The sequence below is a fragment of the Mesorhizobium prunaredense genome, from assembly GCF_900156895.1.
Classification (GTDB): domain Bacteria; phylum Pseudomonadota; class Alphaproteobacteria; order Rhizobiales; family Rhizobiaceae; genus Mesorhizobium; species Mesorhizobium prunaredense.
On the sequence record NZ_FTPD01000056.1, the window covers coordinates 1 to 42735 of the forward strand.

At 63.7% G+C, this 42735-nt stretch carries 44 protein-coding genes; 21 read left to right on the plus strand and 23 right to left on the minus strand.

Annotation, left to right across the window (positions count from 1 at the left end; all coding sequences use genetic code 11):
- Positions 1 to 17: 17 nt before the first annotated feature.
- The 7 genes from gmk to fabD form a co-directional block, all read right to left on the minus strand.
- A complete protein-coding gene (gene gmk, locus BQ8794_RS27515) occupies positions 18 to 692 on the minus strand; it encodes a guanylate kinase (RefSeq protein ID WP_167378860.1) in 675 nt (224 codons plus the stop codon).
- A 5-nt stretch (positions 693 to 697) separates the two neighbouring features.
- Entirely contained in the window at positions 698 to 1588 is an 891-nt protein-coding gene (locus tag BQ8794_RS27520; protein ID WP_077381754.1) for a YicC/YloC family endoribonuclease, read from the minus strand.
- A 179-nt stretch (positions 1589 to 1767) separates the two neighbouring features.
- A complete protein-coding gene (gene mltG / locus BQ8794_RS27525; RefSeq protein ID WP_077381755.1) occupies positions 1768 to 3006 on the minus strand; it encodes an endolytic transglycosylase MltG in 1239 nt (412 codons plus the stop codon).
- Positions 3007 to 3108: 102 nt separating this feature from the next.
- Positions 3109 to 4371, minus strand: a complete 1263-nt coding sequence (gene fabF, locus BQ8794_RS27530; protein ID WP_077381756.1) for a beta-ketoacyl-ACP synthase II — start codon at positions 4369 to 4371, stop codon at positions 3109 to 3111.
- A gap of 34 nt (positions 4372 to 4405) precedes the next feature.
- Positions 4406 to 4642, minus strand: coding sequence for an acyl carrier protein (locus BQ8794_RS27535; RefSeq protein ID WP_006203723.1), 237 nt, complete (start codon positions 4640 to 4642; stop codon positions 4406 to 4408).
- 189 nt (positions 4643 to 4831) lie between these two features.
- Entirely contained in the window at positions 4832 to 5569 is a 738-nt protein-coding gene (fabG, locus tag BQ8794_RS27540; RefSeq protein ID WP_023800706.1) for a 3-oxoacyl-[acyl-carrier-protein] reductase, read from the minus strand.
- A 56-nt stretch (positions 5570 to 5625) separates the two neighbouring features.
- Positions 5626 to 6567 (minus strand): ACP S-malonyltransferase, encoded by a 942-nt coding sequence (gene fabD, locus BQ8794_RS27545; protein WP_077381757.1) that lies wholly within the window; start codon positions 6565 to 6567, stop codon positions 5626 to 5628.
- A gap of 267 nt (positions 6568 to 6834) precedes the next feature.
- On the opposite strand from fabD, the gene BQ8794_RS27550 reads away from it, so the two are divergent.
- The 16 genes from BQ8794_RS27550 to BQ8794_RS27625 all read left to right on the plus strand — a co-directional run bounded on the left by BQ8794_RS27550 (position 6835) and on the right by BQ8794_RS27625 (position 21639).
- Positions 6835 to 8760, plus strand: a complete 1926-nt coding sequence (locus tag BQ8794_RS27550) for an LTA synthase family protein (protein ID WP_077381758.1) — start codon at positions 6835 to 6837, stop codon at positions 8758 to 8760.
- Between the two features lie 275 nt (positions 8761 to 9035).
- Complete coding sequence (rpsF, locus tag BQ8794_RS27555; protein ID WP_077381759.1) at positions 9036 to 9527, plus strand: 30S ribosomal protein S6; 492 nt, start codon at positions 9036 to 9038, stop codon at positions 9525 to 9527.
- Positions 9527 to 9775, plus strand: a complete 249-nt coding sequence (gene rpsR / locus BQ8794_RS27560; RefSeq protein ID WP_006203718.1) for a 30S ribosomal protein S18 — start codon at positions 9527 to 9529, stop codon at positions 9773 to 9775. The genes rpsF and rpsR overlap by 1 nt, the downstream gene beginning before the upstream one ends.
- Positions 9776 to 10042: 267 nt before the next feature.
- On the plus strand, positions 10043 to 10627 hold the full coding sequence (gene rplI, locus BQ8794_RS27565; protein WP_027152677.1) for a 50S ribosomal protein L9: 585 nt from the start codon (positions 10043 to 10045) through the stop codon (positions 10625 to 10627).
- A gap of 242 nt (positions 10628 to 10869) precedes the next feature.
- Positions 10870 to 12159 (plus strand): cyclopropane fatty acid synthase, encoded by a 1290-nt coding sequence (locus BQ8794_RS27570; RefSeq protein WP_077381760.1) that lies wholly within the window; start codon positions 10870 to 10872, stop codon positions 12157 to 12159.
- A gap of 84 nt (positions 12160 to 12243) precedes the next feature.
- Positions 12244 to 12567: a YnfA family protein gene (locus tag BQ8794_RS27575; RefSeq protein ID WP_077381761.1), complete on the plus strand. Its 324-nt coding sequence runs from the start codon at positions 12244 to 12246 to the stop codon at positions 12565 to 12567.
- A 3-nt stretch (positions 12568 to 12570) separates the two neighbouring features.
- Positions 12571 to 13533 carry a small ribosomal subunit Rsm22 family protein gene (locus BQ8794_RS27580; protein ID WP_077381762.1) on the plus strand — a complete coding sequence of 321 codons (963 nt, stop codon included), beginning with the start codon at positions 12571 to 12573 and terminating at the stop codon, positions 13531 to 13533.
- 242 nt (positions 13534 to 13775) lie between these two features.
- The gene (locus BQ8794_RS27585; RefSeq protein ID WP_023800713.1) at positions 13776 to 15266 is read left to right on the plus strand and encodes a replicative DNA helicase; all 1491 of its coding nucleotides are present in this window, start codon (positions 13776 to 13778) and stop codon (positions 15264 to 15266) included.
- Positions 15267 to 15268: 2 nt separating this feature from the next.
- The gene (locus BQ8794_RS27590) at positions 15269 to 15781 is read left to right on the plus strand and encodes a hypothetical protein (RefSeq protein ID WP_077381763.1); all 513 of its coding nucleotides are present in this window, start codon (positions 15269 to 15271) and stop codon (positions 15779 to 15781) included.
- Positions 15782 to 15861: 80 nt separating this feature from the next.
- On the plus strand, positions 15862 to 17265 hold the full coding sequence (gene radA, locus BQ8794_RS27595) for a DNA repair protein RadA (RefSeq protein WP_077381764.1): 1404 nt from the start codon (positions 15862 to 15864) through the stop codon (positions 17263 to 17265).
- Between the two features lie 27 nt (positions 17266 to 17292).
- A complete protein-coding gene (locus BQ8794_RS27600) occupies positions 17293 to 17961 on the plus strand; it encodes a CvpA family protein (RefSeq protein ID WP_077381765.1) in 669 nt (222 codons plus the stop codon).
- A gap of 78 nt (positions 17962 to 18039) precedes the next feature.
- Positions 18040 to 19509 (plus strand): amidophosphoribosyltransferase, encoded by a 1470-nt coding sequence (purF, locus tag BQ8794_RS27605; protein ID WP_077381766.1) that lies wholly within the window; start codon positions 18040 to 18042, stop codon positions 19507 to 19509.
- Between the two features lie 28 nt (positions 19510 to 19537).
- Positions 19538 to 19831, plus strand: coding sequence for a hypothetical protein (locus tag BQ8794_RS27610; RefSeq protein ID WP_077381767.1), 294 nt, complete (start codon positions 19538 to 19540; stop codon positions 19829 to 19831).
- A complete protein-coding gene (locus BQ8794_RS27615) occupies positions 19828 to 20574 on the plus strand; it encodes an SDR family NAD(P)-dependent oxidoreductase (protein WP_077381768.1) in 747 nt (248 codons plus the stop codon). Before BQ8794_RS27610 ends, BQ8794_RS27615 begins: the two co-directional genes overlap by 4 nt.
- Before the next feature lie 97 nt (positions 20575 to 20671).
- Positions 20672 to 21301 carry a hypothetical protein gene (locus BQ8794_RS27620; RefSeq protein ID WP_077381769.1) on the plus strand — a complete coding sequence of 210 codons (630 nt, stop codon included), beginning with the start codon at positions 20672 to 20674 and terminating at the stop codon, positions 21299 to 21301.
- A 131-nt stretch (positions 21302 to 21432) separates the two neighbouring features.
- Positions 21433 to 21639: a hypothetical protein gene (locus BQ8794_RS27625; protein WP_077381770.1), complete on the plus strand. Its 207-nt coding sequence runs from the start codon at positions 21433 to 21435 to the stop codon at positions 21637 to 21639.
- Positions 21640 to 21654: 15 nt separating this feature from the next.
- Here the strand turns inward: BQ8794_RS27625 and BQ8794_RS27630 are convergent, their stop codons facing one another.
- Positions 21655 to 22161, minus strand: a complete 507-nt coding sequence (locus tag BQ8794_RS27630; protein WP_077381771.1) for an OsmC family protein — start codon at positions 22159 to 22161, stop codon at positions 21655 to 21657.
- A 131-nt stretch (positions 22162 to 22292) separates the two neighbouring features.
- The gene (locus tag BQ8794_RS27635) at positions 22293 to 23327 is read right to left on the minus strand and encodes a MerR family transcriptional regulator (RefSeq protein ID WP_077381772.1); all 1035 of its coding nucleotides are present in this window, start codon (positions 23325 to 23327) and stop codon (positions 22293 to 22295) included.
- 253 nt (positions 23328 to 23580) lie between these two features.
- Here BQ8794_RS27635 and BQ8794_RS27640 point away from each other — a divergent pair, with 253 nt between their 5' ends.
- Positions 23581 to 24456, plus strand: coding sequence for a DMT family transporter (locus tag BQ8794_RS27640; protein ID WP_167378861.1), 876 nt, complete (start codon positions 23581 to 23583; stop codon positions 24454 to 24456).
- A 173-nt stretch (positions 24457 to 24629) separates the two neighbouring features.
- On the opposite strand, the gene BQ8794_RS27645 is transcribed toward BQ8794_RS27640, so the two are convergent.
- Positions 24630 to 25487, minus strand: a complete 858-nt coding sequence (locus tag BQ8794_RS27645) for a LysR substrate-binding domain-containing protein (RefSeq protein ID WP_077381774.1) — start codon at positions 25485 to 25487, stop codon at positions 24630 to 24632.
- Between the two features lie 259 nt (positions 25488 to 25746).
- Between BQ8794_RS27645 and BQ8794_RS27650 the strand changes: the two genes are divergently transcribed.
- Positions 25747 to 27969, plus strand: a complete 2223-nt coding sequence (locus BQ8794_RS27650) for an AMP-binding protein (RefSeq protein WP_077381775.1) — start codon at positions 25747 to 25749, stop codon at positions 27967 to 27969.
- A 139-nt stretch (positions 27970 to 28108) separates the two neighbouring features.
- Here the strand turns inward: BQ8794_RS27650 and BQ8794_RS27655 are convergent, their stop codons facing one another.
- The 3 genes from BQ8794_RS27655 to BQ8794_RS27665 form a co-directional block, all read right to left on the minus strand.
- Positions 28109 to 28372 carry a hypothetical protein gene (locus BQ8794_RS27655; RefSeq protein WP_077381776.1) on the minus strand — a complete coding sequence of 88 codons (264 nt, stop codon included), beginning with the start codon at positions 28370 to 28372 and terminating at the stop codon, positions 28109 to 28111.
- A 258-nt stretch (positions 28373 to 28630) separates the two neighbouring features.
- Positions 28631 to 29446, minus strand: a complete 816-nt coding sequence (locus BQ8794_RS27660; protein WP_077381777.1) for a CDP-alcohol phosphatidyltransferase family protein — start codon at positions 29444 to 29446, stop codon at positions 28631 to 28633.
- 3 nt (positions 29447 to 29449) lie between these two features.
- Complete coding sequence (locus BQ8794_RS27665) at positions 29450 to 30148, minus strand: phosphatidylserine decarboxylase (protein ID WP_077381778.1); 699 nt, start codon at positions 30146 to 30148, stop codon at positions 29450 to 29452.
- 246 nt (positions 30149 to 30394) lie between these two features.
- Between BQ8794_RS27665 and BQ8794_RS27670 the strand changes: the two genes are divergently transcribed.
- Positions 30395 to 31267, plus strand: a complete 873-nt coding sequence (locus tag BQ8794_RS27670; protein WP_077381779.1) for an SMP-30/gluconolactonase/LRE family protein — start codon at positions 30395 to 30397, stop codon at positions 31265 to 31267.
- 3 nt (positions 31268 to 31270) lie between these two features.
- Here the strand turns inward: BQ8794_RS27670 and BQ8794_RS27675 are convergent, their stop codons facing one another.
- The 3 genes from BQ8794_RS27675 to BQ8794_RS27685 form a co-directional block, all read right to left on the minus strand.
- Positions 31271 to 33157 carry an ABCB family ABC transporter ATP-binding protein/permease gene (locus tag BQ8794_RS27675; protein WP_077381780.1) on the minus strand — a complete coding sequence of 629 codons (1887 nt, stop codon included), beginning with the start codon at positions 33155 to 33157 and terminating at the stop codon, positions 31271 to 31273.
- A 99-nt stretch (positions 33158 to 33256) separates the two neighbouring features.
- Positions 33257 to 33583, minus strand: a complete 327-nt coding sequence (locus BQ8794_RS27680; RefSeq protein WP_077381781.1) for an ArsR/SmtB family transcription factor — start codon at positions 33581 to 33583, stop codon at positions 33257 to 33259.
- 64 nt (positions 33584 to 33647) lie between these two features.
- A complete protein-coding gene (locus BQ8794_RS27685) occupies positions 33648 to 35060 on the minus strand; it encodes a LysM peptidoglycan-binding domain-containing protein (protein WP_077381782.1) in 1413 nt (470 codons plus the stop codon).
- Positions 35061 to 35205: 145 nt separating this feature from the next.
- Between BQ8794_RS27685 and BQ8794_RS27690 the strand changes: the two genes are divergently transcribed.
- Together BQ8794_RS27690 and BQ8794_RS27695 are read left to right on the plus strand one after the other, a co-directional pair.
- A complete protein-coding gene (locus tag BQ8794_RS27690) occupies positions 35206 to 35817 on the plus strand; it encodes an LOG family protein (protein ID WP_027152697.1) in 612 nt (203 codons plus the stop codon).
- 124 nt (positions 35818 to 35941) lie between these two features.
- The gene (locus tag BQ8794_RS27695; protein ID WP_077381783.1) at positions 35942 to 36943 is read left to right on the plus strand and encodes a transporter; all 1002 of its coding nucleotides are present in this window, start codon (positions 35942 to 35944) and stop codon (positions 36941 to 36943) included.
- A 9-nt stretch (positions 36944 to 36952) separates the two neighbouring features.
- On the opposite strand, the gene BQ8794_RS27700 is transcribed toward BQ8794_RS27695, so the two are convergent.
- From BQ8794_RS27700 to BQ8794_RS27730, 7 genes are all read right to left on the minus strand, one after another.
- Positions 36953 to 37639 carry a glutathione S-transferase family protein gene (locus BQ8794_RS27700; RefSeq protein WP_077381784.1) on the minus strand — a complete coding sequence of 229 codons (687 nt, stop codon included), beginning with the start codon at positions 37637 to 37639 and terminating at the stop codon, positions 36953 to 36955.
- 14 nt (positions 37640 to 37653) lie between these two features.
- Positions 37654 to 38574 carry an EamA family transporter RarD gene (gene rarD, locus BQ8794_RS27705; RefSeq protein ID WP_077381785.1) on the minus strand — a complete coding sequence of 307 codons (921 nt, stop codon included), beginning with the start codon at positions 38572 to 38574 and terminating at the stop codon, positions 37654 to 37656.
- 82 nt (positions 38575 to 38656) lie between these two features.
- Positions 38657 to 40273, minus strand: a complete 1617-nt coding sequence (gene cimA, locus BQ8794_RS27710) for a citramalate synthase (protein ID WP_077382224.1) — start codon at positions 40271 to 40273, stop codon at positions 38657 to 38659.
- Positions 40274 to 40275: 2 nt separating this feature from the next.
- Positions 40276 to 41232 (minus strand): prolyl aminopeptidase, encoded by a 957-nt coding sequence (pip, locus tag BQ8794_RS27715; protein WP_077381786.1) that lies wholly within the window; start codon positions 41230 to 41232, stop codon positions 40276 to 40278.
- Entirely contained in the window at positions 41229 to 41705 is a 477-nt protein-coding gene (locus BQ8794_RS27720) for a GFA family protein (protein WP_077382225.1), read from the minus strand. The genes pip and BQ8794_RS27720 overlap by 4 nt, the downstream gene beginning before the upstream one ends.
- On the minus strand, positions 41702 to 42193 hold the full coding sequence (locus BQ8794_RS27725) for a GFA family protein (protein WP_077381787.1): 492 nt from the start codon (positions 42191 to 42193) through the stop codon (positions 41702 to 41704). Before BQ8794_RS27725 ends, BQ8794_RS27720 begins: the two co-directional genes overlap by 4 nt.
- A 4-nt stretch (positions 42194 to 42197) precedes the next feature.
- Positions 42198 to 42584, minus strand: coding sequence for a VOC family protein (locus tag BQ8794_RS27730; protein WP_077381788.1), 387 nt, complete (start codon positions 42582 to 42584; stop codon positions 42198 to 42200).
- Positions 42585 to 42735 lie beyond the last annotated feature (151 nt).

Sequence of the window (42735 nt, forward strand, 5' to 3'; positions counted from 1 at the left end):
CCTAAATTCATCCCGCTCTAGTCCGTCTTCTCGTCGAGCAACCCCGAGACGAAATCGAACAGCCCGGGCCGGCGATCGCGTCTGAGCCGCTCGGCGGTGACGATGCCGCGCACTTCGGCGAAGGCACGGTCGAGATCGTCGTTGATGATGACGAAATCATATTCCTTCCAGTGCTCGATCTCGTTGCGAGCGTTCTTCAGACGCGTCTCGATCACCGATTCCTGGTCCTCGGCGCGGCGCTTCAGCCGCGCCTTCAACTCTTTCATCGAGGGCGGCAGGATGAAGATCGAGACGATGTCGGCGCGCATCTTCTCCTTGAGCTGCTGGGCGCCCTGCCAGTCGATGTCGAACAACATGTCGCGGCCCTGTGCCAGCGCCAGTTCGGCCGGCTCACGCGGCGTGGCATAGCAATTGCCATGCACTTCGGCCCATTCAAGCAGTTCGTCCGAATCGCGCAGCCGCTCGAACTCACGCATGGTGCGGAAATGATAGTGGACGCCTTCGATCTCGCTGCCGCGGCGCGGCCGCGTGGTGACGGAGACCGACAGTTCGAGACTGGAATCGCTCTCCAGAAGATTGCGCGCGATCGTCGACTTGCCGGCGCCGGACGGCGACGACAGCACGAGCATCAAACCCCGGCGGCGAATGCGGGAACCCAAATCCCTGGCAACCATAGGCTCCTTGGCGACCATCAGGGTTACTCCAGATTCTGGACCTGTTCGCGAAACTGGTCGACGACCGCCTTCAGCTCCAGCCCTATGGCGGTGATCGCAGCGGCGTTCGACTTCGAACACAGCGTATTCGATTCGCGGTTGAATTCCTGCGCCAGAAAATCGAGCTTGCGGCCGATGGCGCCGCCGCCTGCCAGCAGCACCCGGCCGGATGCCACATGTGTCTTCAGCCGGTCGATCTCCTCGCGGATGTCGGCCTTGGTGGCCAGGAACGCCGCCTCCATATGCAACCGGCTGGCGTCGAGATTGGCGGACGCATCCATCAGCAGCCGCACCTGCTCGGTAATCCGTTCGCGGATCACCGCCGGCTCACGCGACGGATCGGCCTCGGCGCGCAGCGTCAGCGACTCGATAGCGTCGATATGACCGGACAGCAGCGAGCGCAGGGCGGCGCCCTCGCCGTGGCGTGCCTGCTCCAGCCCGGCCAGCGCCACTTCGAGCGCCGAGAGTATCGCGCTGTCGAGCGCCGCCCGCGCCTCTTCGGTTTCGGCGGTTTCGGGGATGTCGAGCACGCCGCGCAGCGAAAGCAGCCCGTCGGCTGTCGCAGGCGCTGCGCCGAACTGCTCCTGCAGCCGCTTGGCCAGCCCCGCCAAATCTCTCAGGAAGACCTCGTTGACCACGGGCTGCGCCTGCTGGCCGGCTGCGCGGCCGACGGTCAGCGTTGCCTGGAAATTGCCGCGCGTAAAGCGCTTTTGCACCGTCTGCCTGACGGCCGGCTCGAGCCGCTCGAGGCCTTGCGGCAGCCGCAGCCTGACCTCGACGCTCTTGCCGTTGACCGACTTGACCTCCCAGGCGATCGACGTGCCGTCATGTTCGGCGACGGCCCGTGCAAAACCGGTCATGCTCTGCAAATTCATGATGCCCTTGCTTCCCCCTGGCGCATGATCCCGGAAGCGGTTCCGGGCCAGAACGTGCGCGGCTTCAAAATCCGGAGCGCCTTTTCGCGTCGAATCGGACGCAGGGCGCTCCTGATCACAAAATCAGCACGTCCCTGCCGTCAGTCGAATCGGAGGGACGACTTCACAACCGTCCGGCGCTACTGCGCCGCCGCTCCGGCGTCGCCATCGCCGTCGTCAACCGGCGCATCGGTCTGACCTTCCACCTTGGCGGCGCCGGCCTTGGCAGCATCGGCCTTGGCGGCTTCATCGACCAGTTCCTTCTGCAGCGCCCGGTAGCGGGCGACGTTCTCGTTGTGCTCGGCAAGCGTCGCGGCAAAGACGTGACCGCCGGTGCCGTCGGCAACGAAATACAGGTCGTCGGTCTTCGACGGATTGGCGACGGCTTCCAGTGCCGCACGGCCAGGATTGGCGATCGGCGTCGGCGGCAAGCCGTTGATCAGATAAGTGTTGTAAGGCGTCGGCTTCTTGATGTCAGACTGATAGATCGGGCGGTCGGCGGGTTTGCCCTTGCCGCCGAACAGGCCGTAGATAATGGTCGGATCGGACTGCAGCCGCATGCCCTTGGCCAACCGGTTGAGGAAGACGGCCGCGACCCGCGAGCGTTCGTCGCCCTTGCCCGTCTCTTTCTCGACGATCGAAGCCAGGGTGACGAAGTCGTCGACACTGGCCAGAGGCAGATCGGGCGCGCGCCGCTGCCAGACTTCCTCGACCAGCTTCTTCTGGTCCGCCAAAAGCTTCTCGACCATCTGCTGGCGTGTCGCGCCGCGGGTAAAACGCAGCGTGTCGGTAGCAAGGCTGCCCTCGGGTGGAATCGTCGCAGGCATATCGCCGTCGAGCGCTGCCTGATCGGCGATGCGCTGCAGCGCCTGCTCGACCGTCAGCCCCTCGGGGACGGTCAGCGAATACATCACCGACTTGCCGCTCTTCAGCAACTCCATGATGTCGCGCATCGAGGCCTGCGGCTTGATCTCGTATTCGCCGGCCTTCAGAGCGGAATCATTGCCAAAAGCGCGCACGCCAAGCCGGAAGACGCGCGCGTCGCTGATCAGCCCGCGCCGCTCGAGCTGCTCTGCAATCTCCTGGACGCCGGTGTCCGGCTTGACCAGGAAGGTGTCGGCATTGGCGGAAGGGCCGGGCTCGTTGAATTCCTGCTTGCCGAAATACAATGCAAAGCCAGCCGCCAGAACCATCAGCATCACCAGGGAGATGACGAAGTTCATGAACACGACGAACTGGCTGCGCGAGGCGCGCGAGCGCTTGGGCGGCGGCGTGCCGGCTTCAGGCCGCAATGCCTCGCTGGCCGTTTTCGGCACGATCGGACCCGACGTTGCGGACCGCTGCCCGAATTGCCCGTTGTCCGCCGAATTTGTGCTCATGGCGCCCTACCGTTTGATCTTGCAACGAATCCCCTTGGGCACAGTAGGGGCGAATATGGCAAAATTGACGACACGCATAGACCGTGCCGGCCGGCGGACCGGTCAGCCATTGTAGCGCTGGAAGACCAGCGAGGCGTTGGTGCCGCCGAAGCCGAAGGAATTGGACAGCGCCACATCGATTTGGCGGGCGCGCGGCTTGTGCGGCACCAGGTCGATCGCCGTTTCGCGCTCCGGGTTGTCGAGATTGATGGTGGCCGGCGCGATGTTGTCGCGAATGGCGAGGATCGAAAAAATCGCCTCGGCGGCGCCCGCCGCGCCCAGAAGATGGCCTATCGACGATTTAGTCGACGACATCGATATTTTCGACGCGGCGTTGCCGACCAACCGCTCAACGGCTCCGAGCTCGATGGTGTCGGCCATGGTCGAGGTGCCGTGCGCGTTGATGTAGTCGACGTCTGCGGGCGTCAGCTTGGCCCGGTTTAGCGCCGCTACCATGCAGCGAAAGGCGCCGTCACCATCTTCGGCCGGCGCGGTGATGTGATAGGCATCGCCGGTCAGGCCGTAACCGGTGACCTCGGCATAGATCTTGGCGCCGCGCGCCCTGGCGTGTTCAAGCTCCTCAAGAATGACTACGCCGGCGCCCTCGCCCATGACGAAGCCGTCGCGGTCGCGATCATAGGGACGCGAGGCCGTTTCTGGAGCGTCGTTGCGGTCGGTGGACAGCGCACGGCAGGCAGCGAAACCGGCGACCGACAGCCGCGTCACTGGCGCTTCGGTGCCGCCCGCGACCATCACGTCGGCATCGCCCCACATGATCAACCGGGCGGCATCGCCGATGGCATGCGCGCCGGTGGAGCAAGCGGTGACGACGGCGTGGTTGGGGCCTTTCAGCCCATGCCGGATCGAAACCTGGCCGGAGACGAGATTGATGATCTGGCCGGGGATGAAGAACGGGCTGATGCGGCGCGGTCCGCGCTCCTTCAGGATCAACGCGTTCTCGGCGATGCCTTCGATGCCGCCGATGCCGGAGCCGATCAGCACGCCGGTGGCGCACTGCTCCTCATGCGTCTTCGGCGCCCACCCCGAATCCTTCAGCGCCTCGTCGGCGGCCGCGAGCCCGTAGAGGATGAAGTCGCCGATCTTGCGCAGTTCCTTCGGCTCGAGAACGGCCTCGGGATTGAAGGTGGCGTTCTCACCATTACCGCGCGGAATGACGTGGGCGACCTTGCAGGCAAGATCCTCCACCTCGAACTCGGTGATGCGCTTGGCTGCGCTGCGGCCGGTCAGGAGCTCCTTCCAGCCATGCTCGAAGCCTACGCCGAATGGCGAAAGCAGCCCAAGGCCCGTGACGACGACACGCCTCATCGCAGGTCCTCCTCGGTGATGACTGCAAATAGCGTCAGGCCGAAGCCTTGTCGATGTACTTCACCGCATCGCCGACAGTCAGGATGGTTTCGGCCGCATCGTCCGGGATCTCGACGCCGAATTCTTCTTCGAACGCCATGACGAGTTCGACCGTGTCGAGACTGTCCGCGCCCAGATCATCGATGAAGCTCGCCTGCTCCGTCACCTTGTCGGCATCGACGCCAAGGTGCTCGATAACGATCTTCTTGACGCGCTCTGCGGTGTCACTCATTTGGGCATCCTCGTCTTTTGTTTGTCTGTCTTCGTTAGCGGGCAGAATGCCGCTAATCAAGCTGAAAGATGGTCCTGTCGGAAACGCAACGGCACCGGACCGGTTTTTGCCCGAACCGCCGGGTTGCGGGCCGCATTACACGAAAATCGGCCGCGGTCCAAGGTGAAAAGGGGTGTTTTCCCGCAACCGTCAAATCATCGCCATGCCGCCATTGACGTGAATGGTCTGGCCGGTGACATAGGCGGCTTCGTTGGAAGCGAGGTAGGCGACGGCGGAGGCGACTTCGGCGCTGGTGCCCATGCGCCGTGTCGGAATCGCCGCCATGATCGCCTCTTTCTGCTTGTCGTTGAGCTTGTCGGTCATCGCCGATTCGATGAAGCCCGGGGCGACGCAGTTGACGGTGATGTTGCGCGTGGCGATCTCCTGCGCCAGCGACTTGGAAAAGCCGATCATGCCGGCCTTGGAGGCGCAGTAGTTGGTTTGGCCGGGATTGCCGGTGACGCCAACCACAGAGGTGATGTTGATGATGCGGCCATGCCGGCGCCGCATCATCGGATGGGTGAGTTCGCGGGTCAGCCGGAACACGGCGGTCAGATTGACCTCGAGCACCGAATCCCAGTCGGCGTCCGCCATGCGCACGAACAGCCCGTCCTTGGTGATGCCGGCATTGTTGACGAGAATGTCGACGCCTTCGAGATCGGCCTCGACCTTTTGGCCGAGCGCCTTGACCTCGTCGCGATTGGAAAGGTTCGCCGGGAACAACTTGACCCGGTCGCCGAGCTCGGCCGCCAGCGTTTCCAGCTTCTCGACGCGGGTGCCGTGCAGGCCGACGACAGCGCCCTGCGCATGCAGCACCCTGGCGATAGCCTCGCCGATGCCTCCCGATGCGCCTGTGACGAGAGCCTTGCGGCCGGTCAATTCGAACATGTCTTGTCTCCTGATCTAAGAGAACACCCTACACGGGTGGGGTCAAATCTCGGCGGTTATGCGAGCGCCGCCAGCGCTGCCTCGACATCGGCTGGCGTGCCGACCGCGCCGGTGGCGATGTCGCGGTTGATGCGCCGTGCCAGTCCCGACAGCACCTTGCCGGCGCCCACCTCGTACAGCGTCGCAATGCCGTTGGCGCCAAACCACTCCACCGTTTCGCGCCAGCGCACACGCCCCGTCACCTGTTCGACCAGGCGGCGGGCGATTGCATCGGGATCGCTGGACGGCGTGACCGACACGTTGGAGACCACGGGTACGAACGGCGGGTTCTTCGTCACGCCGGCCAGCGCCTCGCGCATGACCTCGGCCGCCGGTGCCATCAGCGCCGAATGGAAGGGCGCCGAGACCTGCAGCATCAGCACCCGCTTGGCGCCCTTTTCCGTGCACAGCTTCGCCGCCTGCTCGACGGCCGCCCTGGCGCCGGAGATCACCAGTTGGCCACCGCCATTGTCGTTGGCGATCTGGCAAATCGAATCTTTGGCCGCTTCAGCGCAGGCGGCTTCGACATCGGCCTGTTCCAGCCCGATGATCGCCGCCATGGCGCCCTCGCCGGCCGGCACAGCCGCCTGCATGGTATTGCCGCGGATACGCAAGAGCCGAGCGGCATCGGCGACCGAAACGAAACCGGCGGCGGCAAGTGCCGAATATTCGCCGAGCGAATGGCCGGCGACATAGGCGACCTTGTGCTTCAGCGAGAGACCGCGCGATTCCAGCGCCCGGATGGCGGCGAGCGACACAGCCATCAGCGCCGGCTGGGCATTGGCGGTCAGCGTCAGCCTCTCTTCCGGCCCTTCCCAGATCAGCTTCGACAGGTTTTCTCCAAGCGCGTCGTCGACCTCTTCGAAGATCTTCCGCGATTCCGGAAAGGCGTCGGCGAGGTCCTTGCCCATGCCGACAGCCTGGCTGCCCTGTCCCGGAAAGGTGAATGCGACGGCCATGCGTGCCTCCCAAGCGGCTGATTTTTTCTGCCTGTGACGCAAGGCGGGCGGGCAAGTCAAGTCCGCCATCGGCCGGACCCGGGCCGCTCCGGCTCGGTATCGCTGGCCGAGTACCTGTCCCAAAAGGCTTTTTTTCGATCACTCATGATGAAAATCGCTCACGATTCGTTTGCTGGCTCTTCTTATTTCAGCCACAGGCGCTAGCTTTTCGTGACATATCGATGACAGCTCAATGACACTTTTGTGTATGGTCGGGGGAATTGTAAGGTGGCAAGGACTAAGAAAGGCGTTGGCAAATCCGCGCCACAGTTTCTAGAAGGCGATCCGGCCACAGGCTATCTGCCGGGCCGGAAATGGCCTGTTATCCGCTATGGCCTCGTCAGCCTTCTCGCCGCCACCATCCTTGTTTTTGCCATCGAACTGATCGTGCGCGGCGACTTTGGCGGCACCGTCGGCTTCTTCTTGCAGCCCTTCAAGCCGGGCTGGACCACCATCATCATCTTCGCGCTGATCCTGATCGGCCTCGATGCCGTGCTCGGCCGCAGCCACCACAGCCTGATGATCGTCGCGCCGCTGACGCTGGCGCTGGCCTTTGTCGGCCACCAGAAATCGCTCTATCTCGGCGATCCGCTCTATCCGACCGATTTCCTCTATTCACGTCAGATCGTGGCGCTGATGCCGCTGCTGGTGCGCGAACGTCCGGGAACCGCCATCGCTCTGGCGGTCGGCATCGTCGGCAGCCTCTCGCTGCTCGTCTATGGCTGGCGGCTGTGGCGCCGCCGGGTACCGGCGCTCGGTCGCAAGGGGCGCCTGGCCCGGCTGACGCTGACCGTGCCGCTGCTCGCCTTCTTCGTCTCGATAATGGATTACGCCACCTTCTCGTGGACCCGCGACCGGCTGCAAATCATCCCGATCATGTGGGACCAGAAGGAAAATTACGCCTCCAACGGCTTCGCACTGGCCTTCGCCCTCAACGTGCCGATGGCCCATGTCGCCGCGCCTGCCGGCTACTCCGACAAGGCGATCGCGGCGATCGACAGGCCTGATGTGAAGGCATCGGTGCCGACCGAGAAGCCCGACATCATCATCGTCATGAGCGAATCCTTCTGGGATCCGACCGAACTGCCCGGCGTCACCATCACGCCCGATCCGATTCCCAATGTGCGGGCGCTGCGCTCCGGCCACGTGTTCTCGCCCGAATTCGGCGGCATGACCGCCAATGTCGAGTTCGAGGCGCTGACCGGCTTTTCCAACGCCTTCCTGCCGGCCGGCAGCATCCCCTACCAGCAATATGTCCGCGCGCCGGTGCCGTCGATGGCGACGTTCCTGAAGAGCCAGGGCTATGAGACGCGCGCCATCCATCCGGGCACAAGCTGGTTCTGGAACCGAACGCCGGTCTATGCTGATTTCGGCTTCGATGACTTCAAGTCCGAAGAAAACATGCCATATCTCGAAAAGCGCGGGCCGCTAACGTCGGACGCGGCGATGACCGACGAGATCATCCGCGAAGCCGACGCTACGGACGATCCGTTCTTCTACTTCGCCGTCAGCCTGCAAAACCACGGACCCTACGAACCGAATCGCTATTACAATCCGACCCACAAGGTGCAGGCTCCGACCAGCCAGTGGGCAAAGGATTCGCTGCTGAGCTTCACGGAAGGCGCATCCGACGCCGACAAGAGCCTCGAGCGCCTCATCGAATGGGCGAAGAACCGGCGGCGACCGACGGTCATCGCCTTCTTCGGCGACCATCTGCCGCCGCTCGGTCCGGTCTATGTCGAGACCGGCTTCCTCAAGGATAACGTCGCGCCACGCAAGGAGCCGTCCGACCAGATGCTGCTGCATCACCGAACACCGCTGATCGTATGGTCCAACCGCACCGGTCCGGTCGCGGATATGGGCACTGTCAGTCCAGCCTTTCTGCCCTACCATGTCCTGACCACGGCCGGGATCAGCCACCCCTATTACACCGGCTTCCTCGGCCAGATGCGCGAGCGCTACAGCGTCGTTGACCGCAATTTATTATTGACGCCGACGGGCGAGGACACGCCCGACTGGGCGCGCAAGAAGCAAATCGACCCGGCCATTCGCGATTTCCGTCTGCTGCAATACGACATGATGTTCGGCAAGCGCCGTGCAGCGCCCGATTTCTTCCCGGAAACGGTGAACAAGCGGGTCCCGCATACAAGCTGAAGATGCCGCGACATGTCGTACCCTTGTCTTGCAGCCAAATTCCTGTATAGACGCCAGCAATCTGCCGGTCCTTGCTGGGGGCTGAACGGAGGGCCGGAGGTTTTTCGAAAACCTTCGTGTGGAGCCAGAAGCGCTTCCGCCTCCCGTGTCTCCGCTCTCGACCGTCTCGTCATGCTCCTTTCTTCCCCGCCCCGCCACGGATCGCCGGGTCAGAGAAGTTGCAGAGGCTTTTGCCGCCGGGACCGGGAGAGAAACGAAGAAAGGCAAAGAACAATATGGCTCTTTACGAACATGTGTTTCTTGCCCGGCAGGACCTCTCGCAGCAGCAGGTCGATGCGCTTGTCGAACAGTACAAGGGCGTCATCTCCGCGAATGGCGGGTCCGTCGGCCGGGTCGAGAACTGGGGACTGAAGTCCCTCACCTACCGGGTCAACAAGAACCGGAAGGCATACTACACGCTGATGGACATCACCTGCCCGCCGGTAGCGCTCAACGAGATGGAGCGCCAGATGGGCCTGTCCGAGGATGTGCTGCGGTTCCTCACCATCAAGGTCGATGCGCACGAGGAAGGCCCGTCGGCGATGATGCAGAAGCGCGAAGAGCGCTCGGAACGTGGCGGCTTCGGCGACCGTGACCGTGGCCCGCGCTCGTTCGGCGACCGCGATCGCGGCGACCGTGGCGATCGCCCGCCGCGCAGCTTCGGTGGCGATGGTGCAGACCGTGGCCCGCGCCGTCCGCGCGAAGCTGTTGAAGGGGGTGCAGAATAATGGTCGACATCAACCAGATCCCGACCCGGCGCCCGTTTCATCGTCGCCGCAAGACCTGCCCGTTCTCCGGCGCCAACGCGCCCAAGATCGACTACAAGGACGTACGTCTTCTGCAGCGCTATATTTCCGAGCGCGGCAAGATCGTGCCGTCGCGCATCACCGCCGTCAGCCAGAAGAAGCAGCGCGAGCTCGCCAAGGCGATCAAGCGCGCCCGCTTCCTCGGCCTGCTGCCCTACGTGGTTCGCTAACACTGATTAGTTGACCATGATCTTATCCGAAAACCGGTTTCCACTTTTCGGGATCATGGTCTAGCCGGCGGACGGTTCGCCGCCCGTTTTTCCCACGGCGACGGGCGCCGCAGGGTTGCCATCAAATCCCGGGTTGAGGTGAAGGCCTCTAACTGCCGCGACAGGCAGGACAGCGACATCGGCGGCGACGCCCTCAGCTTCCTGACCTGTTTCAGACAATTCGGCGTCGATGCCAGTGATTTGGCGCCCAAACGAAGGAACAAAACCATGGAAGTCATTCTTCTCGAACGCGTTTCCCGCCTCGGCCAGATGGGCGATACCGTCAAGGTCAAGGATGGATTCGCACGCAACTTCCTGCTGCCGCAGGGCAAGGCGCTGCGCGCCAACGAAGCCAACAAGAAGAAATTCGAAGGCCAGCGCGCCCAGCTCGAAGCCCGCAACCTCGAGCGCAAGTCCGAGGCGATGCAGATTTCGGAGAAGCTGGACGGCAAGAGCTTCATCGCCGTGCGTTCGGCCGGCGAAACCGGCCAGCTCTACGGCTCGGTGTCGACCCGCGACATCGCCGAGTTGCTGACGGCGGAAGGTTTCTCGGTCAACCGCAACCAGATCCTGCTCAACCAGCCGATCAAGACCATCGGCCTGACCAATGTGGCGATCGCGCTGCATCCGGAAGTCGAGGTCACCATCACGCTCAACATCGCCCGCACGGCCGACGAAGCCGAGCGCCAGGCCAAGGGCGAGACGCTGACCACAGCCGAAGCCATCTATGGCGACGACATCAACGACAATGCGCGCCCGGACAACTTCTTCGATCCCAATGCCGAGTTCGAAGGCGGCGAAGACAACGGCTGATTGCACGTCACAAGGCGTCAGAGCGGCGCTTTAAAACGTTTCGTCGGCTTCCAGTCATTTCTGGACCAACGCCCGGGCCCCTCGCCCGGGCATTTTTGTGCCAAAAGGAACTTTTCGACCCCCTATATGTTGAGGCAGACTGCAGCGCCGCGCGTCCTTTGGACGCGCAAAGGACGCTGTAGATCTCGATTTTCGAGGTCATGCGCCGAGACAGCGTGTCTGACCGAGAGGGGACATTGGTCATGAATATTCTGCTGAAACGCATTCTCGACCGCCTGGTGCGCACCGGCAATCTAAAGGTCACCGGACCGAAAGGCCTCTCGGTGACTTTCGGTGACGGCAGCGGTGATCTTGTGCACATGCACATCAAGACCACGCATGCCGAGCGCGCCATCACCTTCGATCCGATGCTGGCGGTGCCGGAAGCCTATATGGACGGTGAGCTCGACATACTCGAGGGCGGCGTGCTGGGGGTGATGCGCATTGCCTTCCAGAACATGGATAGCGGCGGCATCGACGCCACCTGGTCGAAGGCGATAGAAGGCCTGCGTCACGCTTTCCGCCGGCTGCAGCAGATCAACACGGCGGCGCGCGCGCGCCGCAACGTGCAGCGCCACTATGATCTGTCAGGCGACCTCTACAGGCTCTTCCTCGACAAGGACATGCAGTATTCCTGCGCCTATTTCGAGCAGCCGGACATGACGCTCGACGAGGCGCAGGCAGCCAAGAAGCGCCATATTGCCGCCAAGCTCAGGCTGAAGGCCGGCCAGACGGTGCTCGACATCGGCTCCGGCTGGGGTGGGCTCGGTCTCTATCTCGCCAAGTCCTTCGACGTCGACGTGCAAGGTGTGACGTTGTCGACCGAGCAGCATGGCGTCGCCACCGACCGCGCCCATGCGCAAGGCCTGGAAAACCGCGCGCATTTCGAAGTGAGGGATTACCGCGAGCTCAACGAGCGCTTCGACCGCGTCGTCTCGGTCGGCATGTTCGAGCATGTCGGCGTCAACCACTACCGCACCTTCTTCGACAAATCGGCGACGCTCTTGAAGCCGGACGGCGTCATGCTGCTGCACACGATCGGCCGCTCCGGCGCGCCGTGGGCAACCAGCGCCTTCATCCGCAAATACATTTTCCCGGGCGGCTACGTCCCCTCGCTCTCGGAAGTGATGCCGGCGATCGAAAAGTCGGGCCTCATCGTCACCGACATCGAAGTCCTGCGGCTACATTATGCCGAGACGCTGAGGCATTGGAGCCAGCGCTTTGCCGCCAACCGCGACAAGGCCAAGGCGATCTATGACGAGCGTTTCTGCCGCATGTGGGAGTTCTATCTGGCAGCCTCGGAAGCCGCATTCCGCTGGCAGGATCTGGTGGTCTTCCAAATCCAGATCGCCAAGAAGAACGACACGCTGCCGATGTCTCGCGACTATATGGCCAAATGCGAGAAGGCGTTGCAGCTGCGCGACATGGGGCATCGCCCAAAAGCCCCTGCCGCCAAGCCCGCCCGGCGCCGCAAGGTGGCGGATATGGAATAGACCGCCGGCGATCACGCCATTGCCGCTTGCCATTGCCGGCCCACACGCTGAAAAAGGTCTCGCCGTCGCCGCGAGACTTTTTTCATGACCTATCTCATCTACATCGTTGCTGCCCTTGCCGAGATCGCCGGCTGCTTTTCGATCTGGGCGTGGTGGCGGCTGGAAAAGTCGCCGCTGTGGCTGGCGCCAGGCCTGGTCTCGCTCGCCTTGTTCGGCTTCCTGCTGGCGCTGGTAGACATCAGTGCTGCGGGCCGCACCTATGCCGCCTATGGCGGCATCTACATCGCCGCCTCGCTCGGATGGCTGTGGCTGGTGGAAGGCGTGCGCCCCGACCGCTGGGACCTTGCCGGTTCCGCGCTCTGCATCGTCGGCGCCTCGGTGATCCTGCTCGCACCTCGGGGTGCCTGAGCTATGGAACTGCCTATCCCGCTTCGACAGGGCGTCGAGCGCCTCCTCGAAAAAGTGCCGCTGCCGACGCTGAAGCAAGCGGCAAAAACGCTGTCGGACCGCTATCGCGCCGAACTGCGCGACGGCCGCCTGCATATGGCCGAGGAGATCGCGGTCAAGGCATATCTGGCGACGCGGCTGCCGGCGACCTATGCCGCCGTCCGTGCCAGTCTCGATGCGGTCAGCGAGGCAAGACCCGATCATGCACCCAAAACCCTGCTCGACGTCGGCGCCGGCCCTGGCACCGTGCTTTGGGCTGCGCTCGATCTCTGGCCCGACCTCGAGCAGGCGGTGCTGATCGAGGCGAGCGCCGCGGTGCGCCGGGTCGGCGCAGCGCTTGCCGCTGAGGCGATGACGGCCAGGGTCGCCTGGCTGGCCGGCGATGTCAGCCTCGATCTCGCCGATCTCAAGCCGGCCGAGCTGGTCACCTGCGCCTATCTGCTGGACGAGATCGGACCGGTGTCGCTGCCAAAACTCATCGACCGGCTCTGGCACCTGACCGACGACACGCTGCTGGTCGTCGAGCCGGGCACGCCGGCCGGATGGCAGCGCATCCTTGCCGTGCGCCGGCAGCTGATCGAGGCGGGCGCGCACGTGTTTGCGCCTTGCCCGCATAAGTCACCCTGCCCGCTGGCGCCGCCCGACTGGTGCCATTTTTCGCGCCGTGTCGCGCGTTCGCGCCTGCACCGGCTGGCCAAGGACGCCGACGTGCCATGGGAGGACGAGAAATTCATCTATGTCGCTGCCTCCCGCCAAGCTGTTGCCCCGCCGCAGGCGCGTGTGATCGCACCGCCGAAATCGGGCTCGGGCAAGGTCCTGCTGAAACTTTGCGAGAAGGACGGCAGCGCCGACGAGAAACTGTTCACCAAGCGCGACGGTGAACTGTTCAAGGCAGCGCGGCGGCTCGACTGGGGTGATTCCGCCTAGGGGCTTCGGCCCGCGTCAACTACACACTTGATTTTGTTCTTCATTTGTTCTAATTATCGCGCAGAATCACGACCTTACCGAGTCAACCGGAATCGGAGCACGGGAATTCCGTCCTGTGGACGGTTTATCGTTCCTGTGAACAGTGGGCATCAAAGCCGGTTGGACAGGTACTGTTGCAGATATGTCAGCACTGATTTTTCCCATTCTGATATCGAGGAGCCGGGATCGAAATCGGGGACATCATGGCAGAAGCAGCGCGAAAATTCGGCGTGGCGGAAACACCGCTCTATCGCGAGGCACCGAACAATATCGAGGCCGAGCAGGCGCTGCTCGGCGCCATCCTCGTCAACAACGACGCCTTCTACCGGGTCTCGGATTTCCTGAAATCCGGCCATTTTTACGAGCCGCTGCACAGAAAAATCTTTGAGGTCGCCGCCGAGCTCATCCGTATGGGCAAGATAGCGACACCGATCACGCTGAAGACCTTTTTGCCGGCCGACGAGAGGGTCGGCGACATGACGGTTGCGCAATATGTGGTACGGCTGGCCGTCGAGGCGGTCACCGTCGTCAACGCCGCCGACTACGGCCGCGCCATCTATGATCTCGCCACGCGACGCGCCCTGATCACCGTCGGCGAAGACATGGTCAACATCGCCTACGACGCGCCGGTCGACATGTCGCCATCCGAGCAGATCGAGGATGCCGAGCGGCGCCTGTTCGAACTGGCCGAGACCGGCCGCTACGATGGCGGCTTCGAGAGCTTCACCGACGCGGTCAAGACCGCCGTCGACATGGCCAACGCCGCCTATATGCGCGACGGCCATCTGTCGGGCGTCGCCACGGGCCTGCGCGATCTCGACCGCCGCATGGGCGGCCTGCAGCCGTCCGATCTGATCATCATCGCCGGCCGCCCCGGCATGGGCAAGACCTCGCTTGCTACCAACATGGCCTTCAACATCGCCGAAGCCTATGTGCCGGCGCAACAGGCCGACGGTTCGTTCAAGGCGGCAAATGGCGGCGTCGTCGGCTTCTTCTCGCTCGAAATGTCGTCGGAACAGCTCGCCACCCGCATCATTTCCGAACAGACCGAAATCCCGTCGTCGAAAATCCGCCGCGGCGAGATCAGCGAAATGGATTTCGAAAAGCTGGTAGCCTGTTCGCAGACCATGCAGAAGATCCCGCTGTTCATCGACCAGACCGGCGGTATCTCGATCGCCCAGCTGTCGGCGCGGGCGCGGCGGCTGAAGCGCCAGCGCGGCCTCGACGTCATCGTCATCGACTATATCCAGCTGATGCAAGGGTCGAGCGCCAAATCCTCGCAGAACCGCGTGCAGGAGATCACCGAGATCACCACCGGCCTGAAGGCGCTGGCCAAGGAGCTTGCCGTGCCGATCATTGCGCTGTCGCAGCTGTCGCGTCAGGTCGAAAGCCGCGACGACAAGCGCCCGCAGCTCTCGGATCTGCGCGAATCGGGTTCGATCGAGCAGGACGCCGACGTGGTGATGTTCGTCTACCGCGAGGAATATTACCTGAAGAACCGCGAGCCGAAGCCCGGCACCGACGAATACATCAAATGGGAACACGAGATGAACGAGATGCGCGGCAAGGCCGAGGTCATCGTCGCCAAGCAACGCCATGGACCGACCGGCTCGGTCAGCCTCGCCTTCCAGGGCGAGTTCACCCGCTTCTCCGACCTCGCCGAGGAGCATCATATTGCGGAGAGGTTTGAGTAGGCATGGGTAAGCGTTTCAGGTTTTCTGTCTGCCTGACTCTCGTGCTCGTCAGCGCGGCTGTCCTGCCTGACGTCGCTTCAGCTTGTTCCATGCCTGCAAACTGGACGCCACAACGAGCATTTGCTGAGGCGGCCCTGGTGTTCCGAGGCTTGGTGACAGCCACAGAGCTTAGTCCGACAAAGCTTGGAATTGTCCCAGCCGATGAGGGTGATGGTCGGATACTGGTTAACGTTCGCTACGAGACAATGGAGGTGTTCAAGGGCAACCCGGAACCGAATGGTGTGATCTCCACGACCACTCTGATCATGGGAGGATGCGGCGTACCTGTTCTGGCTGGGCAAAATTTCTTGTTTTACGTCGACGCGATTGATGAGGAGACGCGAAAAACGGAGCCTGAGTTTGCAGGCCAAACACAAGGCATGATCTCCATTTACGACACCCAGATGCTATCGCCCAATCCGCAGTTGCTCGATGAGTCGCTTGCCGAAGTACGCGCTCTCGCCAAGAAACACTGAATTGTATCCGCGCTCGCCAAATCCCGGCCGAAAATGCGGACGTTCTCGATCCGCCTCCCTTCTAAAGTATGCGAGATTTCATGGCTAAATCGCGCGTCCAGTTCATTTGCCAGAATTGCGGATCGGTGCATCAGCGCTGGGCCGGCAAATGTGATGCCTGCGGCGAGTGGAACACGCTGGTCGAGGAAGGCACGTCCGGCGGCATCGGGTCGGGGCCGGCCAATACCCGCAGTGCGCGCAAGGGCCGCGCCGTGGTGCTCACGACCTTGTCCGGCGACATCGAGGACGCGCCACGCATCGTCTCCGGCATCGGCGAACTCGACCGCGCCACCGGCGGCGGTTTCGTGCGCGGCTCGGCCCTTCTGGTCGGCGGCGATCCCGGCATCGGCAAGTCGACGCTGTTGACCCAGGCCGCCGCAGCACTGGCGTCCAAGGGCCACCGCATCGTCTACGTCTCGGGCGAAGAGGCGGTCGCCCAGATCAGGCTGCGCGCGCAGCGGCTCGGCGTCGCCGATACTCCGGTGGAGCTTGCCGCCGAAACCAACGTCGAGGACATCCTCGCCACCATCGCCGACGGCAAGCGGCCGGACCTGGTGATCCTCGATTCGATCCAGACCTTGTGGACCGACATGGCCGATTCGGCGCCCGGCACCGTCACCCAGGTGCGTGCCGCCGCCCAGGCGATGATCCGCTATGCCAAATCCACAGGCGCTGCGATCGTGCTCGTCGGCCACGTCACCAAGGAAGGCCAGATCGCCGGGCCGCGCGTCGTCGAGCATATGGTCGACGCGGTGCTCTATTTCGAGGGCGAAGGCGGCCACCACTACCGCATCCTGCGCACGGTCAAGAACCGCTTCGGACCGACCGACGAGATCGGCGTGTTCGAAATGTCTGATATGGGACTGCGCGAGGTCGCCAATCCATCCGAGCTTTTTCTCGGCGAACGCCATGCAAAAGCGCCGGGCGCCGCGGTTTTCGCCGGCATGGAAGGTACCAGGCCGGTGCTGGTCGAGATCCAGGCGCTGGTGGCGCCGTCGTCGCTGGGCACGCCGCGTCGCGCCGTCGTCGGCTGGGACGGCGCCCGGCTGTCGATGATCCTCGCCGTTCTCGAAGCCCATTGCGGAGTCCGCTTTGGCACGCATGACGTCTATCTCAACGTCGCCGGCGGCTACCGCATCTCGGAGCCGGCCGCCGACCTGGCGGTGGCGGCCGCACTGGTTTCCTCGCTCACCGGTCTTGCCCTTCCCGCCGATTGCGTCTATTTCGGCGAAATCAGCCTTTCGGGCGCCGTGAGGCCGGTTGCGCACGCGCAGCAGCGCCTGAAGGAAGCCGAAAAGCTGGGTTTTGGAAGCGCGGTTCTGCCTTTGGGCAGCGAGGAACTTGCCGGGGGGATAGGGGCCGGCGCTTTCCAGCCCACCGAGCTTGCCGATCTCGTGGCGCGCATAGCCGGCTCACGGCGCAGCCGCGCCGACGAGCAAGAATGACGCGGCTCATGAAGTGGGGCAAAAGACATGCCGATTACGCTGCTTGACGGAATTCTCGTCGGCTTCACCTTGGTCTCGGCGATGCTCGCCATGGTTCGCGGCTTTTCGCGCGAGGTCCTATCCGTCATCTCCTGGATAGCGGCAGCGGCGGCAGCGTTCTTTTTCTACCAACCGGTCCTGCCTTACGTTCAGCCCTATGTCGACAATGAGAAGATTGCCATGGTGGTGGCCGCCGGCATCGTCTTCATCGTCGCGCTGATCGTCGTCTCCATCATCACCATGAAGCTCGCCGATTGGATCATCGATTCCAGGGTCGGCGCGCTCGACCGCACACTTGGTTTCCTCTATGGCGCGGCGCGCGGCATCCTGGTCGTCGCGGTGGCCCTGCTGTTCTTCAACTGGCTGGCCGGCCCCAAGGCTCCGGGCTGGGTCGCCGATGCCAAGTCGCGGCCGCTGCTCGAATCGATCGGCGCCAAGCTCGAAAGCCTGCTGCCCGAGGATCCGGAAAACGCGATCCTCAACAGGCTCAATCCGAATCAGCCGGCACCCGAGACCGGCGCCGAGACACCTCCGGCAGCGGACGCACCCGCGGCGGACGCACCGGCAACCGGCGACGATGCTCCGGCGCCCGAAGGCAGCGAGACCGACGCGCCACCGGCCGACAATGCACCGGCCAATCCGGCGCCGGCAAACTGACGATCATGTGAAGGCCGCAAACTCTACGTTGCTCTCGAGCAGTCATCACACTATATAGCGACTTTAGCGGAGCTGAAGATGGCAGACGCAGACGACGTGCTTTCCGCCGAGGCTGACGATCATTTCCATGACGAATGCGGCGTGTTCGGTATTTTTGGCCGGCAGGACGCTGCGGCTATCGTCACGCTCGGCCTGCATGCGTTGCAGCACCGCGGCCAGGAAGCGGCCGGGATCGTTTCCTATGACGGCACCCAGTTCCATGTCGAACATCATGTCGGCCTGATCGGCGATACGTTCACCAAACAGCGCGTCATCGACAGCCTGCAAGGCAACCGCGCCATCGGCCACACGCGCTACGCCACCACCGGCGGCGCCGGCCAGCGCAACATCCAGCCATTTTTCGCCGAACTCGCCGATGGCGGCTTCGCCGTCGCCCACAACGGCAACCTCACCAATGCCATGACTGTGCAGCGCGCGTTGCAGAAACAAGGCGCGATCTTCTCGTCGACCTCCGACACCGAGACGCTGCTGCATCTGGTCGCCACCAGCAGGGAACGCGATCTCAACTCGCGCTTCATCGATGCGGTGCGCCAGGTCGAAGGCGCCTTCTCGCTGGTGGCGATGACTTCAAAGAAGATGATCGGCTGCCGCGATCCGCTCGGCATCCGGCCGCTGGTGCTCGGCGATCTCGACGGCGCCTGGATCCTGGCTTCCGAAACCTGCGCGCTCGACATCATCGGCGCGCGTTTCGTGCGCGACCTGAAGCCCGGCGAGATGGTGGTCGTCACTGCCAAGGGTATCGAGAGCCTGTTTCCGTTCGAGCCGCAGAAGACCCGCTTCTGCATCTTCGAGTATGTTTATTTCGCGCGTCCGGATTCGTCGGTCGAAGGCCGCAATGTCTACGAGGTGCGCAAGCGCATCGGCGCCGAGCTGGCGCTCGAAAGCCCAGTCGAGGCCGATATCGTCGTGCCGGTGCCGGACAGCGGCACTCCGGCGGCGATCGGCTTTTCGCAGGCTGCGGGCATCCCATTCGAGCTCGGCATCATCCGCAATCACTATGTCGGCCGCACCTTCATCCAGCCCGGCGATTCGATCCGCCACATGGGCGTCAAGCTCAAGCACAACGCCAACCGCCGCATGATCGAAGGCAAGCGCGTAGTGCTGGTCGACGATTCGATCGTGCGCGGCACCACCAGCCAAAAGATCGTGCAGATGGTGCGCGATGCCGGCGCCAAGGAAGTGCACATGCGCATCGCCTCGCCGCCGACGCGCGCTTCCTGCTTCTATGGCGTCGACACGCCGGAGAAGTCGAAGCTGCTGGCGTCGCGCATGTCGGTGGAAGAGATGGCCGAGTTCATCCGCGTCGATTCACTCGGTTTCCTGTCGATCGACGGGCTCTACCGCGCCGTCGGCGAGGTCGGCCGCGACAATGAGCAGCCGCAATTCTGCGACGCCTGCTTCACCGGGCAATATCCGACCCGACTTGCCGACTTCGAAGGCTCCGACAATGTGCGCACGCTGTCGCTCTTGGCAGCGGGCGGGGCGTAGAATTTCCAACTCCGGAGCGAGGTGAGACATGAGCACTCGAAGGGGCTTGTGGAAGAACCTCAGTGATTCACTCTCTTTTGCGAAATCCTTGCTCAAAGATCAGATAGATTCCGAGGTCGATATTGATACGCCTCTTGGTAGAGGGTTTCTTTTTTGCCAAGTGAGAGAGTCAAGGGAGACCCAAAACAGATACGTCGTCGTCAAAGCTATCGGCGGTGATTCAACAGTTTTTGTTCCTCTTGATGAGAATTCCGCCAAGCAGTTGATTTCTTTCCTTCAGCTGTCGTTCTTAGACCAGCAACCTAAGAATAATAACTCATGACCCCTGCCCTCGACCTTTCCGGCCGCGTCGCGGTCGTCACCGGCGCCTCGCGCGGCATCGGCTACTTCATCGCCTTGGAACTTGCCGCCGCTGGAGCGCACGTCATCGCGGTTGCCCGCACTGTCGGCGGACTGGAGGAACTCGACGACCAGATCAAGGCAACGGGCGGACAGGCGACGCTGGTGCCGCTCGACCTCGCTGACATGGCCGGCATCGACCGGCTGGGCGGCGCCATCCATGAGCGATGGGGCAAGCTCGACGTCCTGGTCGCCAATGCGGCGGTGCTCGGCGTCATCTCGCCGATCGGCCATGTCGAGGCCAAGACTTTCGAGAAAGTGATGACCATCAACGTTACCTCGACTTGGCGGCTGATCCGCTCGGTCGACCCGTTGCTCAGGATCTCGGACGCCGGCCGTGCCATCGTGCTTTCCTCCAATGCCGCCCATTCGGCGCGGGCCTTCTGGACGCCCTATGCGGCGTCGAAGGCGGCAGTCGAGACCATGATGCGTTCCTGGGCGCATGAGACGGAAAACCTGGCCCTCAGGGTCAATGCCGCCGATCCCGGCGCCACCCGCACCGCCATGCGTGCGCAGGCGGTGCCCGGCGAGGATCCGGAGACGCTGCCGCATCCTTCAGAGATCGCCAAACGCATCGTGCCGCTGGCCAGCCCTGCGCTTACGGAAACCGGGCTGATCTTTCAGGCCAAGCACAACCGCTTTGTTGCCTACCGGCAGCCGGAGTAGTAGACGCATCGCGCATTTCGACGGAAGAATTGCGCCGCCGCCGACGTTATTGGAATGCCAGATTGGAATGCCAGATTTTCCGAAACGGAGGACCACCATGCGCAGACTGCTTCTCGTCACCGCCGCTGCATCGCTGGCAGCCATCGGCGTCGCATCCTCCCAGGATGCGACGATGAGCTTCTTCGTCACCAGCGTCGGCTCGGGCAAGGGCGCCGATCTCGGCGGCCTCGCGGGCGCCGATGCGCATTGCGCCTCGCTGGCTGAAGCCGCGGGCGTTGCGGGCAAGACATGGCGCGCCTATCTCTCGACCAGCGATACCGATGCGCGCGATCGCATTGGCACGGGACCGTGGTTCAACGCCAAGGGCGTCAAGATCGCCGACGATGTCGCTTCGTTGCATAGCGATGCCAACGCCATCACCAAGCAAACAGCGCTCAACGAAAAGGGCGAAGTGGTCAACGGCCGCGGCGACAAGCCCAACCGGCACGACGTGCTGACCGGCTCCAAGCCCGACGGCACGAAAATCGCCGACCAGACCTGCGGCGACTGGACGCTCAGCGGAGCGGAAGGTGCGGCAATGACGGGCCATCACGACCGCACCGGTCTCGACGATTCGGCCGCCGCCAAATCGTGGAATTCCTCGCACGCTTCACGCGGCGGCTGTAGTCAGGAGGCGCTGAGGAGCACCGGCGGCGACGGCCTGTTCTACTGCTTTGCCGTAAACTGAGCCGTTCCAACAGACGTAGTACATTCACGCGGGCTGTGATGCCGTGGCGAACCACCGCGCCCGGCCGCGCTTTCGTCGATTGCCCAGAGTTGATAGGATCGCCCGACTCCCACAACAAACGAGGAAATCCCATGGCGGCTCCGAGCGTAGCGTTGGTCTGGTATCTGGTGATTGCCGGCCCGCAAGGCGGCATGGTGGTGCTGCCCAGCACGTTCGACACCCGCGAACAGTGCACCTCCGCCGTCACCGAATATCAGAAGCAGCCAACGCCGGCCGGCTGGTCGGTGCAGTGCGTGCCGAGCGCCTCGCCTTTCGCCGAAGAAGGCGAAAGTGAGTAGCTGGCGGCGCGCGTTTCAACGCAACGCTCTGACCGTCAGTTCCGGCCTGGCATTGATGGTCTGAAACACCACGCAGTAGCGTTCGGTCAGCTTGAGCAGCGTGTCGACGCGCTCTTGTGGCTCGTCGCTGTCGAGGTTGAAATTCAGCCGGATGGCGCGGAAGCCGACCGGCGCATCTTTTGCCACGCCTAGAGTGCCGCGAAAATCGAGATCGCCTTCGGCCTCCACGGTGGTGGCGCCGAGTTTGAACTCCAGCGCCGTCGCCACTGCCTTCAGCGTTACGCCAGCGCAAGCGACCAGCGCCTCCAGCAGCATGTCGCCCGAGCACAGTTCGAGCCCGGAACCGCCGGTAGCCGGATGCAGACCGGCAACGGCGAGCGCCCTGCCGGTCTCGACCTTGCAGGCGATCGACTGGTCGTCGACCGAGCCCTTGGCCCGAAGCGTGATCAGCGCGCGCGATGCGTCGTCGCGATACACCTCCTTGAGCGGCGCCTGCATGGCCTTCAGTTCGGTGGTGTCCATGTCCAACCCTTTTCGGCAGTCAGCTTATCGCTCGTCAGGATGCTCGAATAGAACCGGCCTCGATTTCACGACATTTGGATCGGACTGACAAGCTGTCCGGACATTGCCGTGTCGTTAGACCTGGTGCCCTTTCATGCGACCCAGGGCCGCCACGCGATGACGCCGTCCGTCCGCGCCCGCACCTCGGGTGAGGCCAGGCAGGTGGCGACGGCCTCGTAGCCGGGAGTGCCGGGGTACCGGGCGACGCACGTTGGCGGGCTGTGATTGGCGGGGCAGAGGATGATCGCTTCGTCGGTGCCGACAGCTGCCAAGTCCAGTATCGCGCAGGAGCGCGTGAGCAGAAAAAGTGGTCGACCGCCGGGGCCGCGGCGACGCAAATGGGCGATCACAGCCTCTTGCGAGGCGTGATCCAGCCCCCGTTCGATCATATCGACGACCAGGATGGCCGGGCCTTCGGCTTCCAATGCGGCGAGTAGAGCGATCAGTGCGTCGGACACCGCGGCGCCGTCCTCGATGAGCCAGGCCAGAGTCTGACCAACCCGCGACCTGAGAGCCGGGTCGGCGTCCACGCGAGCCAGAGCTGCCGCACAGCCATTCGCCAGTCGGTCCAAGCCAAGGAAGGCGGCGTCAGGCAATGTCTCGGCCAGGCGCTGAGCCAGCCGGGTCTTGCCACTGCCCAGCGGACCGATGATGTAGTTCAGCGGTCGGATATGTCCCAGTTCGAACCGCTCGCCTCCCCAAGGCCAGGGAAGGTCGAAAGCGACGCTGAGCGTAGCCTCTGGCGCCATCAGGCGCGCCAGTTCCCCGGCGCTTGGCGCTTCGCCTCGAGCGAGGTCGTCCCGCAGGCGCCCGATCTTCTCTATTACGCCGACAAGCTGGCGCAGCCGGCTCTCGAGTACTGCCTGGTGTGCGGCCAAGGCCGGCTCCATGCCCCGGGAGTCACCCTCCAACACCCGCGCCACCTGGGCCAAGCTGAAGCCAAGCGCGCGCAGGGCCGCGATCTCGGCGGCGCGGCTCATTTCGACAGGACCGTAGGCCCGCCATCCCGCCGCGGTGCGGATCGGAGCGATCAGGCCGCGCTGCTCATAAAGCCGCAGGGCCTTGGCCGACACCCCGAGCCGGCCGGCGGCTTCGGAAGCGTTCAGGAACTGGGCGGAAGAGCTCATGAATCACCTCGTTGCTGTTGACCGCCTTTCTATCGGGGCTGACCCAAGGGCCGAGTCAACAGGGATGTTCGCCGTCCGCGGGAGCCGTGCGAAAGGGATAGTCACTTCGTGTCGAACTGACACATCGGCTTTGATGAGATGAATCGACTTGCAAAGGGCATTTCCGCAGCGGCTGTAGGATACGGCAACCCTGGTGACAGTATGGTGTCAGGACAAGGCAGCGTAGTCTGGTGACATGACGGGATCCCTAACCATGCCTGACACCGCCGCCGAGCGCACCATTGGCATCATCCTGGTTTCGGCGTCGGCAGCCGTCTTCGGCCTCACCGGCGTATTGACCAAGTCGATCCATGCCGACGCACTCACCATCACCTGCTGGCGCGGCTTCGTCGGCTCGATCCTGATCAGCCTCTATGTGCTTTGGCGGCGCCGCCAATCCGGTGGGCGTGAAAGCCTGCGCCTCGGCTGGCGCGGCTGGCTGTTGGCGATCGAGGGCGCGCTAGCCAGCATCGCCTTCATCTCGGCGTTCAAGTTCACCTTCGTCGCCAATGTTGCGATCATCTACGCCACTGCGCCCTTCGTCACCGCGCTGCTTGCCTTCATTCTGGTTCGTGAGCGCTTCCGTCTGCAGACGCTTGCCGCCGCCGCCGTGTCGCTCAGCGGCGTGGCGATCATGGTCTGGTCCGGCTTCGGCACCGGCCATCTGTTCGGCGACGGGCTGGCGCTGCTGATGACAATCGGCAGCGCGCTCTACATGATCATGGTGCGCGCTTTCCGCGACACGCCGGTGGTGTGGGCCGGGGCGGTGTCGGCATTCCTTTTGTTCGTGCTCGGTTGGTTCGTCACCGATCCATTGGCCGTCTCGGCCAGGGACGCAGTGTTGCTCGTCGCCTTCGGCACGTCGTTCGCGCTGGCCTCTATTCTGTGGACGGAGGGCGCGCGGCTCATTCCGGCTGCCGAATCCGGCCTGCTGGGCTCGGCTGAAGTACCGTTCGCGATCCTGTTCGCCTTCTTGTTTCTGGCCGAGGTCCCGCCAGCCGCCAGCATGATCGGCGGCGCCATCGTGCTCTGCGCGGTGTTCGCCCATGCCGGGCGCGACTGGCAAGCGGCCAGGCAGCGCTCTGCCTGAGAAAAATTTGCCCCCCGAAAATAAATTGGCCCGTGCAAATAAATTAGCAAGGTCATGGAACCATCAACAGGTTCAGGCATTGTTGAGTTCGACGGGTCATCCAAGTCCCCCCCAAACCCCTCGGCCCGTCTAACCTATAGCCGATCGCAAGGTCGGCTTTTTCTTTTGCGAAATCAGCTTGGTGCGCCTGCCAAGGCAAGGTTGCCGCTGAACAGCGCAGCCAGATCCTGGGCCGGGGGCTCGGCGTCCTGGCGCAGCCGGATGGCGAACTCGGCGGTGGGAACCGGCGGCAGCCCAAGGTCGCGCGGTGCCTCGACGATGCCGGAATGGGCAAAGCGCGCCGTCCGCAGCGTCAGAGCGATGCCGGCATTCACCGCCGTGCGCAGCCCGGCCAGACTGGCGCTGCCGGCGGCGATGCGGTAGCGGCGGCCTGCCCTGTCGAGTGCCGCGATCGCCGCTTCGCGAAAGCCGCAATGCGGATCGAGCAACGCCAGCGGCAGTTCGTCCTGGCGTGTGGCCAAGCCTCTTTGCGAACAGAGCCACATCATCGGTTCGCGGAGCACGCCGATCTCGTCCGGCGCCGGAGCCTGTCGCATGGCGACCATCAGATCGAGGATGCCGGTTTGCAGTGCCTCGGCCAATTCGGCGGAGCGGCCGACGCGCAGTTCGATCCTGACGCGCGGATAGCTCGCGGCAAAGGCCCTGAGCAGCTCCGGGAGGCCGCTATCGGCGAAATCTTGTGTCGTGCCGATGGCCACGCGGCCATCGGCTCGCACGCCCTTGAGGGCCAGCCACGCTTCGCGATGCACAGCAAGGATGCGCCGCGCATGACCGGCCAGATCTTCGCCCGCCGGCGTCAGGACGCGCCCTCTTCCCTGCGGCACCAGAAGTGGTTCTCCGACAATATCCTCAAGCCGCTGCATCTGTGTGGTCACCGCCGACGCCGAGCGCCCGACAAATGACGCCGCCTGCGCCAGCGAGCCGCTGTCGACGAAGGCGAGAAAGGTTTTGAGGAGGTCGGGGTCGAGCATTGGTGGCAAGACACAGGAATTCCGCTTCATCAGCGGGAGATTGAAGGCGGCGTGAGCCGCCCCCATCCATCCAGGCTCATGCCGCAGGCGCTTTCTCTGCCACAAGGAAAGATCGGCACCGCACTTTTTCATGGCCGGCCAGGGCCAGGAAGGCGAAGGTACCGCACCTCCGCATTGACGTTGAGCCCACTTCGTCTAGGTTCTCATCGAAGCGGTCACGAAGAGCCGCGAGGTTAAAATCTGTTGGGAGAGACGCGGCATGATCCTGACACTGGCGCTGCTTGCGGGTCTCGTCGCGGCCTGGCTGCTGATCGGCGTGGTGGAAAAATTCCGCCTCGGCCTGCGCTTCACGCAGGCGCTGCTCTATGTGCCGTTCAAGCTCGCCTACCGGATTGCCGACGGCCGCATCAAGATCGCCCGCAACACAGCCGCCCCGGTCATCTACGTCATTTCGCACCAGTCGCGCCTCGAACCGGCGCTGATGCTGTCGCTGCTGCCGGAAGACACGCTGCACATTCTCGACCAGGCCTCTGCCAGGTCGCCCTGGCTCGAACCATGGCGCGAGCTTGGCCGCACCATCGCTTTCAACGCCGAGCATGTCTTCGTCAGCCGCCGGCTGGTGCGGGTGCTGAAGGGCAAGGGCCGCCTTGCCGTCTATCTGCCGGATGCGGTCGAGCCTGATATCAAGACATTTCGCCTGTTTCGCGCCGTCACCCGCATCGCCATGCAGGCCGATGCCCGCATCGTGCCGATCTTCGTCGCCGGCGCGCGCACGCTGCCGGTATCGCTGACGCCGGCGGACAAGGCGCCGCGGCGCTGGTTTCCCCTTCTGTCGATCAGCGTGCTGGAGCCAATGACCATCGCCGAGCTGGTAGCGCGAAATCCTGATCAGTCATCGAACACCAATGCGCTGTTCGACCGTGTCGCCGAAGCCCGGCTTTTCGGCAGCGATCTTAATCGCGGCCTGTTCCTCGCCATACGCGACGCCGCCGACCGTGTCGGCGCCTCGCATCCTATCGTCGAAGACGTGGTCAGCGGCACGCTGAACTACAGAAAGCTGTTCATCGGCGCGCGGGTGCTGGGCCGCCGCTTCGAGGCGGTGACGGCGCCGGATGAAGCGGTTGGAGTGCTGCTGCCCAATGCTAACGGTGTCGTGCTGTCGCTCGTTGGCCTGTTGTCGGCGAGCCGGGTGGCGGCGATGATCAACTACACCGCAGGCCCGGCCAACGTCACCGCCGCCGTGCGCACGGCCGAGATCCGCACCGTGGTTTCGTCGCGAGCCTTTATCGACAAGGCCAACCTCGCTGACATCGTCGCGGCGGTGGAAGAGGGCGGCGCCAAGCTGTTATGGCTGGAGGATGTGCGGGCCAGCGTAACCGTGCTGGACAAGCTCGCTGCCGCCTTGCTGTGGCGCTGGCCGCTGCAGCCGCAGAATGCGGCCAAACCAGCAGTGATCCTGTTCACCTCTGGCTCGGAAGGCACGCCGAAGGCGGTGGTCCTGTCGCACAGAAATCTTCTCGTCAACGCCATGCAGGCCGAGGCCCGCATCACCATCTCGCCGGCCGACATCCTGCTCAACGTGCTGCCGGTGTTCCACTCGTTCGGGCTCACCGGCGGCACCATCCTGCCACTGGTCACCGGCGTGAAACTGTTCCTCTACCCCTCGCCGCTGCACTACAAGCTGATCCCCGAGGTCGCACGCAAGGCAAGGCCAACGGTCATGTTCGGCACCGACACGTTCCTCGCCAATTATGCGCGCACCGCCAAGGACGGCGATTTCTCCAGCCTGCGCTTCATCGTCGCCGGCGCCGAGGCGGTGAAACCGGAGACGCGCCGCGTCTACCGGGAGCGTTTTCAGGCCGAGATCATTGAGGGTTTCGGGTTGACCGAGGCGTCACCCGTCGTTGCCGTCAATACCGCCATCCACGGCCGCGACGGCACGGTCGGGCGGCTGTTGCCGGCCATGCGCATGAAGCTCGAGCCGGTCGAGGGCATTAGCGGCGCTGGACGGTTGTGGCTCGACGGGCCGAATTTGATGATGGGCTACATGACATCAGATCGGCCCGGCGAATTGCAACCGCTCGACGGCTGGCACGATAGCGGCGACATCGTTTCGGTCGACCGCGAGGGCTTCATTACCATTCGCGGCCGGGCCAAGCGCTTCGCCAAGATCGCCGGCGAAATGGTGTCGCTGGGCGCGGTCGAGATGCTGGTGCAGTCGCTGTGGCCGGAAGAGCACCACGCTGTGGTGGCGGTGCCGGACAAGCGCCGCGGCGAGCGTATCGTGCTGGTCACCACCGCCGATGACGCCGACCCCGATGAATTGCGCAAATTCGGCAGACAAGCCGGCGCCGCCGATCTGATGGTGCCGAACGACATCATCAAGGTCGAGGAAATCCCAGTGCTGGGCTCTGGCAAGACCGACTACGTCTCGACCCGCAAACTGGCGATTGAGCGTCTGGGGCTCAGCGCGGCGGCCTAGCGCCTAAAGCGCGTCGCGTCTGGAGGGATTCATGCGACGCGCTTTAAGTTCTTGCTTGAATGCATGTCGTTGTCCCAAAAAGCGCTGCGCACCCTCGGGTCAGGGCCCGAGGGCATGCTTTTGGGCGACATGCATTGCATTAGAGGACCACCACCGACAACAGCAGGATGAACCCGACCGCCATCATCAGCAGGCCCGGCCAGTTCTGCGACAGGCCAAGGAAACCGACGCCGCGCCGCCGCGGCTCAAGTGTCGGGCCTGGTGTTGCGAGGTTTGGCGTCGAGCGATCCGGCGCCGCGCGAGCAGGCGCCGGATCGCTGAGCCGCCCACGCCAAAGGGCTGCGCCGGCCATATAGACAACGCCAGCGACAATGAGCAACGCGCCAATGAGGACGACAGCCATTTCTCCTCACTCTCCTTTAAGCTCCTGCGCCTTGGACAGCAGCTTCAAGGCTGATAGCGAGGCGTTCGCCTCGCCCGCTGAGACAGAACGGTCAAGACGCCGGCAGGTTCCCGCTAGAGCGGGATGCGTCCGAATTGAACCAATTGAACTGGGCATCGCGCTCTATCTATTCGTTTAGCCGCATTTCTGCGACGCCAAGTGATTGCACTTGGCTGCAAAATGCTCGGGATGACCATCAGGGAATAGGCGACAGGTCTGTCAGCCGAAGTCCGAAGGCGGCACCTTCTCGCCTTCGCGCTTGGCGCGCCTGGAATAGGCGCGGATGCTGAGCGGCAGGAAGAGCAGATAGCCGGCAACCGACGCCGTCAGCGTGTACCAGGGATAGGTCATCAACAGCAGGATGTAGAGGACGACGCCGAGGATGATCGGCAGCACCTTGTCGCCCGGGACTTTCAGGCTTTTTCCGGAATAGACCGGCAGCCGGCTGACCAGCAGGAAGGCTATCAGAACGGTGAAACCGGCGGCGATGAAGGCGGCAGGGCGGGACGGCTCCACGCCAAGCCGCAGGAAGTACAGGTAAAGCGGCAGCATCACCAGCACGGCGCCCGCCGGCGCCGGCACGCCGACGAAATACTCGGTCTGCCACAGCGGGCGATCAGTTTCTTCGTCGAGCACGTTGTAGCGAGCGAGTCTCAGCCCGCAGGCGATGGTGAACAGGAGCGCGGCAATCCAGCCCGGCGAGCCGGCCTGGTCGAGCAGGAAGGCATAGAGCACGAGCGCGGGTGCTACGCCGAAATTGACGATGTCGGCCAGCGAATCCATCTGCGCGCCGAATTTGGACGTCGCCTTCAGCATGCGTGCCAGGCGGCCATCTATGCCGTCGAGGAAGGCGGCCAGCAGCACCATCACCACTGCCGGCTCGAAACGGCCTTCGAAGCCGAAGCGGATGCCCGAGAGGCCGGCGCAGATGGCGAGCACTGTGACCAGATTGGGCAGCACCATGCGCATCGGAATTTCACGGATGCGCGGGCCGCCGCTGCCATGCGCCTCGAATTTTTTGAACGGCGCGCCCACGGCTCAGGACACCCGCACGAGCGGCGTTGCGGCAACGCCGCCGAATTCGGCCAGTATGGTTTCACCGCCGACCGCGGTCTGGCCGACGGCGACACGCGGCGTTGCGGTCGACGGCAAAAACACATCGACGCGCGAGCCGAAGCGGATCAGCCCGAAGCGCTCGCCGATGCCGATCGTGCCGCCGGTCTCGGCCCAGCAGACGATGCGCCGCGCCACCAGACCGGCGATCTGCACCGCGGCCACCGTGCCGTTGGGGCTGTCGATGACCAGGCCATTGCGCTCGTTGTCGGCACTCGCCTTGTCAAGTGCGGCGTTGAGGAACTGGCCAGGCCGATGCTCTATCCTTGTGATGCGGCCGCGCACCGGAGCCCGGTTCACGTGGCAGGAGAAGACGTCCATGAACACCGAGATGCGGGTCATCTCGCCGCCGCCGAGGCCAAGTTCGCGCGGTGGCACTGCCGGACCGACCGCCGTGATGATGCCGTCGGCCGGGCTCACCACCAGCCGGTCGTCGACCGGCGTGACGCGCTCGGGATCGCGGAAGAAATAGACGCACCAGGCCGTCAGGATGAGGCAGACCCAGAACATGATCGAAGAGAAATAGCCGAGGAAAAGCGTCACCGCTGCGAAGGCGGCGATAAACGGATAGCCTTCACGATGGATCGGAACGAACGTTTTCTTGATCGTGTCGACGAGGTCCATGGAATGGAAACAGCCTAGTTTCAGGTCCGGCCTCAATAGCGGAAACACCCTGTGGCCGCAACGCGACAATGAGGGAACGCCGGATCGGGGCGTTCTCGTCCGCATTAGTCGATCGCGGGCGTTTGGAAGGGGTCCAATGCGCCTGTCCAAAAAAGCATGACTGTTGTCGGGGCGAACCGGTCTCATGCGTCCTTGGAGATACGGGCGTTGTCAAAGCGCCCGCCGAACGAAAGCTGGAGGCAACAAATGCTGTCACAGAAATCAGCAGCAAAGGAAGCGCGGGTCGTGATGAACGGTCTGGCGTTCGGCGAATCGCCGCGCTGGCATGATGGCAGGCTTTGGTTCTGCAACTGGGGAACCGGCCAGATCATCGCTGTCGATGCCGACGGCAACAGTGAGATCAGGCTCACCCTGCCGGCCACCCTGCCCTATTCGGTCGACTGGCTGCCGGACGGTCGCCTGGTCGTCGTCTGCGGGCGTGAGGGGTTGGTGCTGCGGCAGGAAGCAGACGGGACGCTGGTCACCCATGCCGATCTGCGACACCTCTCAGGGAACGCCTGGAACGAGATCGTCGTCGACGGGCGCGGCAACATCTACGTCAATGGCGGTGGGCCGGCGCCGGTTCCCGGCCAGCATTTCGGCCCCGGCACCATCGTGCTGATTGCACCGGACGGGTCGGTGCGGCAGGTGGCGGACAAGATCGCCTTCGCCAATGGGATGGCGGTGTCGCCTGACAACAAGACGTTGATCGTCGCCGAGTCCCACGCCAACAGGCTGACCGCCTTCGACATCGCCGCCGATGGAAGCCTTGCCAACCGGCGGCGATGGGCCGACCTCGGCAACGGCTTTCCCGACGGCATCTGCCTCGATGCCGAAGGCGCCATCTGGTATGCCGACGTCCCCAACCGGCACTGCGTGCGGGTGCGCGAGGGCGGGGCGATGCTCGACAGCGTCGATGCCGATCGCGGCTGCTTTGCCTGCATGCTCGGCGGCGCCGACGGCAAGACGCTGTTCATCGTCGCCGCCGAATGGCGCGGCTTCGAGCACATGATCAGCGAGGCGCGCACCGGCCAGGTGCTCAGCATCGAGGCTTCCGCGCCGGGCGCTGGCTGGCCGTAAGGGCTACGACACCTCGGAGGGGCGGCGGCGGACGACGACGCCGAACTCGTCGCGCTCGCGAGCAATGCGCAACCGCTCCTCGGCCTCGGTTGCCTCACGCTGGCGGTCCCACATCGACGCGTACAGGCCGGCCTTGCGCATCAAGGCGGCATGCGTGCCGCGCTCGGCGATCTGGCCGTCCTGCAGCACGATGATCTCGTCGGCCGAAATCACCGTCGACAACCGGTGGGCGATGACGATGGTGGTGCGGCCCTTACTGACGAGGTCGAGCGCCGCCTGGATCTCCTGTTCGGTATGGCTGTCGAGAGCCGAAGTCGCCTCGTCGAGCATCAGGATCGGCGGCGCCTTCAAAATGGTGCGGGCGATCGCCACGCGCTGCTTCTCGCCGCCGGACAGTTTCAGTCCGCGCTCTCCGACCATCGAACGGTAGCCGTCGGGCAGCCGCTCGATGAACGGCCCGATCTGGGCGAGTTCTGCCGCCTTGCGCACATCCTCCTCGCTGGCATCGACGCGGCCGTAGCGGATGTTGTAGGCGATGGTGTCGTTGAACAGCACGGTGTCCTGCGGCACCATGCCGATCGCCGCGCGCAAGCTCTGCTGGGTCACGTCGCGAATGTCCTGGCCGTCGATCAGAATCTTGCCGCCCTGGATGTCGTAAAAGCGGAACAGCAGCCGCGAAATGGTCGACTTGCCGGCGCCCGATGGCCCGACAATGGCAACCGTCTTGCCGGCCGGCACTTCGAAGCTGATGCCTTTCAGGATCTTGCGGTTGGGATCGTAGGAAAACTGCACGTCGCGGAACTCGACCTTGCCGGAGCCGACGACCAGCGGCTTGGCACCCGGCTTGTCAACGATCTCCTGCGGCACATCGAGCAGACCGAACATCTGCTCGATGTCGGTCAGGCCCTGGCGGATTTCGCGATAGATGAAGCCGATGAAGTTGAGTGGCACCGAAAGCTGGATCAGCATGGCGTTGATGAAGACGAAGTCGCCAACCGTCTGCGTGCCAGCCTGCACCTCCAGCGCCGAAAGGCACATGACGATAACCGTGCCGAGACCGAAGATGACGCCCTGGCCGAAGTTCAGCCAGCCGAGCGAGGTCCATATCCTGGTGGCGGCGGTCTCGTAGCGCGCCATCGAACGGTCGAAGCGCTCGGCTTCCATGCCCTCGTTGTTGAAATATTTGACCGTCTCGAAATTGAGCAGCGAGTCGATCGCCTTGGTGCTGGCATCGGTGTCGCTGTCGTTCATGTCGCGGCGAATGACGATGCGCCAGTCGCTCGCCCTGATGGTGAACCAGATATAGAGCCAGACCGTCACCGCCACCACAGCCACGTACTTCCAGCCATAAGTGACCGCGAAGATGCCGGCTGTCAGCGCGAATTCGAGGATGGTCGGCAAGGTGTTGAGCACGGTGAAGCGGACGATCGTCTCGATGCCCTTGGTGCCGCGCTCGATGATGCGCGACAGGCCGCCGGTGCGGCGCTCGAGATGGAAGCGCAGCGACAATTGATGCATGTGGACGAAAGTGCGGAAGGCGAGCTGGCGCACCGCATATTGTCCGACGCGGGCAAACAGCGCGTCGCGCAGTTGGTTGAAACCGAGTTGCACCAGCCGCACGACATTGTAGGCGATGACCAGCATGACTGGCGCCAGCAGGAAGGCCGGCAGCGGCGGCGCCGACTTGGCGTCACCAGCCAGCGCATCGGTCGCCCATTTGAAGAAGTAGGGACCGGCAACCAGTGTCAGCTTGGCGACGACCAGAAGCACGGTCGCCCACATCACCCGCGCCCGCAGGTCGGCACGGTCGGCCGGCCACATATAGGGCCAAAGATTGCGCAATGTCTTGAAGGTCGAGCCAGAATCGGCGGAGACGGTTTTTTCGGCCATTTTATCGCCTTTTCGTATTTCTTATTGCTTGACCATGATCTTTTCCGAAAACCGGCTTCCACTTTTCGCAGACGCGGTCCTTCGGTTCGGGATGATGGTCTAGCGGCCGGAGCAGCACGAATTGACCAGCGCGGCCAGCGATCGGGAAACATCTTCGAGCGCATCGCTGTCGACTTCATAGCGGGAGCGTTGCCGATCCGGCTCGTAGCGGACGAGCCCGGCATCGACCAATATCTTTAGGTGCTGCGAAACGGTGGACTGCGCCAGGTCGAGATGGTCGACGACCTCGCGGCAGCAGCAGGAGCGGCTGGCCGAAAGGTGCCGGAGAATTTCGATCCGGGCCGGATGCGAAAGCGCGGCGAGCTTCGCGGCGACGGCCTGGCTGTCGGCGAAGCCGCAGGTCTTCTCGGTCAAGGGAGCGTTCATCGTCTATCGGCGATAGACGATGAATGAACTTTCCGCAAGAGCCCGCTAGAGAAGAAAAGGATTTCTAGTTGGCCTTTGTCGGGGCCGTCGTCATCTGGTCGCCCATCGCCTTGAGGTTGGCGGCTTCGCCTTCCTGCGATTTTCCGGGGACCTTGAACACCTGCCCCGGCCAGATGCGGTCGGGATTCCTGATCTGATCCTGATTGGCGAGGTAGATGGTCGAGTAGCGAACGCCTTGGCCGTAGACGCGCCGCGAAATCCGCCACAGCGTATCGTGGCGGCGGATGATAACGGCGCTGTCGGCGTGTTCGAGCTTCGGCGCCGCGGTCTCGGGCACTTCAGTCGGCGGCGTCGCAGCCGCCACATCGGCTGGCGCCTCGGCCGCGGGCGCCGCAGGCGTGGTTGCCGGCGCGGCCGGCTTTGCCTCGGCAGGCGCCACGGCGGCGATCGACTCGCCCGGCTCGCGCTCGAACGGCACGGCGGCACGGGCCACCACCTTGACCCCGTCGGCATCGAGCGCATCGACGTGGATCGTATAGGTGCCGACCGGAATGTTACGCGTCGCCTCGACCAGGAAATGGCCGTCGGGCGAAGTCTTCGCGTCGCCGAGCAAGATATCGTTGGCATAGGCGCGCACCTTGCGGCCGGGGTCGGCGAGCCCGGCGACGAAGATCTTGTTGCCGTCGATCTCGATCGCTTCGACGACGACCTTTGACCCTGCAACTGGTGTCGCCGGTGCGGCCGGCCCGCCCGGAGCGGGCGCGGGAACGGCGTCGACAGTGGCCGGCGCCGTGGCAGCCGGTGCGGCTGGGGCTGGTGTTGCGGCAGCGGGGTCCCCGGCAGCGGAGTCCTCGGCAGCCGGGGCGGCCGCGTTGTCGCCGGCAGGCGGCGATTCAGGCTTTGTCTCGGTTGTAGGAACGGTGAGCAATTCGGAGGCCTTGCCCGGCTCCTCGATCATCGCCAGCACCTGGCCAGCAGGACTCTTGGGAATCGAGACGATAGCCGTCTGCGCCGAGGGGATCACGACATTGGCGGTCATCGAGCGCAGCGCGATCGTGTAATCGCCGGGTTTCAGCGGATCGTCGAGAACGATGGCAAAAGCGCCATCGGCACCGGCGACCGTCGAGCCGAGAACTGTCGAACCGTTGAGAATCTCGACCTTGGCGTTGGGTGCGGCATTGCCGGCGACGACGATAGAGCCCTTGATTTCGACCCTAACGACATCGAAGGTCGGCGCGATCGCATCGGCCGTGGCCGGCGCTGCCGGTGCCATCGCAGCTGTGGCCGGCGCCGGCGGAGGCGGTGCATCGGTCGCCGGCTCGGCCGGCTTCTCCACCGGCGGCGTCGGCGATGCCACTTCCGCCGGGGGCGCACGATTGAGATACGGGTCGAGCGCGCCCGACACATAGGCGGTCCCTGCCGCGGCGATGGAGCCGCCGACGGCGAACAAAAGCGCCTTTACTGGATTAATTGTCATATTTCCCTGCCCTTAGCCACCTAATGCCGGTCTAGCCTGTTTTGCCCAAGCCGACAAGAAAAAGGGGTCGACGAGAAAAGTGGGCCGACAAGAAAAACCCCGTCCGGGCTTGACCGCGAATAAAGACCCAATCACCAATCATCTCATGAACACGATTCGATCCATCTGCGTCTATTGCGGCTCGTCTCCGGGCCGCGATGTAACCTATGCCAAGGCCGGACACCTGCTTGGGCGTTCGATTGCCAAATCCGGCCTGCGTCTGATCTATGGCGGCGGCACCAGGGGCATCATGGGAGCCGTTGCCGAAGGCGCAATGCGGGCCGGCGGCAAGGTGACGGGGATCATTCCACGCTTCCTGATCAACAGGGAGGCCACCGAAACCGCGCTTGACCGGCTTGACGAGCTCGTCATCACAGAAAACATGCACGAGCGCAAGCATACGATGTTCGAGAAATCCGACGCGTTTGTGGCGCTTCCGGGCGGCATCGGCACGGTCGAGGAAATCATCGAGATCATGACCTGGGGCCAGCTCGGCCATCATCGCAAGCCGATCGTCTTCGGCAACGTTGGAGGATTCTGGGACCCGATGCTGGCGCTGCTCGACCATATGATGGCCGAAGGCTTCATCCACACTGCGCAGCGGGTCAGGCCGCTGGTGGTCGACGATCCGGAAGCGATCGTCGCTGCCATCATGGTCGCGGGATCGTCGGTCGACGCACCGACCGAAGGCGTGCAGTCGGTGATCGACAAGCTTTAGGGTATAGGGGAGTAGGGGAGTAGGGGAGTAGGGGAGTAGGAAGTGAATGCCGCGCTCATGAAGCGCTATCTCTTTCCTATTCCCCTATTCCCCTATTCCCCTATTCCCAACCGGCGACGCGATCATGACCATCCCTCTCAATCCAGACGGCAGCGATCTGTCGCCTTACCTGCCAGACGAGCACGGGCTGTTCTTCGTCTATCGCTTCACTGTCGAAGGCGCGAGGACCCAAGACGCGACCGCCACACACTGGACCTGGCGCAGCTACCAGCTTTCCGACATGCGCGCGCGCCACGAGATCGCCACCGAGCCGGCTTTGCCACCGCCGGTGCGCGATGCCTTCCTGTCGGCCGGCCATGGCTGCCATATCGACCTCGAGGGCGACTGGCTCTACGGCGATCTGCCGGACCTGCGCCACGACTATTCGGCGGAGGCGCGCGGGCTTGGCCATTTCCGCTTCGCCTTCAACGACACGATGCTGATCGGCGGCCGCAAGCAACCGCTGCAATCGGTCGACAAAATCCGCAAGGCGATCGACAACGGATCGCGAAAGTTCCGCTCTCCGGCCGAACTGATCGAGGCTGTCATGGGCCAGTCGCTCGACGGCATGACGACGGAACTCGCTGACCTTGGCGACACGCTCGATGGCATCGAGGACCGCATCGTCTGCGATGCATGGCATAATGAGCGGCAGGCGCTGGTCGATGCGCGCCGGCAACTGGTGGTGATCCATCGGCAGATGGCGACGCTGACCAGCCTGTTCCGCCATCTCGACCATTCGCATCGCAATGACCTGCCGGACGCGATCAACGACATGGCGGCACGGCTTTCGCACCGCGCCCATACGTTGCATCATGACGGCGAGCAATTGCAGGCGCGCGCCCGGCTCTTGCAGGACGAGCTGATGGCCAAGCTGACCACGCAGTCGAACCAGTTGCTTTACATGCTGTCGGTGATGACCGCGGTGCTGTTGCCGATGACGATCATCTCAGGCCTGTTCGGCATGAATGTCGGCGGGCTGCCGCTGGTCGACACGCCTGTGGGCTTTTGGGTGGCGTCGGCGATATCGCTCGCGGTCGCGGCGGTCGTCTATCTGTTCGTCAGGCGGCTGGGGCGCGGGATGTAGCGGCAACCGTTACAAGGTCGCGCGAAAATCCTCGATGACAGTGCCGGCAGCGCGCACCTCCGCTTCATGGTTTGGCTCGCGCCACCCTTCTGCAAGGGCTGCCGCGTACCATTCGCGCATTGCCGGCAGAGCCAGCAATCGCGCCGGATAGGTGGCAGCTGCCCGCTCGAAGGACAGTCCGTAGGACTGAACCCTAAACGCCACCGGGGCAAAGAAGGCGTCAACGGCAGTGAAGCGATCGCCAGCCAGGAACGGTCCGCCGAAGCGGCGAAGCCCATCGTCCCAGAGATCGCCGAGACGAAAGAGGTCGTGCTTCAGCGCATCCGACATCGGCACCGGCGCGACGCGGACACCGCAGTTCATCGGACAAGAGCCGCGCAAGGCGGTGAAGCTCGAATGCATTTCGGCCGCTGCCGACCGCGCCCAGGCTCGCGCCTTCGCCTCGGCAGGCCAGACGCCAGCGTGGCGCTCGGCCAGATATTCGGTGATGGCGAGCGAATCCCAAACTGCCCAGCCGTCGTCAATCAGGCACGGTACGAGGCCGCTGGGCGAGAACGGCCGGTAGAGGCTCCAACTCGATCCGGTCGGAAACGGTGTCAGCCGCTCCTCGAAGGGGACGCCCAATGTCCGCATCAGCACCCATGGCCGCAGCGACCACGAGGAATAATTCTTGTTTGCTATGTGCAGCACGTACATCGAAAATCCTCGCTCTAGCGCATTGCCGGCCGGATCTCGCGGCCGCGGAACATCGACCAGGAATAGATCGCCAGCGCCGCCCAGATCAGGCCGAAGGCGATGGCCTGGGTGCTGCCGAAGGGTTCGCCGAAAATCAGTACGGCGATCAGGAACACAATGGTCGGCGCGATATACTGCATGATGCCGATGGTGGAGAGACGCAGCAGCTTGGCCCCGAAGCCAAACAGCAGCAGCGGTATGGCGGTGACCGGGCCGCAGCCGATCAGCAGTGCGGTATCGTTCAGCGAACTGGAGACGAAATGGTCCTGCCCGGTGACGACGAGGAAGATGATGTAGCCGAGCGCCGGCACCGACAGCAAAAGCACTTCAAGCAAGAAACCCTGGCTGGGACCGATCGGCAGCGTCTTGCGGAAGAAGGCGTAGGCGGCGAAGGAAAACGCCAGCACCAGCGACACCCAGGGCAGCTTGCCGGCGTCGATTGTCAGCACCGCGACCGCGATGGCCGCCAGCACCACCGCCGCGATTTGCAGCCGGTCGAGCCGTTCGCTGAGCAGCAGCGCGCCGACGACGACGCTGACAAGCGGGTTGATGTAGTAGCCAAGCGCGGTCTCGATGGTACGGTCGACCGCGATGGCCCAGACATAGATGCCCCAGTTGACCGAAATCAGCGCCGCCGTCAGCGCCGCCATAGAAATGATGCGCGGCGAACGCAACGCCGCTTTGAAATCCGCCGTGCGGCCGGCCCAAATCAAAACGGCCGCCGCAATCGGCACCGACCAGACGATGCGGTGCGCGATGACTTCGGCCAGCGGCAGATGTGCGACCGCCTTCATATAGAAGGGCAGCAACCCCCACAGGAGATAGGCGCCTAGCGCCAGCAGGAATCCACGCCGGGCCTTTGAGTCTGCTTCGAGCTGAATTGCGTCCGTGGCCATGGCCCAACGCTATGCGCCAGCCACCGGGCCAAGACCATCGCAAGTTCTGATGGATCAATGGACTTTCGCTGATGGTTCAATCCTACTCCGCCGCGACCAGCCCGGCCATCTCGCGGTTCTTCATCAGCTTGTAGACGATCGAATCCATCAGCGCCTGGAACGAAGCGTCGATGATGTTTTCTGAGACGCCGACCGTCCACCAGCGGGCGCCGGTCGCATCGTGCGATTCGATCAGCACGCGGGTGATCGCCTCGGTGCCACCATTGAGGATACGCACCTTGAAGTCGGCAAGCTCGAGGTCAGCGATCTCGTTCTGGAATTTTCCGAGGTCCTTGCGCAGCGCGATGTCGAGTGCGTTGACCGGACCGTGCCCCTCCGCCACCGACATCTTCTCCTCGCCGTCGACCAGCACCTTGACGATCGCCTCGGAGACCGTCTTCAACTGGCCATTGGCGTCGAAGCGGCGCTCGACCATGCAGCGGAACGAGGTGACGCTGAAGAATTCCGGCAGGCCGTGCAGCATCTTGCGCGCCAGCAGCTCGAAGCTGGCGTCGGCGCCTTCATAGGCATAGCCCTCGGCCTCGCGCTCCTTGACCACTGATATCAGCGCGTCGAGGCGGTGGTCGTCTTTCGGCATTTCGATGCCGCGCCGTTTCAACTCGGCGAGGAAATTGGCCCTGCCGCCCTGGTCCGAGACCATGACCCGGCGGCGGTTGCCGACCGCTTCCGGCGGCACATGCTCGTAGGTGGCCGGCTCCTTGGCCAGCGCCGAGGCATGGATGCCGGCCTTGGTGGCGAAGGCGGAAGCACCGACATAGGGCGCCTGCGCTTCCGGCGCGCGGTTCAGCAATTCGTCGAAGGCGCGGGAAAGGCGCGATATGCCGGCCAACGCTTCGGCCGAGATGCCTGTCTCGAAGCGGTTGGAAAAGGCCGGCTTCAGCGCCAGCGTCGGCACGATCGAAATCAGATTGGCGTTGCCGCAGCGCTCGCCGATGCCGTTCAGCGTGCCCTGGACCTGGCGCACGCCGGCCTCGACGGCGGCCAGCGAATTTGCCACCGCCTGGCCGGTGTCGTCATGGGCATGGATGCCGAGATGGTCGCCCGGTATGCCTGCCTCGATGACCTTCTCGACGATGGCGCGCACTTCCGACGGCTGCGTGCCGCCATTGGTGTCGCACAGCACCACCCAGCGCGCGCCGGCGTCGTAAGCGGTCCTGGCACAGGCCAGCGCATAATCGGGATTGGCCTTGAAGCCGTCGAAGAAATGCTCGCAGTCGACCAATGCTTCCTTGGCCGAGGCAATCGCCGCTTCGACTGACGCCTTGATCGCCTCGAGGTTTTCCTCGTTGGTGCAACCCAGCGCGACGCGGACATGGTAGTCCCAGCTCTTGGCGACAAAGCAGATGGCGTCCGACTTCGACTGGACCAATGCGGCAAGGCCTGGATCGTTCGAAGCCGACGCCCCTGCCCGCTTGGTCATGCCGAAGGCGACGAATTTGGCGGTTGCCGTGCGGTGCTTGGCAAAGAAGGCGGTGTCGGTCGGGTTGGCACCGGGATAGCCGCCTTCGATATAGTCGACGCCGAACTCGTCGAGCAGCCCGGCGATGGCGATCTTGTCCTCGACCGAAAAGTCGATCCCCGGCGTCTGCTGGCCATCGCGCAGTGTGGTGTCGAAGAGATAGAGGCGCTCGCGGCCCATGATCATTTCCCCGCAAACTTATCCGTCGCCCGGATCAGCCGGTCGAGGATGCCCGGCTCCGAATAGGCATGCCCGGCGCCCTCGACCAGGTGGAAGTCCGCCTTCGGCCACGCCTTGTGCAGCGCCCAGGCATAGCGCGTCGGGCACGGCATGTCGTAACGGCCATGGACGATGGTGCCGGGGATGTCCTTCAACTTGAAGGCATCACGCAGCAGTTGCCCTTCCTCAAGCCAGCCAGCATGGACAAAATAATGGTTCTCGATGCGGGCGAAGGCCACGGCGTAATCGTCTTCGCCAAACCGGCTGCTGGTTTCCGGATCGGGCAACAGCGTGATCGTCTCGCCTTCCCACAGGCTCCAGGCGCGGGCGGCCTCGACCTGTGCCTTGCGGTCGCTGCCGACCAGCCTCTCGCGATAGGCGGCCATCATGTCGCCGCGCTCGGCCTCGGGGATCGGCGCCAGGAAGCGCTCCCATTTGTCGGGAAACATTTCCGAGACGCCGAACTGATAGTACCATTCGAGCTCCGCGTGCGTTAGTGTGTAAATGCCACGCACGACCAGTTCGCTGACCCGCTCGGGGTGCGTCTCGGCATAAGCCAGCGCCAGGGTCGAGCCCCACGAGCCGCCGAACACCAGCCATTTGTCGAAGCCACACATCTCGCGCAGGCGCTCGATGTCGGCGATCAGATGCCAGGTGGTGTTGGCCTCGAGCGAGGCGTTGGGCGTCGACTTTCCGCAGCCGCGCTGGTCGAACAGGATGACGTCGTAAAGCTTCGGATCGAACAGCCGTCGGTGCTTTGGCGAAATGGTGCCGCCTGGTCCGCCATGCAGGAACACGGCCGGCTTGGCGCCCCTCGTGCCGGAACGCTCCCAATAGATCTGATGGCCATCGCCGACGTCGAGCATGCCCGAGTCGAAGGCCTCGATCTCCGGATAGAGGGTGCGCAGGTCATTGCTCATAATTTCAGGCCCTGCTGCGGCCAATTGGCCGTCTCGTGATCCGGATGCTGGAAGGAGATGATCGATTCCTGTCGGGTGTAGTAGTCGGGATCGTCATGGACCGGTGCGTCGAAGATCTTCTCCACCCAAGGCAGCCGGGCGGCGTAGTTGATCTGGATCTGCGGTGCGAGGTCGAAGCGATCGTCAAATGCGCCGATGGCGATCTCGAGCCCGCCAGGCTGCCTGTAGGTCAACGGCGTGCCGCAGCGGCTGCAAAAGCCGCGATCGATGTTGACCGACGACTGGAAATAACTCGGCTCCTCGCGCACCCATTCGACACCGTCCTTCGGCACCGTCACCAGCGCGCCGAAGAAGGAACCGAACTGTTTCTGGCACATGCGGCAATGGCAGATGGAAGGACGTCCAAGCGCCCCACGAATGCGGAAACGCACGGCGCCGCACTGGCAGCCGCCGGTTCGAACGGTTTCGGTCATGATCTTTCCTCCGGCGGCCATTGTTCGGTGTCGTGGTCGGGGTGCTGGTAAGAAACGAGATCGGCGAGATAGGAGGACGACGAAATATCGGCCATCGTGTCCTCGCCAGGCAATTCGTGGATGTGATCGACATAGGGGAGTTTTGCTTCGGTGCCCCACTGGACGGTCGGCGCGATCTCCTCCGCATGGTCGAAGGCCGCGATGGCGAGTGCGATGCCGTCGGGCGCCTCGAAAGTCAGCGGCGTGCCGCAATCGGCGCAAAAACCGCGCCACGCGGCGTTGGAGGAACGAAAGCGTTTGGGCGCGCCGCGCGTCCAGTCGAGTTTTGCGCCACGCACTGACACCAGCGGCAGGTAGAAATTGCCGCTTGCTTTCTGGCACATGCGGCAATGACAGACGGAGGCGTCGCCCAGCGCGCCTTCGACACGGAAACGCACGGCGCCGCACTGGCAACCGCCTGTATAGACCGGTCTGTTATCCAGGCTCATCGCTTCACTCCGCGGCATGGCAGACGGCTTCGATATTGTTGCCGTCGGGGTCGAAGACAAAGGCGCCATAGTAGTTCGCGTGATAGTGCGGACGAAGGCCCGGCCCACCATTATCCTTGCCGCCGGCGGCGATGGCGGCGGCGTGGAAGGCATCGACTTCGGCGCGGCTGCGCGCGGTGAAGGCGACATGCTGGCGATCCTTCGGCTTGTCCTCGCCTCGATGCAGCCAGAACACCGGCCGGTCGCGGCCATAGCCGCCGACCTTGGCGCCACCGGTGTATTCCTGCGGCACCATGTAGAGCAGCGAGGCACCGAGCGGCGCCATCGCCTTGTCGTAGAAAGCTTTCGACACGTCGAAATCGGAAACGGTGATACCAAGATGGTCGATCATCTTTTTACCTCCCTTGCTGGTTCGCCGGCCGGCATTTCGTGAGGCATCGTCAGTGCCTCCCGCAAGATTTCGGGACTATTGAGGTTGCCGCTCTACGGCGCCCCCCTCTGTCCTGCCGGACATCTCCCCCACTTGGGGGGAGATTTACCTC

Bases quoted from the DNA above. Each gene is read 5' to 3' on its own strand.
- gmk (WP_167378860.1), bottom strand. From the start codon at position 692: ATGGTCGCCAAGGAGCCTATGGTTGCCAGGGATTTGGGTTCCCGCATT.
- BQ8794_RS27520 (WP_077381754.1), bottom strand. From the start codon at position 1,588: ATGAATTTGCAGAGCATGACCGGTTTTGCACGGGCCGTCGCCGAACAT.
- mltG (WP_077381755.1), bottom strand. From the start codon at position 3,006: ATGAGCACAAATTCGGCGGACAACGGGCAATTCGGGCAGCGGTCCGCA.
- fabF (WP_077381756.1), bottom strand. From the start codon at position 4,371: ATGAGGCGTGTCGTCGTCACGGGCCTTGGGCTGCTTTCGCCATTCGGC.
- BQ8794_RS27535 (WP_006203723.1), bottom strand. From the start codon at position 4,642: ATGAGTGACACCGCAGAGCGCGTCAAGAAGATCGTTATCGAGCACCTT.
- fabG (WP_023800706.1), bottom strand. From the start codon at position 5,569: ATGTTCGAATTGACCGGCCGCAAGGCTCTCGTCACAGGCGCATCGGGA.
- fabD (WP_077381757.1), bottom strand. From the start codon at position 6,567: ATGGCCGTCGCATTCACCTTTCCGGGACAGGGCAGCCAGGCTGTCGGC.
- rpsF (WP_077381759.1), top strand. From the start codon at position 9,036: ATGGCTCTTTACGAACATGTGTTTCTTGCCCGGCAGGACCTCTCGCAG.
- rpsR (WP_006203718.1), top strand. From the start codon at position 9,527: ATGGTCGACATCAACCAGATCCCGACCCGGCGCCCGTTTCATCGTCGC.
- rplI (WP_027152677.1), top strand. From the start codon at position 10,043: ATGGAAGTCATTCTTCTCGAACGCGTTTCCCGCCTCGGCCAGATGGGC.
- BQ8794_RS27570 (WP_077381760.1), top strand. From the start codon at position 10,870: ATGAATATTCTGCTGAAACGCATTCTCGACCGCCTGGTGCGCACCGGC.
- BQ8794_RS27575 (WP_077381761.1), top strand. From the start codon at position 12,244: ATGACCTATCTCATCTACATCGTTGCTGCCCTTGCCGAGATCGCCGGC.
- BQ8794_RS27580 (WP_077381762.1), top strand. From the start codon at position 12,571: ATGGAACTGCCTATCCCGCTTCGACAGGGCGTCGAGCGCCTCCTCGAA.
- BQ8794_RS27585 (WP_023800713.1), top strand. From the start codon at position 13,776: ATGGCAGAAGCAGCGCGAAAATTCGGCGTGGCGGAAACACCGCTCTAT.
- BQ8794_RS27590 (WP_077381763.1), top strand. From the start codon at position 15,269: ATGGGTAAGCGTTTCAGGTTTTCTGTCTGCCTGACTCTCGTGCTCGTC.
- radA (WP_077381764.1), top strand. From the start codon at position 15,862: ATGGCTAAATCGCGCGTCCAGTTCATTTGCCAGAATTGCGGATCGGTG.
- BQ8794_RS27600 (WP_077381765.1), top strand. From the start codon at position 17,293: ATGCCGATTACGCTGCTTGACGGAATTCTCGTCGGCTTCACCTTGGTC.
- purF (WP_077381766.1), top strand. From the start codon at position 18,040: ATGGCAGACGCAGACGACGTGCTTTCCGCCGAGGCTGACGATCATTTC.
- BQ8794_RS27610 (WP_077381767.1), top strand. From the start codon at position 19,538: ATGAGCACTCGAAGGGGCTTGTGGAAGAACCTCAGTGATTCACTCTCT.
- BQ8794_RS27615 (WP_077381768.1), top strand. From the start codon at position 19,828: ATGACCCCTGCCCTCGACCTTTCCGGCCGCGTCGCGGTCGTCACCGGC.
- BQ8794_RS27620 (WP_077381769.1), top strand. From the start codon at position 20,672: ATGCGCAGACTGCTTCTCGTCACCGCCGCTGCATCGCTGGCAGCCATC.
- BQ8794_RS27625 (WP_077381770.1), top strand. From the start codon at position 21,433: ATGGCGGCTCCGAGCGTAGCGTTGGTCTGGTATCTGGTGATTGCCGGC.
- BQ8794_RS27630 (WP_077381771.1), bottom strand. From the start codon at position 22,161: ATGGACACCACCGAACTGAAGGCCATGCAGGCGCCGCTCAAGGAGGTG.
- BQ8794_RS27635 (WP_077381772.1), bottom strand. From the start codon at position 23,327: ATGAGCTCTTCCGCCCAGTTCCTGAACGCTTCCGAAGCCGCCGGCCGG.
- BQ8794_RS27640 (WP_167378861.1), top strand. From the start codon at position 23,581: ATGCCTGACACCGCCGCCGAGCGCACCATTGGCATCATCCTGGTTTCG.
- BQ8794_RS27645 (WP_077381774.1), bottom strand. From the start codon at position 25,487: ATGCTCGACCCCGACCTCCTCAAAACCTTTCTCGCCTTCGTCGACAGC.
- BQ8794_RS27650 (WP_077381775.1), top strand. From the start codon at position 25,747: ATGATCCTGACACTGGCGCTGCTTGCGGGTCTCGTCGCGGCCTGGCTG.
- BQ8794_RS27655 (WP_077381776.1), bottom strand. From the start codon at position 28,372: ATGGCTGTCGTCCTCATTGGCGCGTTGCTCATTGTCGCTGGCGTTGTC.
- BQ8794_RS27665 (WP_077381778.1), bottom strand. From the start codon at position 30,148: ATGGACCTCGTCGACACGATCAAGAAAACGTTCGTTCCGATCCATCGT.
- BQ8794_RS27670 (WP_077381779.1), top strand. From the start codon at position 30,395: ATGCTGTCACAGAAATCAGCAGCAAAGGAAGCGCGGGTCGTGATGAAC.
- BQ8794_RS27675 (WP_077381780.1), bottom strand. From the start codon at position 33,157: ATGGCCGAAAAAACCGTCTCCGCCGATTCTGGCTCGACCTTCAAGACA.
- BQ8794_RS27680 (WP_077381781.1), bottom strand. From the start codon at position 33,583: ATGAACGCTCCCTTGACCGAGAAGACCTGCGGCTTCGCCGACAGCCAG.
- BQ8794_RS27685 (WP_077381782.1), bottom strand. From the start codon at position 35,060: ATGACAATTAATCCAGTAAAGGCGCTTTTGTTCGCCGTCGGCGGCTCC.
- BQ8794_RS27690 (WP_027152697.1), top strand. From the start codon at position 35,206: ATGAACACGATTCGATCCATCTGCGTCTATTGCGGCTCGTCTCCGGGC.
- BQ8794_RS27695 (WP_077381783.1), top strand. From the start codon at position 35,942: ATGACCATCCCTCTCAATCCAGACGGCAGCGATCTGTCGCCTTACCTG.
- BQ8794_RS27700 (WP_077381784.1), bottom strand. From the start codon at position 37,639: ATGTACGTGCTGCACATAGCAAACAAGAATTATTCCTCGTGGTCGCTG.
- rarD (WP_077381785.1), bottom strand. From the start codon at position 38,574: ATGGCCACGGACGCAATTCAGCTCGAAGCAGACTCAAAGGCCCGGCGT.
- cimA (WP_077382224.1), bottom strand. From the start codon at position 40,273: ATGGGCCGCGAGCGCCTCTATCTCTTCGACACCACACTGCGCGATGGC.
- pip (WP_077381786.1), bottom strand. From the start codon at position 41,232: ATGAGCAATGACCTGCGCACCCTCTATCCGGAGATCGAGGCCTTCGAC.
- BQ8794_RS27720 (WP_077382225.1), bottom strand. From the start codon at position 41,705: ATGACCGAAACCGTTCGAACCGGCGGCTGCCAGTGCGGCGCCGTGCGT.
- BQ8794_RS27725 (WP_077381787.1), bottom strand. From the start codon at position 42,193: ATGAGCCTGGATAACAGACCGGTCTATACAGGCGGTTGCCAGTGCGGC.
- BQ8794_RS27730 (WP_077381788.1), bottom strand. From the start codon at position 42,584: ATGATCGACCATCTTGGTATCACCGTTTCCGATTTCGACGTGTCGAAA.